Annotated in this window: 53 protein-coding genes and 4 pseudogenes; 27 read left to right on the top strand and 30 right to left on the bottom strand. The window is 64.1% G+C overall.

Annotation, left to right across the window (positions count from 1 at the left end):
• Positions 1 to 26: 26 nt before the first annotated feature.
• Positions 27 to 665, top strand: coding sequence for a glycine zipper 2TM domain-containing protein (locus HA630_RS07395; RefSeq protein ID WP_166833751.1), 639 nt, complete (start codon positions 27 to 29; stop codon positions 663 to 665).
• A 16-nt stretch (positions 666 to 681) separates the two neighbouring features.
• Here HA630_RS07395 and HA630_RS07390 read toward each other — a convergent pair whose 3' ends face one another.
• From HA630_RS07390 to glmM (HA630_RS07380), 3 genes and pseudogenes are all read right to left on the bottom strand, one after another.
• A complete protein-coding gene (locus tag HA630_RS07390) occupies positions 682 to 1032 on the bottom strand; it encodes a PRC-barrel domain-containing protein (protein WP_371809223.1) in 351 nt (116 codons plus the stop codon).
• 227 nt (positions 1033 to 1259) lie between these two features.
• Positions 1260 to 1508 (bottom strand): hypothetical protein, encoded by a 249-nt coding sequence (locus HA630_RS07385; RefSeq protein ID WP_166833747.1) that lies wholly within the window; start codon positions 1506 to 1508, stop codon positions 1260 to 1262.
• A gap of 104 nt (positions 1509 to 1612) precedes the next feature.
• Positions 1613 to 2947, bottom strand: a pseudogene (gene glmM, locus HA630_RS07380) (phosphoglucosamine mutase); the annotation flags it as partial.
• A 271-nt stretch (positions 2948 to 3218) separates the two neighbouring features.
• On the opposite strand from glmM (HA630_RS07380), the gene HA630_RS07375 reads away from it, so the two are divergent.
• The 7 genes from HA630_RS07375 (at position 3219) to HA630_RS07345 (ending at position 10938) form a co-directional block, all read left to right on the top strand.
• The gene (locus tag HA630_RS07375; protein ID WP_371809222.1) at positions 3219 to 4565 is read left to right on the top strand and encodes a glycosyltransferase family 2 protein; all 1347 of its coding nucleotides are present in this window, start codon (positions 3219 to 3221) and stop codon (positions 4563 to 4565) included.
• Positions 4562 to 5596 (top strand): polymer-forming cytoskeletal protein, encoded by a 1035-nt coding sequence (locus tag HA630_RS07370; protein ID WP_166833746.1) that lies wholly within the window; start codon positions 4562 to 4564, stop codon positions 5594 to 5596. Before HA630_RS07375 ends, HA630_RS07370 begins: the two co-directional genes overlap by 4 nt.
• Complete coding sequence (locus HA630_RS07365; protein ID WP_243855392.1) at positions 5593 to 6609, top strand: hypothetical protein; 1017 nt, start codon at positions 5593 to 5595, stop codon at positions 6607 to 6609. Before HA630_RS07370 ends, HA630_RS07365 begins: the two co-directional genes overlap by 4 nt.
• An 11-nt stretch (positions 6610 to 6620) precedes the next feature.
• A complete protein-coding gene (locus HA630_RS07360) occupies positions 6621 to 7445 on the top strand; it encodes a hypothetical protein (protein WP_208300006.1) in 825 nt (274 codons plus the stop codon).
• Complete coding sequence (locus tag HA630_RS07355) at positions 7442 to 9313, top strand: polysaccharide deacetylase family protein (protein ID WP_166833742.1); 1872 nt, start codon at positions 7442 to 7444, stop codon at positions 9311 to 9313. The genes HA630_RS07360 and HA630_RS07355 overlap by 4 nt, the downstream gene beginning before the upstream one ends.
• 167 nt (positions 9314 to 9480) lie before the next feature.
• The gene (locus HA630_RS07350; protein ID WP_166833740.1) at positions 9481 to 10632 is read left to right on the top strand and encodes an outer membrane beta-barrel protein; all 1152 of its coding nucleotides are present in this window, start codon (positions 9481 to 9483) and stop codon (positions 10630 to 10632) included.
• Between the two features lie 18 nt (positions 10633 to 10650).
• Positions 10651 to 10938, top strand: coding sequence for a hypothetical protein (locus tag HA630_RS07345; protein ID WP_166833738.1), 288 nt, complete (start codon positions 10651 to 10653; stop codon positions 10936 to 10938).
• A 35-nt stretch (positions 10939 to 10973) separates the two neighbouring features.
• Here the strand turns inward: HA630_RS07345 and HA630_RS07340 are convergent, their stop codons facing one another.
• From HA630_RS07340 to HA630_RS07310, 7 genes are all read right to left on the bottom strand, one after another.
• Positions 10974 to 11702 carry a GGDEF domain-containing protein gene (locus HA630_RS07340; protein WP_166833736.1) on the bottom strand — a complete coding sequence of 243 codons (729 nt, stop codon included), beginning with the start codon at positions 11700 to 11702 and terminating at the stop codon, positions 10974 to 10976.
• 119 nt (positions 11703 to 11821) lie between these two features.
• Positions 11822 to 12427 carry a PAS domain-containing protein gene (locus HA630_RS07335; RefSeq protein ID WP_208300005.1) on the bottom strand — a complete coding sequence of 202 codons (606 nt, stop codon included), beginning with the start codon at positions 12425 to 12427 and terminating at the stop codon, positions 11822 to 11824.
• A gap of 28 nt (positions 12428 to 12455) precedes the next feature.
• Complete coding sequence (locus tag HA630_RS07330; protein ID WP_166833732.1) at positions 12456 to 15020, bottom strand: chemotaxis protein CheB; 2565 nt, start codon at positions 15018 to 15020, stop codon at positions 12456 to 12458.
• Positions 15021 to 15053: 33 nt separating this feature from the next.
• Positions 15054 to 15773, bottom strand: coding sequence for a Crp/Fnr family transcriptional regulator (locus HA630_RS07325; protein ID WP_166833730.1), 720 nt, complete (start codon positions 15771 to 15773; stop codon positions 15054 to 15056).
• A 321-nt stretch (positions 15774 to 16094) separates the two neighbouring features.
• Positions 16095 to 17087 (bottom strand): IS5 family transposase, encoded by a 993-nt coding sequence (locus HA630_RS07320; protein ID WP_166833728.1) that lies wholly within the window; start codon positions 17085 to 17087, stop codon positions 16095 to 16097.
• A gap of 90 nt (positions 17088 to 17177) precedes the next feature.
• Positions 17178 to 18215 carry an AI-2E family transporter gene (locus tag HA630_RS07315; protein WP_243855391.1) on the bottom strand — a complete coding sequence of 346 codons (1038 nt, stop codon included), beginning with the start codon at positions 18213 to 18215 and terminating at the stop codon, positions 17178 to 17180.
• A gap of 66 nt (positions 18216 to 18281) precedes the next feature.
• Positions 18282 to 18428: a lmo0937 family membrane protein gene (locus HA630_RS07310; protein ID WP_166833724.1), complete on the bottom strand. Its 147-nt coding sequence runs from the start codon at positions 18426 to 18428 to the stop codon at positions 18282 to 18284.
• 319 nt (positions 18429 to 18747) lie between these two features.
• Here HA630_RS07310 and HA630_RS07305 point away from each other — a divergent pair, with 319 nt between their 5' ends.
• Together HA630_RS07305 and HA630_RS07300 are read left to right on the top strand one after the other, a co-directional pair.
• A complete protein-coding gene (locus HA630_RS07305) occupies positions 18748 to 19062 on the top strand; it encodes a BON domain-containing protein (protein ID WP_166833722.1) in 315 nt (104 codons plus the stop codon).
• A 51-nt stretch (positions 19063 to 19113) separates the two neighbouring features.
• The gene (locus HA630_RS07300; RefSeq protein WP_166833720.1) at positions 19114 to 19332 is read left to right on the top strand and encodes a CsbD family protein; all 219 of its coding nucleotides are present in this window, start codon (positions 19114 to 19116) and stop codon (positions 19330 to 19332) included.
• Positions 19333 to 19373: 41 nt separating this feature from the next.
• Here the strand turns inward: HA630_RS07300 and HA630_RS07295 are convergent, their stop codons facing one another.
• The 7 genes from HA630_RS07295 to HA630_RS07265 form a co-directional block, all read right to left on the bottom strand.
• Positions 19374 to 19613, bottom strand: coding sequence for a hypothetical protein (locus HA630_RS07295; protein WP_166833718.1), 240 nt, complete (start codon positions 19611 to 19613; stop codon positions 19374 to 19376).
• A 73-nt stretch (positions 19614 to 19686) separates the two neighbouring features.
• Entirely contained in the window at positions 19687 to 19902 is a 216-nt protein-coding gene (locus tag HA630_RS07290) for a glycine zipper 2TM domain-containing protein (RefSeq protein WP_166833716.1), read from the bottom strand.
• A gap of 147 nt (positions 19903 to 20049) precedes the next feature.
• Positions 20050 to 21441: a cardiolipin synthase gene (gene cls / locus HA630_RS07285; RefSeq protein WP_166833714.1), complete on the bottom strand. Its 1392-nt coding sequence runs from the start codon at positions 21439 to 21441 to the stop codon at positions 20050 to 20052.
• Positions 21442 to 21586: 145 nt separating this feature from the next.
• Positions 21587 to 22951 carry a bifunctional UDP-N-acetylglucosamine diphosphorylase/glucosamine-1-phosphate N-acetyltransferase GlmU gene (gene glmU / locus HA630_RS07280; protein WP_166833764.1) on the bottom strand — a complete coding sequence of 455 codons (1365 nt, stop codon included), beginning with the start codon at positions 22949 to 22951 and terminating at the stop codon, positions 21587 to 21589.
• A gap of 76 nt (positions 22952 to 23027) precedes the next feature.
• Positions 23028 to 23261: a DUF2789 family protein gene (locus HA630_RS07275; RefSeq protein WP_166833762.1), complete on the bottom strand. Its 234-nt coding sequence runs from the start codon at positions 23259 to 23261 to the stop codon at positions 23028 to 23030.
• 35 nt (positions 23262 to 23296) lie between these two features.
• Positions 23297 to 24061: a GGDEF domain-containing protein gene (locus tag HA630_RS07270; RefSeq protein ID WP_208300004.1), complete on the bottom strand. Its 765-nt coding sequence runs from the start codon at positions 24059 to 24061 to the stop codon at positions 23297 to 23299.
• On the bottom strand, positions 24046 to 24354 hold the full coding sequence (locus HA630_RS07265) for a general stress protein CsbD (protein WP_208300003.1): 309 nt from the start codon (positions 24352 to 24354) through the stop codon (positions 24046 to 24048). The genes HA630_RS07270 and HA630_RS07265 overlap by 16 nt, the downstream gene beginning before the upstream one ends.
• Before the next feature lie 239 nt (positions 24355 to 24593).
• Here HA630_RS07265 and wecB point away from each other — a divergent pair, with 239 nt between their 5' ends.
• Positions 24594 to 25739, top strand: coding sequence for a non-hydrolyzing UDP-N-acetylglucosamine 2-epimerase (gene wecB, locus HA630_RS07260; RefSeq protein ID WP_166833710.1), 1146 nt, complete (start codon positions 24594 to 24596; stop codon positions 25737 to 25739).
• A gap of 30 nt (positions 25740 to 25769) precedes the next feature.
• Here wecB and glmM (HA630_RS07255) read toward each other — a convergent pair whose 3' ends face one another.
• Positions 25770 to 27155: a phosphoglucosamine mutase gene (glmM, locus tag HA630_RS07255; protein ID WP_243855389.1), complete on the bottom strand. Its 1386-nt coding sequence runs from the start codon at positions 27153 to 27155 to the stop codon at positions 25770 to 25772.
• A 187-nt stretch (positions 27156 to 27342) separates the two neighbouring features.
• Between glmM (HA630_RS07255) and HA630_RS07250 the strand changes: the two genes are divergently transcribed.
• Entirely contained in the window at positions 27343 to 28158 is an 816-nt protein-coding gene (locus tag HA630_RS07250; RefSeq protein WP_166833709.1) for a YaiO family outer membrane beta-barrel protein, read from the top strand.
• 862 nt (positions 28159 to 29020) lie between these two features.
• Positions 29021 to 29104 (top strand): annotated as a pseudogene (locus tag HA630_RS23505) (integrase); the annotation flags it as partial.
• 589 nt (positions 29105 to 29693) lie between these two features.
• On the opposite strand, the gene HA630_RS07240 reads toward HA630_RS23505, so the two are convergent.
• Positions 29694 to 30023: a DUF1840 domain-containing protein gene (locus tag HA630_RS07240; RefSeq protein ID WP_166833707.1), complete on the bottom strand. Its 330-nt coding sequence runs from the start codon at positions 30021 to 30023 to the stop codon at positions 29694 to 29696.
• 301 nt (positions 30024 to 30324) lie between these two features.
• Between HA630_RS07240 and HA630_RS07235 the strand changes: the two genes are divergently transcribed.
• From HA630_RS07235 to HA630_RS07210, 6 genes are all read left to right on the top strand, one after another.
• On the top strand, positions 30325 to 30627 hold the full coding sequence (locus HA630_RS07235) for a BON domain-containing protein (protein WP_371809224.1): 303 nt from the start codon (positions 30325 to 30327) through the stop codon (positions 30625 to 30627).
• A 47-nt stretch (positions 30628 to 30674) separates the two neighbouring features.
• Positions 30675 to 30908, top strand: a complete 234-nt coding sequence (locus HA630_RS07230) for a glycine zipper 2TM domain-containing protein (protein WP_166833706.1) — start codon at positions 30675 to 30677, stop codon at positions 30906 to 30908.
• A gap of 35 nt (positions 30909 to 30943) precedes the next feature.
• Positions 30944 to 31657, top strand: coding sequence for a YqjD family protein (locus HA630_RS07225; RefSeq protein ID WP_166833704.1), 714 nt, complete (start codon positions 30944 to 30946; stop codon positions 31655 to 31657).
• A complete protein-coding gene (locus tag HA630_RS07220; protein WP_166833703.1) occupies positions 31654 to 32046 on the top strand; it encodes a hypothetical protein in 393 nt (130 codons plus the stop codon). The genes HA630_RS07225 and HA630_RS07220 overlap by 4 nt, the downstream gene beginning before the upstream one ends.
• Before the next feature lie 29 nt (positions 32047 to 32075).
• On the top strand, positions 32076 to 32225 hold the full coding sequence (locus HA630_RS07215) for a lmo0937 family membrane protein (protein WP_166833701.1): 150 nt from the start codon (positions 32076 to 32078) through the stop codon (positions 32223 to 32225).
• A gap of 89 nt (positions 32226 to 32314) precedes the next feature.
• A complete protein-coding gene (locus tag HA630_RS07210; RefSeq protein ID WP_166833699.1) occupies positions 32315 to 32776 on the top strand; it encodes a response regulator transcription factor in 462 nt (153 codons plus the stop codon).
• Positions 32777 to 32807: 31 nt separating this feature from the next.
• On the opposite strand, the gene HA630_RS25600 is transcribed toward HA630_RS07210, so the two are convergent.
• Positions 32808 to 33422, bottom strand: a complete 615-nt coding sequence (locus tag HA630_RS25600) for a glycine zipper 2TM domain-containing protein (RefSeq protein ID WP_305792623.1) — start codon at positions 33420 to 33422, stop codon at positions 32808 to 32810.
• 259 nt (positions 33423 to 33681) lie between these two features.
• On the opposite strand from HA630_RS25600, the gene HA630_RS07200 reads away from it, so the two are divergent.
• Positions 33682 to 33927 carry a hypothetical protein gene (locus HA630_RS07200; protein WP_166833697.1) on the top strand — a complete coding sequence of 82 codons (246 nt, stop codon included), beginning with the start codon at positions 33682 to 33684 and terminating at the stop codon, positions 33925 to 33927.
• The gene (locus HA630_RS07195) at positions 33928 to 42513 is read left to right on the top strand and encodes a GH36-type glycosyl hydrolase domain-containing protein (protein WP_243855388.1); all 8586 of its coding nucleotides are present in this window, start codon (positions 33928 to 33930) and stop codon (positions 42511 to 42513) included. It abuts the gene before it with no gap.
• A 42-nt stretch (positions 42514 to 42555) separates the two neighbouring features.
• Here the strand turns inward: HA630_RS07195 and HA630_RS07190 are convergent, their stop codons facing one another.
• A complete protein-coding gene (locus HA630_RS07190) occupies positions 42556 to 43155 on the bottom strand; it encodes a sterol desaturase family protein (protein WP_166833676.1) in 600 nt (199 codons plus the stop codon).
• 224 nt (positions 43156 to 43379) lie between these two features.
• Here HA630_RS07190 and HA630_RS07185 point away from each other — a divergent pair.
• Positions 43380 to 44098: pseudogene (locus HA630_RS07185) on the top strand (Crp/Fnr family transcriptional regulator).
• A gap of 78 nt (positions 44099 to 44176) precedes the next feature.
• Here HA630_RS07185 and HA630_RS07180 read toward each other — a convergent pair.
• Positions 44177 to 44392 carry a CsbD family protein gene (locus HA630_RS07180; RefSeq protein WP_166833674.1) on the bottom strand — a complete coding sequence of 72 codons (216 nt, stop codon included), beginning with the start codon at positions 44390 to 44392 and terminating at the stop codon, positions 44177 to 44179.
• Positions 44393 to 44568: 176 nt separating this feature from the next.
• On the opposite strand from HA630_RS07180, the gene HA630_RS07175 reads away from it, so the two are divergent.
• Both HA630_RS07175 and HA630_RS07170 read left to right on the top strand, forming a co-directional pair.
• The gene (locus HA630_RS07175) at positions 44569 to 45000 is read left to right on the top strand and encodes a DUF4398 domain-containing protein (protein ID WP_166833672.1); all 432 of its coding nucleotides are present in this window, start codon (positions 44569 to 44571) and stop codon (positions 44998 to 45000) included.
• Positions 45001 to 45020: 20 nt separating this feature from the next.
• Entirely contained in the window at positions 45021 to 45986 is a 966-nt protein-coding gene (locus tag HA630_RS07170; protein ID WP_166833670.1) for an OmpA family protein, read from the top strand.
• 56 nt (positions 45987 to 46042) lie between these two features.
• Here HA630_RS07170 and HA630_RS07165 read toward each other — a convergent pair.
• From HA630_RS07165 to HA630_RS07155, 3 genes and pseudogenes are all read right to left on the bottom strand, one after another.
• Positions 46043 to 46591, bottom strand: a pseudogene (locus HA630_RS07165) (bacterioferritin).
• Between the two features lie 5 nt (positions 46592 to 46596).
• Positions 46597 to 47181 carry a BON domain-containing protein gene (locus HA630_RS07160; RefSeq protein WP_166833668.1) on the bottom strand — a complete coding sequence of 195 codons (585 nt, stop codon included), beginning with the start codon at positions 47179 to 47181 and terminating at the stop codon, positions 46597 to 46599.
• Between the two features lie 31 nt (positions 47182 to 47212).
• Positions 47213 to 47962 carry an SDR family oxidoreductase gene (locus HA630_RS07155; protein WP_166833666.1) on the bottom strand — a complete coding sequence of 250 codons (750 nt, stop codon included), beginning with the start codon at positions 47960 to 47962 and terminating at the stop codon, positions 47213 to 47215.
• A 242-nt stretch (positions 47963 to 48204) separates the two neighbouring features.
• On the opposite strand from HA630_RS07155, the gene HA630_RS07150 reads away from it, so the two are divergent.
• Positions 48205 to 49641: a lyase family protein gene (locus tag HA630_RS07150; protein ID WP_166833752.1), complete on the top strand. Its 1437-nt coding sequence runs from the start codon at positions 48205 to 48207 to the stop codon at positions 49639 to 49641.
• 83 nt (positions 49642 to 49724) lie between these two features.
• Entirely contained in the window at positions 49725 to 50528 is an 804-nt protein-coding gene (locus HA630_RS07145; RefSeq protein ID WP_243855387.1) for a trypsin-like peptidase domain-containing protein, read from the top strand.
• Between the two features lie 402 nt (positions 50529 to 50930).
• Here HA630_RS07145 and HA630_RS07140 read toward each other — a convergent pair whose 3' ends face one another.
• The 5 genes from HA630_RS07140 to HA630_RS22475 form a co-directional block, all read right to left on the bottom strand.
• A complete protein-coding gene (locus HA630_RS07140) occupies positions 50931 to 52703 on the bottom strand; it encodes an integrase family protein (protein WP_166833663.1) in 1773 nt (590 codons plus the stop codon).
• Between the two features lie 428 nt (positions 52704 to 53131).
• A complete protein-coding gene (locus HA630_RS07135; RefSeq protein WP_371809221.1) occupies positions 53132 to 54004 on the bottom strand; it encodes a tyrosine-type recombinase/integrase in 873 nt (290 codons plus the stop codon).
• Positions 54005 to 54045: 41 nt separating this feature from the next.
• The gene (locus HA630_RS23495) at positions 54046 to 54387 is read right to left on the bottom strand and encodes a helix-turn-helix domain-containing protein (RefSeq protein ID WP_243855386.1); all 342 of its coding nucleotides are present in this window, start codon (positions 54385 to 54387) and stop codon (positions 54046 to 54048) included.
• 7 nt (positions 54388 to 54394) lie between these two features.
• Positions 54395 to 55486, bottom strand: a complete 1092-nt coding sequence (locus HA630_RS07130; protein WP_166833659.1) for a replication initiation factor — start codon at positions 55484 to 55486, stop codon at positions 54395 to 54397.
• A 383-nt stretch (positions 55487 to 55869) separates the two neighbouring features.
• Positions 55870 to 56025: a hypothetical protein gene (locus tag HA630_RS22475; RefSeq protein ID WP_208300002.1), complete on the bottom strand. Its 156-nt coding sequence runs from the start codon at positions 56023 to 56025 to the stop codon at positions 55870 to 55872.
• A gap of 125 nt (positions 56026 to 56150) precedes the next feature.
• Here HA630_RS22475 and HA630_RS07125 point away from each other — a divergent pair.
• Positions 56151 to 57107: IS5 family transposase (locus HA630_RS07125; protein ID WP_166833657.1), on the top strand; the 957-nt coding region annotated here is incomplete at its 3' end.

Genomic DNA, 57107 nt, shown 5'->3' with positions numbered 1-57107 from the left:
TTGGGGTGGATTTGTGCAACAGAGCCGTGCTGGACGAGCGCTGGGAAGTCTGCGAGGAAACACGCCTGCAAGGACGCTGCATGGTGCTGCGCCAGGGCCGGTATCCATCACCAGGTTCGATGGGACTGTATGGCCGCGTGGTGTCGGCCCGCATCGTACCGGCCAACGAGCATGTTGACGCGTCGCGCCTGGCTCCCGACCCAATGGCCATCTATGATTCCCGCCGTAGAGGAAGCGAGCGACTGTACAAGGTTCCGGTCACTTCGGTGCGCGCAGTCATGGGGCCGCCGGAACAGCGCTGCTGGATTGAGCGCGAGGCGATTGTGATGCCGCCGCGTTCCAATACGAACGTACCTGCAGCGCTCGCCGGAGCCCTGATAGGAGGAATTCTTGGGCATCAAGTGGGAGGCGGCAGCGGCCAAGACATTGCAACTGTAGGTGGCGCCGTGGCCGGCGCAGTGGTCGGATCGCGGCTAGGTGGCAGAACGCAAGACACGACAGCGCAGACCCAAGATGTGCAGCGCTGTTCCACCATGCCAGCCAGCGGCGTACCTGATCACTGGGAAGCAACGTACACATTCCGCGGACAAGAGCACCGGATTCAGACCGCAACGCGGCCTGGGGATACGGTGATGGTCAATCGGCGCGGCGAACCCCGCTCGTGAGCGGGTCAAGCCGTGTTTACAGCGGCGCCTGCCCGTTTGACGGGCGGGTGCCGTAGAACGAGTGGATGCTGGCCTCCCACTTCTCATCGGCCATGTCGGGCCAGTGCTTCGGGTCAAAGCCTGGGGCGTTCTCGAGCTTTTCGCGCTTGACGTCGAGCACGAAGCACTTCTTGTCAGTGTCCAGCGTCATGGCGCCCCAAGGTACGGCAAAAAGCTTTTCTCCCATCCCCATGAAAAAGCCCCCGAAGGACAGCACGGCATAGCTGACACGGCCCGTGCGCATGTCCAACATGATTTCCTTGATGTCGCCCAGGTCGAGAGACTCCTTGTTGTAGACGTCGTTACCAATCAGCGTCTTGGCGCCCATGAGGTACGGTCCAGGTCCGTGACGCGCATCAGGTCCAGAACCTGAGGCAGTCGTTGACTGCGCCGTCGAGAACATGCTTGGATCATTGGATGTCATTTGAATCACCTTTGGATATAGACAGTTTCAAGCGCAAGCAGCTTGGCTTGCCGTGTTCACACTAAGGTGATGCGAGGGTTACGTCTGTACGCTTTCAGACATTCGAATGCAGCCGCGCGCAAAACGAACCCTCAACCAAAGTCTGGCTCCCTGACCATGATCGGTTCACGAGAACCTGCAGCGCTTCTTTTCCGAACGGCTTCGTCGATTTCATGCATATGATCCAGATAGATTTGCAGCGGGTCTGGGTTCGGGTCGCCACCTCTGTAGCGGTAACGCAAGACAGCACTCGAGATGCTGGCACCCAGATAGCTCCCTTCCGCTTCCACCCAGAACCGGACGGAACCAGATGCGGCATCAAAATAGGCGTCATCTTTCATATCGTCTGTTGGCTGAGCGCCATGGCGGGGCGGCGGGCTACCCCTCGGCTCACCTTATCAGTGGATATGAATGGGGCGGCTGCAGCACCGACGTTGAGCGTGCTCTTCATCTCCTGGGCTAGCCGTTGGGCCAACTCCCTGGCCCTTGCCAGTGAAGCGGATTCGACCAGCACCCGCACCACGGGCTGGGTGCCAGAGGTCCGCAATAGCACCCGCCCGACACCGTTGATTTCTTTGTCAGCACGTTCCTGGAATGGCGAGATCCAGTCTTTGTCCAGAGGCACCAGACCGGCCGCAATGGGTACGTTGACGAGGTACTGCGCGTTCATGCAAAGGTCATCGCACAACTGAGCCAGCGTACGACCGGACCTTTTGAGTGCGGCGATCACACGCAGTGCGGCCATAACGCCATCGCTCGTGCTGTGCCAGTCCAACCCGATCAAATGCCCAGAGCCTTCTCCGCCCAGGCGCCAGCCTCGCTGCTTGAGCATTGTTTTGACGTGTCTGTCTCCGACCGCAGCCCGCTCAAAAGGCACGCCTCGCCGCAGCAAGGCCCGCTCCAGCCCTTGGTTGCTCATCATCGTTCCCACCACGCCACCTTGAAGATGGTCATTGATTTGAGCGTCCACGGCCAAGACGTACAGAAGTTCGTCGCCACCATAAATACGGCCTGCGGCATCAGCCATCACAAGCCTGTCGCCGTCACCATCCAGCGCAACCCCCAGGTCGGCGTGGTGTGCCAGTACGGCTCGCGCCAAATGCCTGGGAACAGTGGCCCCGACTTTGCTGTTGATGTTGACGCCGTTGGGGGAAATGCCTACCGCAATCACATCCGCACCCAGCTGTCTGAATACCGCTGGAGCCACCTTGTGACAAGCGCCATGGGCGGCATCCACCACGATCTTCAGGCCACGCAGGCTGATGCCTCCTGGCAGGGCATGCTTGCAGAAGTCTATGTAATGCGCCCCTGCATCCGGCAAGCATCTCGTCGCGCCTAGCCGGGTAGAAGGCACGCAAGGCAAAGGACCGCTCATGGCAACCGCGATGGCCTGCTCCTGATCGTCGGGCAGCTTGTCGCCTTCGGCGGAGAAGAACTTGATGCCGTTGTCGTGAAACGGGTTGTGTGATGCACTGACCACCAAACCTGCCTGGCAACCATGATGCCGCGTCAGGTAAGCAACGCCCGGGGTAGGCATTTCGCCACACAAGACCGTATCCACCCCGGCTGCGGCAAGACCCGCCTGCAAAGCCGCCGAGAACATGGGAGCCGATGCCCGGGTATCAGTACCGATCATGACGGATGGTCGAAAACCTCTTGCTCTGCGCGGTGCGGTGATCACCTGCCCCACTGCGTGCCCGAGCTGCACGATGGTCTGTGGCGTCATGGGCTCCACACCCACACGAGCGCGGACACCATCGGTGCGGAACTGTTTTTGCATGCTCATGGGTATCCCTTCAATGGATGGGCCGCCGCCGCACAGGACCACAGCCGGTTCATAGAGAAGCTGGACCATAGAAGGTGTGACGTTTGAGGTCTGTGCGCTGGCGTACCTGTTGCACAGTGTTCGCCAGCGCACAGACCCCGCCAGGCTTGAGCCGCACCATGCGTCCACTAACCCACCGGACGATTTCGTGCCACCTTACGTACCTTCCCAACGCAGATTGACGCCCCTTGGAACTTGGACTCCGTGGTCGTGGCCGAAGTGGTTGGTGCTTGGATGCGGTTTCACACTGGCGGCGCACGCCAACGCGCAGGGGCTGGACGACGCAGGGCTGCTGACGAACTGGGGGGAGCGGCCTCTGGTTGTGATGCTGGCAGCGAGCCTGGGCCTCATCGTGCTGATCATGATGGCCTATGGCGTGCGCCACCTGCTGTTCACCATGAACCGTCTCTTTGGGCACCAGCGCCACCCCTATATAGACATCGACACCGCACAGTGGCCGCAGATCACCGTCTTCATTGCAGCGCACAACGAAGAGAAGGTGATCGCCGGCTGCATGGACGCGTTGCTGCAGACGGACTACCCAGCGAACAGGGTCAAGATCGTGCCTGTCAATGACCGCTCTAAAGATGGCACCCGCGCCATCATCGACGCGTATGCAGCCCGCCATCCGACGCGGATTTTTGCTTTTCATCGAAGCGGCGGCAAGCCCGGGAAGTCGGCCGCCCTGAAGGACGCGCTGGTCTGTGCCGAAGGGGACATCGCCATCATTTTTGACGCGGACTACATACCGGGCCGCGGTTTGCTCAAGCAGCTGGTGGCCCCCTTCTTTGACCCCGAGGTGGGCGCGGTCATGGGCCGCGTGGTGCCGCTCAATGTGGGTGCCAACCTCCTCACACGGATGCTGGACCTGGAGCGCGCCGCGGGCTACCAGGTAGATCAGCAGGCGCGCATGAACCTGCACGGGGTACCGCAATACGGGGGAACCGTGGGCGGCATCAGGCGCACGGCCATGGCCGCCGTGGGCGGTTGGCACGACGACACCCTGGCAGAGGACACCGACATCACGTTCCGGCTGTTGATAGCGGGATGGAAAACCATCTACAACAACCGCGCAGAGTGTTACGAAGAAGTTCCCGAAGAATGGCCGGTACGCATGCGCCAGATCAAGCGCTGGGCCAAAGGCCACAACCAGGTTCTGTACCGGTATGGCTGGAAGCTTTTGATGAGCAAAAAAACATCGCTGCGCGAACGTGTCGACGGAACGATGTTGTTGCTGGTCTTCATGATGCCCCCGGTGCTGCTACTGGGCTGGGTGGCCGCGCTTTCGCTGTATTACCTAAACGCCGGGACCATGGTCGCTCTGTTCATTCCGCAGATGGCTCTGGTGGCATATGGCGCCCTGGGCAACTTTGCCGCATTCCATGAAATTGTGATCGCCGTGCTGCTGGACGGGCACCGCCGCCGCATCCGGCTGCTGCCCGTCAATCTGCTGTGTTTCGTTGCCAGCCTGTTCGCAATTTCGTCGGCCCTGGCGGAGTCTGTGATGGACCGCCTTCGTGGCCGCGAAATGGTGTGGCACAAGACTGCACGCTACCGAAAGACCTCTTCATGAATGACGCACTGCAAAGTCTGTTGCCCAATTTTTTGCTGTTCGCACTGGTATGCGGCACCTTGTTGCTGCTGCCATTCGTGCCCGCCTGGCGAGAATGGCGCCAACCCAGCGACTGCACCGCGCTGAGGGTCTCAGCCAACTTGACCAGTGACACCAGATACCTGGCACAGCAGTTCCGCGCGCAGATCGAGGCACGGCTTGCGGCTGGGGCACCGCAAGTCCATGGTGGCGCGGACACGTTCAATGGCCCGGGCCTGCGCCCCATCATCAGCACCCAGGCACTGCGGTTGCGGGCCGACACCATCATCCACACGCCCCTTTACGCGGCAGCCGATGTGGAGGCGGCCGCCCGAACCGAGTTGCGTGAACTTTTGTGTGTGGGAAGTCTGACGCTGGGACCTCACAGCCGCATCAGCGGCTGGGCACACGCAGACCAGGAAGCGGTGCTGGGCGATGCGTGCTTGGCGGTGCGGCGTTTGTCCTCAGGCGTGTCCATCAACTTGGGCATTCGATGCTGCTTCGAGCGGCTGCACGCACCCACACTTCGCTTTGGGCACGTGCCGGTGTCTACCGCTGCCCCTCATGACCCGGGGCAGGCAACACTGCATATGCTGCGCCGCATACCTGGCGCCCAGCGCTGGAGCAACGACGCATGGCGCATTGATGGCGATTGCGATATTCCTGCCTGGCACCACTTCATCGGCTCGCTGGTGGTGACAGGGACACTGCGCGTGGGTGAAGGCGCCCTGATCGAGGGCAGCGTGAAAGCGCACAAGGGCATACATGTAGGGGCTGGGGCGCAGATCACCAAAGCCGTCGTCTGTGAGGGTGCCATTCACCTGGAGCGGAATGCCATGGTGGGTGGTCCGCTGGTGTCAGAAACCCACGTTCTGTTGCTAAACCGCGCACGGGTGGGCTCTATGCATGCGCCCACCACGGTGAGCGCCACGCACATCCTGATAGCCTCCGGTGTGACCACGCACGGCACGGTGTGGGCACGAAATGCCGGCGTGGTTTTGGGATCGGCATGAAACGTTTTATTTTGTCTTTTTTGGCAATGGCCATGTGGGTGACCGTGACCCCGGCGTTGGCCGCGGAACGCAAGCCCGTACTGGACCTGACCGGCTACGTCGACGCTTCGGGTGCGATCTCGGTTCAGCGCGGCGGCGACACCGTAGACCCCTACTTCACACTGCAGGCGCTGTTGCTGGCACAAGCCAACGGGTTGGACACTGCGGCTCTGGCCGCTGCCTGGGGCGAATGGCTGCTGTTGCGGCAAAAGCCCGATGCCACGTTTGACAGATATTGCCGCAATGGGCCTGTGTGGGCGGCCTGCAAGACCGCCGATGCCGACGATTCGTTGCTGGGGCTGTGGGTGGTTTTCGCAGACAGCCTGCCCGCTTCGCAACGTTCGCGGCCGGCGTGGGTGCGCAGCCGTGCCGCAGCAAGGACTGCCCTGGCGCGCCTGGTGGACCCCGCCCGTGGTGTCTATCTGGTATCCCCTGTCTATCAGCACGGGCTGTTCATGGACAACCTGGAACTCTGGGCGCACAACGCCACCCATCCCAGTTCAACCAAAACGCCGAAAACCAGCTTCACGCAAGCCATCGTTTCCACCTTCTGGGACAAGGAGCGCCAGCGTTACCTCGTGTCAACCCAACCAGGCCAGCGCGATACGGCGCACGCGTTCTACCCGGATGCTGTTGCACAGATATTCCCATTGCTGGTGAACTTTCCTCACCTGCCCGGAGGTGCCAGGGCGTATTACCACGCGTGGATGGCCGAGCATCGCAGCGAATGGCTGGCACAGGTTCACCATGACTTTGCCTGGGGACTGATCGCCATCGCAGCGTTGCAACACGAAGACCTGGCGTCAGCACGTTGCTGGCTGCAGGTCGCGCTGCCCTATCGGCATACGGTTCATTGGACGGTGACGGATGAAGTGGTCGCACAAATTCTGAACGCACGCGCCATACAGGCCAGAGTAGACAAAGCCGGCTGCCCCCAGCGACCGGTTGACAACCTGGCACCCACACCACAATGAACACCCCATCCATGACACGGCTGACCCCCGCCCAGCAGAATGCGCTGTTGAGTGCGCAGGAGGAACTGCAACTCGCCCGCATCGCGCTGGAAGGCGCCGGGCCCCACCGAAGCCTGCTGCGGACCGGGTGGAACACCACTACGTTGCTGGGTGTTGTGCTGATGTCCACCGTGCCCATGGCTGTGCTGCTGATGCTGCACAGGCCGCTGATGACTTTGTGGCACAACCTGCTGCTGTGGTGGGCCGAGCGGCTGGCACTGCCTTTGACGCATGCGGCTGTGGACGGAGAGTCGACACTGGTATGGCTGGCCGGGAGTGCCCACGCGCAGTTGCCCAGCCCCTTGACCGGCACAGTTACAGCCGCCTTGATTGTGGGCGCCTATGTGGCCTCATACGCACTCAGTGACCGACAACTGCCCATCAAGTACGTGGTGCGCTTACTGTGTTTCGTTCAAGCCAGCGCGCTGATCTTCTTCCTGATGGTGCCGTCGCGCTTCGCCCACACGCTTTCCGGGTACTTGTCTGCCACGCTGGACGCAGGCTTTGCCTTGATGTTGGTGTTGCCCGTGCTGCTGGCTTTTGGCTGGGGTGTGCTGCGGGTGCCGACTCATCAGAAGCTGCTCTACCCCGCGTTGCTGGTGGGCTACTTTGTATTGATGGTGCCACACAAGGCGCTGCTGCATTTGCTGATACTGCAACAGTTTTCGGTCTTGTTCATGCCCATCATGTACATCTTTTTCGGCGCCATGCTGGACCTCATGATTTTTGTGGCCCTGTACTCGTGGCTGGCCAGCATGGCACCCGCGGATGCGATCTCGAACGAGGTGAAAACATGATGCATTGGCGTCACTCAAAAGTTCTGAGCTGGTGGACGCTGGCGGTTGTGCTTGCCCTGTGCAGCGCGTGGGCGATTGGACGCGTCTTGTCCAGCGAAAACAACGGAACCGTGGTGCTGCTTTTGCCTGATGCAAGCGCCCGCAATCTTCCGGTGGCCCAAGCCTGGCAGGACGCAGCACAAGAGGAAGGCCTCTCAATCACTACAATGACCGACGACGAGTTCATGCGGTTTGGTGGCAATCGGCGCCATATCGCCGGTGTGCTGTTGCCCGACTCCGTCCACCGGGAGGCCTCCGACCTCCTGATCACCCAGCTGTACGACTACGTGCATGGCGGGGGGCGGTTGTTTCTCACGTTCGACGCAGGCGTAACCGCTCAGCACCAGGACGGCTATGTAGGCCAGGAGTCGCGGCTGTCGCGATTGGTTGGCGTACGCTACGCCATGTACCAGGATCTGCGCGAGAGCACCTATGCCGTGGACAGGGTGCTGGGCAGCCGCGCCGCAGAACAGCACCTCGGCCTGCAGCCGGGCAAGCTGGACTTCAAGCACTCGGTGCTGCCCCCCTTGGGCGAGCTGACGACCTACGGCTACCAGAAACTCCGCTATCCGCAGTTTCAGACCCAGGTCACTGCAGCAAACGAAACGCGCGTGCTGCTGCAGTCGCCCACCGGCACGGTGGTGGTAGCGCAGCGCCGCTTCGGTGACGGCGAGGTTCTGTTTGTCAATTTGCCCCTGGGCTACCTCAAAACCCGCACAGACGGCTACCTGCTACACAGACTGCTGAACCACTTCGCTGTTGGAATGCTGCTTCAACCCCGCCTGGCACCGGTTCCTCAGGGTATGGGGGGCATGATCCTGAACCTGCACATCGACTCAAACGCAGCGCACCAGCCGCTGCTGGAACTTGAACGGGACGGCTGGTTTGGCGGTGGCCCCTACTCGCTGCACTTCACGGCAGGTCCGGACACGTATGCGCATGGCGACCGGATGGGTCTGAACCTGGACAACAACCGCGAGATGCAGGCGTTCATCAAGCGACAACTCGCCCGCGGACACGAGATAGGAAACCACGGTGGCTGGGGCCACAACATCTTCGGCGACAACGCGAACGCCAGCAACCAAGATGAATACCAGCCCTATCTGGTGCGAAACCACGACAGTGTGTCCCACATCATGCAGCAGCCCGCGCGCAGCTATTCAGCACCCATGGGCAACCAACCCATCTGGAGCACCCACTGGCTGGAGGAACAAGGCTTCAAGGCCTATTACTTCACTGGTGACAACGGCCTGGGGCCGACCCGTTCTTACTACGAGGGGCACCGGCCGAACTCGCACCTTTGGGCATTTCCAGTGACGAACTTTCACCAGATTGCAACCTTCGAGGAGCTAGACCAGCCGACCTTGCCCCGCAGCGATGAGGACATTGCCCGGTTTCTGGAAGAGCTGGCGAATCATGTGGCAGATACCCGGGTGGCACGGCTGTTCTACTTTCACCCACCGGCTGCGGAGGAGTACGGGCACGTGCTTGACCGCCTGGACCGGCAGACCAAGGCACTGGCAGCCCAAAAACGATTCCGCTGGTACACGATGGAGAAGCTGGCCGACTTCTTGGATCGACGTGAGCTGGTGCAGTGGCAGATCGTTGCGCATCCGGGCAAACGGGAACGGAAACTGGTTGCGAAGACAACAGGCGACCTGCAGGAGATGAGCTGGATCTTTCCGCTGGAGACGGCCAGCGGGTTCGATGTGATTGAGGGCAACGCCACAACGCATCGGGATGCCGCCAATTGGATAGTGACCGCGGACAAGGGTCAAACACTGGTGGTCCAGATCCTGCCGGGCAGCGCTCCTACAGAGGCTTATTGAGCAGCGTGCAAGACGCTGACCAAGTGTGGCTTGAACACAGGGCGACACACAGCAGCTGGAACGAACCAACGGCCTATGTCTGCCAGCGCACCGACGCCTTGACGCCACAGACTTACAAACCCAAGTGTGCATTCAGCGCAAACCGTTCCACCAAAGGAAAGACTCTTATGAAAACTGTTTTCACTGTACGCGTTCTTGGGCTGGCAAGCCTGAGCATATTCACCGTTACTTCAGTGCTGGCGCAGGACGCGAGCCACTACTACGGTGGAGTGGCCGTTGGGAGTTCCCGAACAGACCTCAACGCATCTCGCGTCACAGAGGGCCTGCTGCCAGGCGTGAGTGCATTGACCACGACCACGGACAAAAAAGACACCGCATACAAGCTGTTCGGGGGCTACCAGTTCAATCGCAACATCGCCTTGGAAGGCGGCTACTTCAACCTGGGCAAACAAAGCTTCACCGCGAACACTTCGCCCGCAGGCACGCTGGCTGGAGAAACCAAGGTCCACGGCGTGAACCTGGATCTGGTGGGCACGATGCCGCTGACGCAGCGATTCTCGGCACAGGCGCGTATTGGCGCCCAACACGCCTGGTCACGCAGCAACTTCAGTGGAACCGGGGCTGCCTCAGCGGTGCCAACCAGCAGCAAGAACAACGACACCAACCTCAAAGTGGGTTTGGGCGTGCAGTACGAAATCACCCCGGCTGTGTGGGTGCGGGCCGACGTGGAACGCTACCGAATCAAGGACGCCGTTGGCAGCCACAACAACGTGACCGTGGCGTCCATGAGTCTGGTCATTCCGTTCGGCCGAGTTGCCCGAACTCCAGTGGCGGCAGCGCCTGACTACCCGGTGTACTCAGCCCCGCTGGCTGCGGCGGAACCGCCACCTGCAGCGCCCGCTGTCACGGCGGCACTGCCGCCAGCGCCTGTCGCGCCTGAGATTCAAAGAGTGCGCTTGTCTGCTGACACGCTGTTCGGTTTCGATCAGGCCAACGTTCAACCGGGCCCAGAGCTGGACACCCTCAAGAACCGGGTGGCAAACACGCGTGTTGACTCGATCACGGTAGAGGGACACACAGATCGCATCGGCTCGGCCGCCTACAACCAGATCCTGTCAGTCAAGCGCGCCGAAGCGGTGAAGTCCTATCTGGTTACGCAAGGCGGACAAGACCCCACAAAAATCACTGCACTGGGCAAAGGCGAAAGCCAGCCGGTCACCCAGGTTTCTGACTGCCCCGACTCGATGCCACGCACCCAGCGGATCGCCTGCTTGCAACCGGACCGCCGGGTCGAAGTGGAAGTCACGGGTTCTCGCTAAAAGCAAAGGAAGACTGCCATGACCGAGCAAAACACCAACGCCAAACAAATGGCCAACGCCGCAGGCCAAGCCCTGCAGGAGGGCGCTCCGGCGCTGAAACATGCCGCCGAGCGCATCAGCGACCTGGCCAGTGAGGGCATGGAGGCAATTCGCGATACCTCGCGTCAGTGCCGGAGTCAGCTCATGGACGCATCAAGCAATGCCATTTCACACATCAGGCACCGCCCCGTCCAGTCGATCTTGATTGCGGCATTGCTGGGGGCTACTGCGGTTACCCTCGTCAGCATGTTGCGCCGCCGCCACTGAAGCGACTGTCAGCGCCTGGGGCGGACCCCGGAACCTCAGGCGCTTTCATCACCTTCTGGTTGGTTGTGGAATGCAAACTGGCACTGGCGCAACCTGGCTTTGCTCAAAGCCCGATCGGCCTGTTCCAGAAGCTGTATGGCATTTATTGAGTCACCCTGGCGGTATGTGGTAATGCCCATGCCAGGCATGACTTGGAGATGCAATACGCCGAGTTGGATGGGCTGGGCCATGACCCCGTTGAGCTTCGTGGCCACGCTGCGTACCTGTTCCAGGGTGGTCACGTTGGCCAGCAGGCAAGCGAACTCGTCTCCACCCATGCGCGCAACGGTATCTCCCTCACGCACGGCCTGAGCCAGTCGAGTGGCAATCACTTGCAGCACCCAGTCCCCGATCGCATGGCCATGCCTGTCGTTGACCCGCTTGAAGTGGTGCAGATCGATGAACAACACCGCCAAGAACGAAGCACCTGTGGCTTGGCATGCCATGACCTTCGCCAAGTGGGCCATGAACGTCTGCCGGTTGAGCAACATGGTCAGCGCGTCGTGACTCGCTATGTGCAAGGCTTGGTGCTGCCCTTCGCGGGTTTCCTGCAACGCGGACGTAGCTTGGACCAAGGAAGCCCGGGTCACCGAAAGCTCAAGCTCCAAGCGCTCGGCCCGTTGCTGCTCCTTGAGCAAGCACAAATAAATCCAGTTCAGGGAAGGCGCGGCCCCGTCTCGGCTCGCCGCCTCCACTTTCGCCCATCCGGTGCTGTTGTTTGGCATTGTTTACGGTCAGCAGTTCAGGTCTGTCGGGCAACCGCCCTGGTATGTGGACATCGTAGAGACATCGACCTTGAACTTCGGTACGCTGCCGAACACAGTCAGTTTCGGCGGTTTGAACGCTATGGGTGCAGTTGCTCAGACGCTGGGCAAAGAACCAGCAGGCAGCCCGTGCCCGCGGGATCGACACTGGCTATTGCCGTGACCGTAGACAGAGCGGGATCCTGGCCCTGCAGCACCAAGACCGCCGAACGGGTGGCATTTTCATGCAGGACGAGTGCGAGCAACCGGTGCAAAGCCACACAACTGGGTGCCGTGAGAAAACGATCCAGCCGCTGCCCGATCAAGGCCTCACGCGCCAAGCCGAGTTGTTGTGCACCTTTCGCATTCAGTTCACGCAACTGCGCCAGCGGGTCAACCACCAAATAGGCAACGGGCGCAGCGTCGAATAGCTGCACTTGGCGGGCCAAGGCCGTCTCTAGCTCGGCGCTGGCGGTGCGCAAGTCTTCCGCCTGCAAGTCCAACTCGACCTGGTGCACCTGCAACTCGTGCAGCAGGGCCAGGGCATCGGAAGCGGTTTCAGATGACGACGCGAGGTCGTGAAGCACGCGCAACGCATTGGCCGCGCTGGCGTGGGTGTCGTCCAGCCCCACAGGGCGTGTCAGACTGGACTGTGCCCTGGCGCGCAACTGGACTGGATTGCTGGGCTTGAGCGTGATCGTAGGCATAAGAACCTTCACGGCGGAAAAGTACCGCTCAAGACTGACTATAGCCCTCGCGCAGGCGAAACTCCAGTTCTTTCGACTTGGTGATGTCGACAAACGTAAGCACCGCGCCCTGAATCATGTTGGTGAGCGTTCGGTAGGGCATGATGCGGACCGAGAACCAACGCCCGTTGGAGGTCTCGACTTGTTTCGTACTGGACACCAAGGTACGCAGCGTCTCCTGAACATCGTTGTGGAGCTCAGGGTAGGTAAGCGTACTGGCCAAGTCGCTCAGCGGCCGCCCGATGTCACCGTCGCGCAGATGAAAGATGCTGGTGGCCTGCTCGGTGAAACGCCTCACGTTCAACTCATTGTCCAGAAACAGCGTGGCAATGTCGGTGCTGTTGAGCAGGTTCTGCATGTCGCTTTGCGCGAGCGAGAGGTCGTCAAGCTTGGTCTGCAGCTCTCCGTTGATGGTTTGCAGCTCCTCGTTCATGGACTGCGCCTCTTCCTTGGAGGTGGTCAGCTCCTCGTTGGCCGACTGCAGTTCTTCATTCGCGGATTGCAACGACTCGTTGGCTGCCTGCAGCTCCTCCTGGGAAGCCTGCATTTCCTGGCGCAGTGCACGAATTTCCTCATTGGCCCGCGCCAGAGCTTGCGCCATGGCAACGGCATCGGCAGAGGTATTTGCTGCATGTATGGACCGGCTCCTCTTGGGGACAGCCACTTCCCGGAAAACCACCATGGCCATGCCCTGCAGTGCCTGGGGTTCTTTGACTGCCTGAACAGTGATGTTCAGCACGTGCGAACGGTCCTCGTCCAGCTGCAACCCGGTCAACTCCACGGAGCCGCGCTCTTGCAGCGCCTGGCGCAGTGCCACTGCCAGCTGGGTGCGTATGCCGGGGCGGGCCATCACATGGATATTCCAGTTGGCCTTGCCTGCTGCGGGCTCCAGGTAGCGGCCGGTGCGCCCGCTGATGTAGATGATGTCGCCGGCCGAGTTCACCAGCACAGCGGGTGGAGAAAAGGCCTGCAGCAGCAGCTGGTCGGCCAGGGCCTGTAGGTTGCCTGCGTGCGTGGGGGATTTGGACACAAGGGTCTCCGGCACCGTCTTGCGCGACGGCGAATGGCGATTGATGGGGAAATCGATGACACCCGCACTCGAAGCGTGATCGTTGCGCACGTAAAGCCGCGACTTGGCGTTCAGCGGTGTGAACAACGATTGCGTGCGTCCCACGGTCTCGGAGCCGCCCAGCAGCAGCACACCGTGAGCGCGGAGGCTGAAGTGGAACAACGGCATCAAGCGGTGTTGCAACGCTGCCTTGAAGTAGATCAATACATTGCGACAGGACAGCAGATCGAGCTTGGTGAAGGGGGGATCTAGGATGACATCGTGCTGCGCGAACAACACCATGTCGCGAATGCTTTTGCTGACCTGAAAGCCCCCGTCTTGCTCGGTGAAGAAAAGAGTGCGGCGGCCGGGATCCATGCCATCCAGTGCCTTGGCCGGGTACCAGCCTTTGCGCGCCACGGCGATTGCGTCGGCGCTCAGGTCTGTGGCAAAGATCTGCAAGGTGTGGTGCTCCGCGCCTGGCGTTGCGCGCTGCACCTCCCGAAACACCATGGCCAACGAGTAAGCCTCTTCGCCAGTAGAACAGCCCACCACCCAGGCCCGTAGATGGGTTGCAGCATGGGTTTGCGCCATCAGTTTGGGAAACACCGTTTCCTTCAGATCAAGCCATACCGATGGGTCGCGAAAGAAACTCGTCACACCGATCAGCATTTCGGCAAACAACAGATCAAGCTCGCCTGGGTTGTTTTGCAAGAATGTGACGTAGGTCTCCAAAGAGTCCAGGCCGTGCACCAGCACACGCCGTTCAATCCGGCGCAGCAAGGTGCTCGTCTTGTAAAGCGACAAATCGTGCTTGCAGTGATCACGCAGGAGGCCAAGAATGCTGTCAAGCGCCTGAGGGGCGTGCTTTGGCAGCGGCTCAACGCCCTGGGGAGTCAGCTCTGTCTGGTCGATGGCCGCGCAGATGCGCCGAGGCAGTTCTCTCGGTGGCGCCACGACAAGAGCGCAGCCCGAAGCAATGGCACTTTGGGGCATGGAATTGAATTGTGCGGAACTGGGGTCCTGCGCAAAGGTAAGACCACCTTGGCGCTGGATTGCCTGCAGGCCTCGCGTGCCGTCCGACCCCATGCCAGAGAGAATCACCCCAATCGATTGATCCCGCTGCTCTTGCGCCAGCGAATGAAACAGCACGTCAACAGGCAAGCCCAAGCCTCTGGGCTGGCGCACGCGACTCAGATGCAACCGCCCCTGCGCGAGCGTGAGCTCACGTCCTGGGGGAATGACGTAGACGGTGTTGGGCTCCACCGCCATGGCTTGCGACACTTCACGAACGGGAAGCGTGGTGACTCGCTGCAACAGCGTCGCGAGCATGGCCTCGTGCGTCGGGTCCATGTGCTGCACGACGACGTAGGCCAATCCACTGTCTGCGGTAACGTTGGCAAAAAACTCATCCAGCGCTGCCAACCCGCCTGCCGATGCACCCACCCCGACGATGCGTGTGGCACCTAGCCTGCCATTGTTACGGTAAGCGTTGCTTGGGCCCATGCAATAGGTATGTGGCGTTGTGGACGGAGGGCCCTAGATGGCTATCTTGGCGGGCAACAGCCGATCGTACTCCGTCTTGACGACTTGGTAACACTCGCAGGTACGCCGCTCCAGTCCGGGGCGATCCAATACCGTGATGTGACCACGCGCGTAGCGTATCAAACCGGCGCGCTGCAGCTTCAAGGCACTTTCGGTCACGCCCTCACGGCGCACACCCAGCATGTTCGCAATCAGCTCCTGGGTCATGATCAGCTCGTTGCCATTCAGGCGGTCCAAGCTCATCAACAACCAACGGCACAGTTGCTGGTCAACCGTATGGTGCCGGTTGCATACCGCGGTCTGGGCCATCTGGGTGATCAAGGCCTGGGTATAGCGCATGAGCAGATGGGTCACAGCTGGCAGCGCGTCAAACTCATCCTTGATGGCTTGACCACGCATGCGCAAACCCTTGCCAGAGCTTTGCACCACTGCCCGGCTGGTGGTGGACTCGCCCCCCATGAAAATCGAGATGCCGACCAAACCCTCATTGCCCACTACAGCGATCTCGGCAGAAGCACCGTCCTCCAGCACGTAAAGCAAGGAAACGATGGAATCCAGCGGAAAAAAAACATGTTGCATGGTTCTTCCCGACTCGCAGAGCACCTGCCCTAATGGCAAATCCACCAGTTCCAGTTGTGGCAACCAACGCTGCCAAATGATTTCAGGTAAACAAGCCAGCAACCGGTTGTCCCGGCGGTTGGAGTTGCAATCCATGCGTTTTCTCCCTGTGTATTGCGAAATAAAACGCAACAAGGTCATGAGCAAAATCGCTTTTTATAACGCCCAAAAATGCAACATTAACACTCTGCCGGTGTAGCGTATGTGCGCTGGCGCACCAATCAAAAATGTTACTCCAATTGCGCTGCGCGCGCGAGATGACAGCGCCTGGCGGTTTCTAAGGAAGGTCTGCACAACCACCGCTGACGCGGCCGTTGTCGGTTGATTTTTCAGATGACGACATTTCTGGGTTCATCTGCGGCGATTTCGGGTCGATTTGCGCCCCGTTTGCGGCCCTCTGGCCCATTTCGGGCGCACTCATCCCTGCGCCCCCATGTTCAAAAGCCGTTTGCGCACCATCCACAGGTTGGACAGGGCGAACAGCGTCACCAGGTTGGCCGTGTTCTTGGCCAGCCCACGGTACTTCACCTTCACAAAACCGAACTGCCGCTTGATGACCCGAAACGGGTGCTCCACCTTGGCCCGGATGCGTGCCTTGGTCTGCTCCAGCTTCTCCAGGACGGCACCCATGGGCGTGCTCTTGTCCATGGCCTTGCGCTTGCCCGGCATCATCGCGATATGCCAGTTCACGTCGGGGTGTTGGGCCTGAATTTCTTCGCGCTTGTCCACGCCCCGGTAACCCGAGTCGGCAAAGACATCGGTTTCTTCACCGTGGAGCAAAGCATGGGCCTGTGTGACGTCGTGGGCGTTGGCCGCCGTGGTCGCTACGCTGTGAACCAACCCCGAATCGGCATCGACGCCGGCGTGCGCCTTCATACCGAAGTGCCACTGGTTGCCCTTCTTGGTTTGGTGCATCTCGGGGTCACGCTCCCCATCCTGGTTCTTGGTGGAACTGGGCGCGGCAATCAGCGTGGCATCCACTACCGTGCCCTGCTTGAGCAGCAAGCCCTTGGCTGTCAGCGTGGCGTTGACGGTGGCCAGTATTTGCACGCTCAGATGGTGAGCCTCCAGCAGGTGGCGAAAGCGCAGGATGGTGCTCTCGTCGGGCAGGTGGTCTTCGCCCATGTCGAGCCCCGCAAACTCCCGAAACATCGGGGTGTCGTACAGCGCCTCTTCCATGGCCGGGTCCGACAGGTTGAACCAATGCTGCAAGAAGTGGATGCGCAGCATGGTTTCAACGGGGAACGGTGGGCGGCCACCCTTGGCGCTACGCGCAGGTGCGTGCGGCGTCACCAGCGCCACCAGTTCAGACCAGGGTACCACCAGGCTCATCTCGTCCAAAAACTCGCGCTTGCGCGTGCGCTTGGTCTTGCGCTCGAATCCGGTGCTGCCCAGGCTCATCTGTTTCATGCCGATACTGTCTCACTTCCTATGGTCACCGCCGGGGGTTATGCAGACCTTCCCTAAGATCTTCCAAGCTCTGGCAGAAAGACGGTTTGCTCATTCCCGCCGCGGAGCCAAAACATTCCTGGACACCGAATAGATGTGCCAGACCGCGATGAACATCGCAGCAATTAGCGGACCAAGGATCAAGCCATTCAGGCCAAACAGCGTGATGCCTCCAAGCGTGGCCATCATCACGAGGTAACCAGGCATGCGCGTGTCTCGCCCAACCAGAATGGGGCGCAGAACGTTGTCTAGCAGACCAATCACCAGCGCACCAAAAGCCAGCAAAGCGAGACCTTGCCACAAGGCGCCCGTGGCAAGAAAGTACAGCACCATGGGCAGCCATACCAGCGCTGACCCCAACACGGGAAGAAGCGACAGGAAGGTCATGAGCACACCCCACAGCAGCGCTTCGCCCACGCCAAGAAACCAGAAAGCCAACCCACCAAGGCCCCCTTGAATGACGGCCACCAACAGGCTGCCTTTGACCGTCGCCCGTATGACGGTGGCGAACTTTTCGATCAAGACCTGCTGGTGCGCCGGCGCCAACGAAATCGCCCGCCGCAGTTCCAGCACCGTCTGCTCGCCGTCACGAATCAGGAAGTACGCAAGGTATAGGGTAATGACCAAGCTGACTACAAACCCCAGCGTGTTCTGCCCGATATTGAGAGCGTTCGTCGCTATCCACTGTATGCCCTGCGCAAACCCGGCGTCGAGCCGTTGCTGCAAGGCTTCAACGTCGGCCAGACCAATCCGCTCCAGCACCGCCAATGCCCAGCCAGGCAACATGGCAAACCAGGCGTAAAAGTAGCGCGAGGGTTTCCATTCACCGGACTGTATGCGGGCATAGCCGCCTGAAGCCTCCATGGCGACCAAAGTGGTGACGATGGCAAGGGGCAGCACCACGATGAGCAGTGCCACGCACAGCGTGACCAGAGCTGCCAACGTGCGCTGATACCTTAGACGCGGCAACATCCAGCGAAACAATGGCGAGAACATCAACGCGATGATGATGCTCCACATGATCGAGCCGAAAAAGGGCCGCAGGACCCACGCAAAGGCCAGGGTCGCCCCGGTCAACAGCAGCCACATCGACCCGTTTTGCTGGTGGGACTGCGGGGATGCCCCTGACGGAGGTGGCGGCTGCATACCCCTCGCTTAAAGCCGCCGCCCCTGGATCAACCGAAACAGAATCACCACCACGGCAATCACCAGGAGGATGTGGATGTAGCCCCCCAAGGTGTAGGAAGAAACCAGCCCCAGCAACCACAGGATCACCAGAATAAGTGCGATTGTTCCAAGCATTGCATGTTCCTTTGCATGATCGTGCACTCGTTCAGGTTGCGCCGCATGGCGCACCGCGGTGCTTCGATAGGGAGTCTTGCTGCGCAGGCGGGCGCCGTCTGTGCGCCACGGTACGCAACAGGCAAGTGTTGTCAGGGCCCTCTATGCACATGAGTTGCCCGTTGGCCGCGCTTGGGTGCGGTTGCGCACAGACAGCAGCGCACATCGGCGTAGCCTTGCATCACCTGCTGGCCATGTTGTGTCCCCAAGCCAGAGGAAGACGCGAGACCAGTGTGAGCTGCCACGCGTACCCTGATGCATCACTCAAAAGAGGCTCTTCATGACCATTCGCACTCCCCTTATCGCGGCCGTTGCGGCCCTGGCGTTGCTCACCATGTCTGGTTGCGCGGTCACTCGCGGCCAGGAGACTTTGGGTGCTTATGTGGATGACACCACCATCACGACACGAGTGAAGTCCCGCTTCTTCGAAGACAAGGATGTGGCAGGCTCGTCCATCAGCGTAGAAACACTCAACGGCACGGTGATGTTGTCTGGCTTTGCGAAGAACGCGCTGGAAAAGCAACGCGCGGAAAGCATTGCGCGCTCCGTCAGCGGCGTGCGTGCTGTGAGAAACGAAATCTTGATCCGTCCCTGAACACAGTGCATGGGCAAATGCCCATGCTTTCACATCAAGGGACAAACACCCATGGAATGGAACATGCTGCAAGGCAGCTGGAAACAACTGTCAGGCAAAGCACAGGAACAGTGGGGCAAGCTGACCCGCAACAACCTGTACGTACTGTCTGGCCGCCGAGACCAGCTCGCAGGAAAACTGCAAAAAATTCGCGGTTCGCTCAGCGACAGCGCTGACAAGCTGCCGTCTGCGGAAGCACCCAAAACCGCTCAACGCTGGTTCGAACCCTGAACTGGTCAGGTGTAAAGGCTGCTGCGGCAGCCCCGTCCGCTTCACTGCTTGCCATCTTCCCGGGTAGTCGAGTCCTGCATGTTCTGGCCGGCTTGCTCGATGCTCTTGCCTATCGCGCCAGTGGCCTGATCGACTTTTTCACCCGATTTCTCAATAACTTGATCGATCTGTTTTCCCGCTGCTTCTGCTGGACCTTCGTCTTTTTTCTGGCAACCAGCCAACGCGCCAAGAACGACAAGCATGGCCAGTGTGGCTTTCGTGGTTTTTTTCAGATCAGACATCGTGTTACCTTTGATTCAAACAGTCATCGAAGGGCGCCGCATGGTACGCAGCGCACCCTTTCCCAGCGAAGAGTCACTTGTCAACCTCATGGCCGATCACCCCTCCAATGGCTGCACCCCCCAGAGTGCCTGCAGTGCTGCCCCCTGTCAGGATGGAACCACCAACGGCTCCGACGCCCGCGCCGATGGCGGTGTTTTTTTCTTGCTGAGTCATGCCGGAACAGCCCGCCAACCCCAGAAAAGTGGAGATGACCACTGCGCAGAACACATAGCGCTTGGTTGTTTTCATGGGTAAACCTCTAATACTCTCCAGGATGTTGTCGTAGTGACGAGATGGCACACAATCCAACACCTGCAAGTACAGGCTATCCGCACCGGAGAAGTCCGTCTGTCTGCCACGACACACAGCGCGCGGAGCAAGAACGGGGGCCCTCTGTCAAAGCCAGTACGCCCATAAACGGGCGAAAGCTTCCTTCAAGCGTAGGTCCAACGAACGGCGGCGCCACTGCTCCAAAACGATCGCGTTGGACGCTGCCAGGTCCTTGGCAAACATGGCGTTCACCTGCTGCCCAAACTCCCCCCCCAATACCACCGCATTGAGTTCATGGTTGTGCAAGAAGCTGCGCCAGTCGAGATTGGTTGAACCTACCGTGGCCCATACGCCGTCGATCAAAACCGTCTTGGAATGCAGGATCACCCCGCGCCGCTCGTAGATCTTGACCCCGGCAGTAAGCAAGAGGTCGTAGTAGCCCCGGCCGGCGTGGAAAACGAGCCACGAATCGGTTTGACTGGGCAAGATCAGCTTGACGTCGACGCCGCGCGCCGCAGCGTCCATGAGGGCAGCCAGCAACTGTGGATCGGGTACGAAGTACGCGTTGGTGAGGTACACGCTGCTTTCGGCACTGCCGATCGCAGACAGCAGCGTGGCATAGATCAGGCTGTAGGGTTCTTCGGGTGAACTGGCTATGACCCGCACCACCTGGTGCCCAGCGGGCACGGGTTCGGGAAAGTGATTCAGGGACTGAAGCGGCTCACCCTTCTGCGCCTCCCATGTGGCCAGGAAAAGCTTCTGCAACTCGGCCACGGCAGGACCTTGCAGCTGCAAATCGGTGTCGCGCCAGCTGGCTTCGCCACCCGGCCGCACACGGGACGCCCGGCTGAAAGAACCACCAGAATAGACGCTGCTGATGTTGATGCCGCCGAGGAACGCCGTGCGCCCGTCCACAATCATCAGCTTGCGGTGGTCACGCTGATTGAGCAGCCATTCCGTGCGCACAGCCGCCGGATTGATGGGATTGAACTCGAGCACCTGGATTCCGCTTTCCATCAGACGACGGAAAAAAGTCTCAGAGGTGCCCATGGTGCCCACGCTGTCACGAATCAGGCGCACCTGAACCCCCTGCTGCTGTTTTTCGATCAAGGCCTGTGCAAAACGCTGTCCGACCTCATCGTCCTCAAGGATGTAGGTTTCCATGTGGATGTGGTCCTGTGCCGCGCTGATGGCGGCCAGCATTGCCTGGTAAGTGGATGGGCCGTCTTGCAACAGAAGTACGCGGTTGCCTGTGGTCAAGGGGCTGCCAACCAAGGCTTCTTCCAGGGCCAGATGCCGCGAGAAGATGTCGGTCGGCTGACCGCTTTGGCTGAGTCTGTCCAGAATGGACTTGCTCTGGGCGGCGGACAATGGGCCGCGCGCACCTTCAAGTTGAACCGGCGGACCACGTCGCAAGCCCAAGTCCGGAACGATCACCGGCAGGCTACTGCAGCCCCAAAGAATGGCCAGCCCCAGCAATGCGATTGCTGATACAAGAAGGTGGCGAAATAGACGCATGCAGTCGCAACTTATTCGAAATTTTGCTCAGAGAAGCCACGATCTTCCCGAGCAGCACGGTTCGTCTGTGCGGTGTCGCACGCTACGCCATGGGCGCATCGATGCCGCGGCCATACCGGGCCAAGGGGTCGCAGCGGGGTTCCAGTCAGCTTTTTTTAGGGCGAGACCAGTCCGCCACACTCACTTGACGGGCTCGTGCCACTGTCAATGCACCGGCGGCGGTGTTCTGGGTGACCGTTGAGCCGCCCCCGACCGTACCGCCACTACCCAGTGTCACCGGCGCCACCAGCACGCAGTTGCTGCCAACATGCACGTCGGCTTCAATCACTGTTCGGTGCTTGTGCGCACCATCGTAGTTGGCGGTGATGCTGCCCGCGCCAAAATTCACCCGTTCGCCAACGGTGGCGTCACCCAGGTAGGCCAGGTGGTTGGCTTTGGCACCAGCGGCGAGCGTGGAGTTTTTGACTTCCACGAAGTTGCCAATGTGCACGTCAGCGCCGAGCTGAGCCCCCGGGCGCAGACGGGCAAAGGGACCGATCTGCGCCCCAGTTCCTACGGTCACTCCTGGGCGCTCGCCGTCGATGTGTGTGAATGGGTGTATCACCGTGTCGTCCCCGACGGTGGTATTGGCAATGAAACAGTTGGCACCAATTCGTACTCGGTGACCAAGCGTGACCTGCCCTTCAAATACGCCGTTGATGTCGATTTCGACGTCCTGCCCGCAGCTCAACGTACCACGAACGTCCAGGCGTGCCGGATCTGCCAGGTGCACTCCCTGGGTCATCAAGTCGTCGGCGATGCGTGCCTGGAAGATGCGTTCCAGCTGTGTCAGCTGCTGCTGGGTGTTCACGCCCAACACTTGCGCTGCGTCCTGAATGCGGTGGGCACGTACCGGTACGCCATCTGCCACGGCGAGTTTGACCACATCGGTCAGGTAATACTCGCCCTGAGCGTTGCGGTTGTCCAGGCGGGCCAGCCATGGGCGAAGCAAACGCGTCGGCACAGCCATGATGCCGCTGTAGACCTCGGTAATGTAGCGGTGCGCCGCTGTAGCGTCGGGGTGCTCGACGATGGCGAGCGGCTCGCCATGGCTGTTGCGCACGATGCGGCCATAACCTGTGGAATCTGGAAGGTCGAGGGTGAGCAACGCCAGGGCGTCACCCTGGACCAGCTGTATCAGCGCCTTCAGTGTTTCGGGGCGCGTCAAGGGCACATCGCCCGAAAGAACCAGGGTGATGCCGTCATTGGTCAAATTCGGCATGGCCTGCATGACGGCGTGGCCCGTACCGATCTGCGGCTCCTGGCGAACAAAGTGCAACGCCAGGCCTGCAATGGCCCCAGACAATGCCCGCTCGACCTGCTCGGCTTCATGGCCTGTGACGATGATCGCCTGACGGGCACCGACTTGTGCCGCACATTCAAGCACATGCAGGGCCAAGGCTTTTCCGCCCAAACGGTGCAACACTTTGGGGCGCGCACTTTTCATACGCGTTCCCCTGCCGGCGGCCATTACAACAACATCAACTGGAATGCTCACGGGAAGCTCCTTTTTCCTGAGTACCGCCGTCAAGACGGGAACGTATGAATCAGTGATGCAGCGCCGCATTGAGCTGATTCACAACGATGGCCCAATCGCCGTCCTGATCGATGGCCTCGCGCAAGAATGTTGACTGGGACACACTCCATAAGGCGCGATCCTGCAAGAGCGTGCCGTTGCCCAAGACGGTGTGGCATCGGATGAAGTGGGCAATGGAATGTCGGTCGCTGGATATTCCGAGTTGATCGAACAAATCGGTCAAGTCATGCGTGTGGGGTGTCATACGGTGCGTCGAGTAATTTGCTTGTTGGCGAATGCTCACCCCGCGGCCTCGCCGGGCTGCTTCGCGAATGAGTAGCGGCACTGCAGCCTCTTGGCGCGGTACATGGCCCGGTCAGCACACTTCATCAGCTGTTCGGCGTCGGTGGCCCGCCCGTTGCGGGAGGTCGCAATACCGATGCTGGGCTGCACCTGGAGGCTCAAGCTCCCCAGCTGTACTGGCGCTGCTATGCCCTCGAAGAGCTTGTTCGCTACGCGCGCAATGTGCGCAGATGATGGGGCGTGCGTCAGCAGGCACGCAAATTCGTCTCCCCCTAAACGCGCGGCCAAGTCGTCTGCGCGAATGACTTGGGACAGGCGGGCACCGACGACAGCAAGCAGTTTGTCACCCACACTGTGCCCAAAGGTGTCGTTGATGGACTTGAAGTGGTCTAGGTCGATGAACATCACCGCCAGCCGACCTGTTTTTGCTGCACTGCTGCTCAAGGCAACGGTGAGCCGGTCCAAAAATGCCCTGCGGTTCGGCAGTGCCGTCAGGCCGTCGTGGTTGGCCAGAAACCGGGCAGCGCGTTCACCCTGGAGGGTGTGTTCCAACTGTGCGCGCACCTGTGCCAGCTGACACTGCGACTCTGTCAGCGCCAGTTGCAACTGTTGGCATCGCGTTTGTTCCTTCTGACCATCGCTGTCGGCAAACGGACATGGGGCCAAGGTGGCCGCGATGCCATGCAGGGGCATGGGCGGCTCCGCCACACATGCGTCGCGCAGCGTCACGGCCAGATCTGACCAGGCTATCGAATGTGACATTCAGGACTCTCCTGGACACGACAACCAGCCAATACTGAGCCATCGACGTCCGCCACCCTTTGAGCGGACGCGACAGGACGGCGAAACCAGGCCTCGGTGACTCGCCGTTCCCAATTGAGGATTTGCCGCTCAGCTTCGTCTTGCAGCACGCCGTAGCGCATTTGGATCCGTTCCAACAGCCATTCACGCTGATTGGGGACCGGCCGCACATCGTCATCTATCAGACGGCCCCAGCGTTCCTGTGCTCGCGCTGCGATGTGTGCCCAATTTCCTTGCATGAGGTTCCAGTTCATGGGTGGTCCTTTACATAGCCCCAAAACGGGCTTCGGGTAAGAGATGGGCGGCCGGTGAAACGACCGTCGCCGCCTTGCAATGTCATGCCTGAAACTGAATTGGTCTGTGCGCTAAAGCACGCGACATGGCGTAGGTGCGTTGTCGAACAGACGGTGTCGGGCGCTCACCCCACGATGCGGCAGGCTGTGAAAGACCTGCGCTCCAACCTGATGCGCGCCACACGACTTTGAAAGACCACATGAAAACCTACCTCGCTTGCCTAGGCACCCGCCCCGAAATCATCAAAATGGCTCCGTTGCACCATGAACTGAAGCAACGCGGAAATCGCGTGGTGGTGTTGCACACAGGTCAGCATGAGGCCGTTGCCGAGGAGCTTTACCGCTTCTTCAGCATGGGCCCAGACATTCGCCTGACATCACCGCGGCGCACCAGCCGCCTGGGTGATCTGACTGCGCTGCTGCTCGAAGGGGTTGACCGGGTGGTTTCCGACACGCAGCCTGACGTGGTGCTGGTGCAGGGCGACACGACATCTGCGCTGGTGGGGGCTTTGAGTGGTTATTACCATGACAAGCCAGTTGCGCACGTAGAAGCAGGCCTGCGCACCGGCATGCGCGAACCGTTCCCGGAAGAACAGAACCGGGCACTGATTGCGAGACTTGCGCACTGGCATTTCGCCCCAACACCCGGCACGCGCGAGAACCTCCTGCGCGAAGGCATTGCCGATGCGCGCATTTCGGTGGTGGGCAACACCGTGATCGACGCCGCACGCTGGACGCAGCGGCGCCTGGGTACAGCGAGCTCGACCACGCCCAAGGCCCTGCCCCCAAGCATTGGGGCTTTTCTGGCGGCCCACCCAGACCAAAAGCTGATGCTCGTGACCGCGCACCGCCGGGAAAACTGGGGAACGCCGATTCGCAACATTGCCTCGGCGATAGGGCAATTGCTGGCAGCACACCCGGACCTCATCGTGGTCTGGCCCCTGCACCCCAACCCCGCGGTGCGCAAAGTGGTGGAGCCAGTCATTGCAGCACTGCCCGCTGCCTTGCGCTCACGCGTGTGCCTGACCGAACCGGTGGACTACCCTGCCCTCATCACCCTGTTGCAGCGCTGTCACTTCACCCTCACGGACTCGGGTGGCATACAGGAAGAGGCCTCGGCGCTGGCGCGTCCGGTGCTGATTGCGCGGGACAGCACCGAACGCCAGGAACTGGTACAGGCTGGGGGGGCGGTACTGGTGGGAACCGATATTGAATGCATGGTGAGGCAGGCTTCAAGGCTGCTGAACGATGATGCGGCCTACCGCAGCATGCAACTGAGCCACAGCCCGTTCGGCGATGGCCACGCGGCGAGCCACATTGCGGACCGGCTCACCGCGGACCACTGACGCGGTCCACGGCGGCATAACAGTCGAGCGTCAGGCCACCGCGGCCTGGCGCGCCACCGGCGGGGCCAAAGAGCGGCTGACCTCATCAGCAAAGCGGTTGGCCATTTGTTGTGCCCTGGCCGCTGTACTGCACTCCACCAGCACGCGAACCACCGGCTCGGTGCCAGAAGCCCGGAGCAGAACCCGTCCGTCACCGCCGAGCGCCTGTTCCGCGCGCTGCTGGAAGCTGGACATCCAGGCGCCATCAACCATCGGCGCGCCAGCGGGCAAGGGCACATTGACCAGGCACTGGGCGTTCATGTTCAGGTCTGCACAGAGCTGGGCCAGGCTGCAACGCGAGCGTTTCATTGCTGCCACCACCCGCAACGCCGACATCACGCCGTCACCAGTGCTGTGCCAGTCGAGCCCGATGAGGTGCCCCGATCCCTCGCCTCCCAGGCGCCACCCCCGCTGCCGCAGCAGGTCCAGCACATGGCGGTCACCCACAGCAGAACGGGCAAAGTCCAGCCCTCTGCGAATCAGTGCCAGCTCAAGCCCTTGGTTGCTCATCACCGTACCCACCACCCCGCCCTGCAGGCCGTCATTGATCTGGCCGTCAACGGCCAGAACGTACAGCAGCTCGTCGCCACCGTAGATCCGGCCCTGGGCATCGACCACCACGAGACGGTCACCATCGCCATCTAACGCGACACCAAGGTCTGCATGGTGCGTTTGCACGGCGCGGCTGAGGTGCTTGGGTGCCGTGGCGCCGACCCTGTCGTTGATGTTCTGACCGTCTGGCGAGACGCCGACCGCAACGACGTGTGCGCCCAGTTGCCGAAACACTGCGGGTGCGATGCGGTGACAAGCCCCATGGGCTGCGTCCACCACGACTTTCATTCCACGCAGGTGAACCCCCCGCGGCAGGGCTTGCCTGCAGAATTCGATATAGAGATCAGCCGCTTCGGGCAAGTGAGATACCCGCCCCAATTGGGATGACGGCTTGCAGACCATGGGCTGATCCATGGCTCGTTCGATTTCGGCCTCCAAGTCGTCAGGCAGTTTGTCGCCAGTGCTTGAAAAGAACTTGATGCCATTGTCATCGAAGGGGTTGTGGGAAGCACTCACCACCACACCCGCCTGGTACCCGCGCATGCGGGTCACATAGGCAACGCCTGGTGTCGGCAGTTCTCCGCACATGACGGTATCCACACCGGCAGCTGAAAACCCGGCCTGCAAGGCGGCTTCGAACATGGGGGCCGACCCCCGTGTGTCGGTGCCGACGGCAACCACGGGCCGGGGTTTTCGGCCGCTGTGCCGCCGGCTGAGCAAATGACCGGCAGCGTGTGCCAGCCGCATGATGGTCTGCGGCGTCATGGGCTCGGCACCTACCTGGGCACGCACGCCGTCGGTTCCAAACATTTTCTGCTTTGTCATGGGTTGTCCTCAATGAAAGGGTTTCGCCAAATGACCTGACCACAGGCCAAGACGAGCAGTAACGGTAGGCGCCATCGGGGACCCGGTCTGTGCGCTGGCGAACCGGCGTGCTCACGTGCGCTAGCGCACAGACGGTGCGAGGCCAGAAACACGACCATGGCTTTTTCATCCCTAGGCGACAAGCTCCATGAACCTTGCTCACACCTGTTGGTCAACCCTTGTCTTTGCACTCGCCGCGGCCAGCCCATGGGTTGCACGCGCACAGGACGCTGACGATGCGCCCGAGCCACCCGCTCCGACCGCGGGTATTGAGGCCTACGTCAATACCCAGTCACTGAGCAACGGCTACGAAGACTGGTACGAAACTGGCGTGCGTGGTCACGTCGGCGTGGGCAACCATGTGCTGGGCATGGAGGCGGCCGCCATGAAACGCTTCGGGGAAAACGGGCTCTACGTGGGCTTGTCGGACACCGTGACCATTGACGAGGACTGGTTCGCCACGCTGTCCATCGGCGCGGGTGACGGTGCAAGTTACCTGCCAAGCTACCGCGTTGATGCCTTTATCAACCGCAAGTTACTGGCTGGGCGGCAACTGATTGCAACACTTGGCGCAGGCTATTACCGTGCGCCTGATGACCACGTTGACCGCAACATCAGCCTGGGAGCCACCTACTATTTCGATGCGCCCTGGGTGATTCAAGGCGAGATCCGCTTTAACAACAGCTCGCCGGGCAGCGTGAAAACGCGCCAACAGTTTCTGGCTGCGACCTGGGGGCATGCGGGTAAGACGCAGGTCACCGCGCGCTACGGCTGGGGGGCCGAGGGTTATCAGGCAATTGGCGGCGGTGCTTCGCTGGTCAACTTCGACAGCCGACAGTCACAGCTCAGTTTTCGTCACTGGCTTGGACCGAGATGGGGCATCACAGCGGCACTGGAGCGCTACAGCAACCCCTATTACGTTCGCAAAGGCGCAACACTGGCTCTGTTTTGGGAACTGCCTTAGCCCCCCAATGCACCGTCATGGGTTCGTTTGCGCACAGACGTTCACGCCGAAGTGGAGCCGAATGGCAACCGGTTCCCGCGCTGGCCGATCACCCGCTGGCACCTGTCGCGCGTAGTAGCGCTTTGCTCTGATCCACCAGGAGTGACAACGATGTCTCTTTTCGCACAACCCCCGAATGTCATCACACAACGGCGCCCCGCGCGTCGGCTTGAAGCCGAATCGGCGAACTCGACACCAAGCCGTTCGGCCACGACGCCAGACGACGCCAAAACGGCTCGCGCCCCGCGACAGATTCTCCATCTGCGCCACACCGCCCCGCCGGACACCTCGGTATCAGAAGAGCCCGCTCGCTGAGCCCCCATACGCAACCCAACCAGGAGCTGATCATGCCCGGTCAAACCATGCCCCACTCCCGTGTTCCTCGCTGGAGCACCTCGTCCCTGGGGCACCCTGCGGATATCTCACCTCGCGAATACTCGGCCCTGAGCGAGCACCTGAACCTGTGCCAGGGCTTGCGCAGCACCTGGCTCGCCTGGCGCGGTGGTGTGGATTCCCTGCAGGCTCTTCTGGCAGCGCGTGTGGTAACGGCTGCTGCGGTGATATCGCTGCTTGCGCTGGTTGTTTGGCTGGTGCGCTAGGGCATGGCGGCCAAGCGGCTGCGAAGCCTACGCGACCACGCGGACTGGATTCCTCAGGATATCGCCCGCGTTCTGGAGGCACGCAGCGGCAAGGCGATGGAACCGATTCGTGCTGAACTGTTTGGACCAGAACGCTTTGGACAACACGGCCGCAGTCTGGGCGCGTCACATCGCGCGCGCAAGGTCACTTAAACCCAGGTTACGTTCTACCCCAGGCTGCAATACACGCCAAGCTGGAGTCCACTGTGAGGTATCTGGGTATCGAAGTCGATGACGCCCTTGAAATATCCGAGCAGACAGAAATTTGACGATGGCGTTGATGGCACCACTGCCACGGACACTGGGAGCCGACCCCAAGAGGTGCCATAGGCAGTCGGATTGGACCGGGGTTCTTTTCCCATGCGGCACCAGTCGTGCAGGCTTGCCGCGCGCCGAAGTCCGTCCGCCGCAGTTTGCTGGGCACGAAACCAAGCCAGAACGGCTGATGACTTTCAGTACGGCTTATCGGGTCCGCGATTTCCGACGAAGAATGACTACGGTTGCAATGGTAATGACGAGGTAGTTGGTGACCATGAACCACGGGGGTGTTCCAGGCGATGCCATCGAACCTCCAATAGGTCACCGGATAGAAAACCGGGGATGGATAGAAGTCGGCCGAGTGCGTGAACACGTCGATCAGCACACGGGACCACCAGCCCTACAGCGGCAGCCAGAAGCGGCCCAAGGTAAAGACAGAGTACCCCTGTTACGGCCCCCGCCACCAGCGCGCAGTGCATCACGCAATGCTGGTGGTGTGGGTGGTGGCAGCCCGCCCACATGCCCGTGCGCACCCCGATCGCCAGCGCACACAGGCTGAGCTGTTTAAGGGAGCCTAAGTCGGGCTACGAAGTCGAGCGGTCAGGACGCCGACCACACAACTGCCACTTGGGCTTTGTTCGCCAGTTCCAGCATGTTCACAAGCGGCACCAGTCGTTGTGACAGCCGGACATCGGGGTTTTCATCGTCCTGCTCGGCGAGCTGTTCCGTCGCATATGTGTCTTCCCGCAAACCCAAGTCATTGTCTTCACGCCAGGCATGCTGCAGGATGTCGATGGCCCAAGGCAGCTGATCTGGGCTGATCACACCCTCTGGCGTTAGGTCTTTACCTATCAGCCGCAGCGCACCCTGGGCATCGGCAACCAGCATGACGAGATCGGCCGTGGCCTGGGATTTGAATCGGTACAACATGGGCAGCTTTCAGTCGGAGTGACTGAGGCAGTGGACGATCGGTTCATCGCACATCACAGTGTCCACAGCAGTAATTACCAGCGTACGCCAACCGGCCGCGTTGTGCAAACCAGATGGTCAAACGGGACGCGATGAGGAAACCAGTGGGTTCGCCAGCGCACAGACGCGCCGGGTGGTGGGCCTCACTGTGCGGCCATGGGTCCCGTGCAGACATGGCCCTGCGGTGCCATCCCCGTGGTGTGCGCCGCCCCTCCACCGCCAACGAAAGCCTCTCACGAAAACCGTTACCCAACGCCTCTCCATCCTCCTGATCGCTGCGGCCTCCGCTGCAGCCGTGCTCACCGCTGTGTCCGGCTGCGCCTCCACTTCAACCCAGGAAAGCACCGGCCAGTACATGGACGACACCGCCATCACCGCCAAGGTTAAGACGGCCATCTTCAACGACGCGGCGCTCAAGTCGGCCGAAATCAACGTCGAGACCTTCAAAGGCGTCGTCCAGCTCAGCGGCTTCGTCAACTCGGCCACCGACATCCAGCATGCGGTGAAACTGGTGCAGACCATCAGTGGTGTGCGTGCGGTGCGCAACGACATGCGCCTGAAGTGAACCGGCGTGCAGACCATGCCGCTCTTGCAACCATCCGGAGGCCTCTCATGATCTCACCACACCACCCCTTAGCGCGCCGCATCCACGGGGTTGCCGCGCTCGTCCTATCACTGGGCCTGGTGGCCTGTGCCGGCATGTCGGAACAGGACAAGAACACCGCTATCGGCGCGGGCGTCGGTGCCGTCAGCGGCTCCGTGCTGACCGGCGGTGGCACCCTTGGCACGCTCGGTGGCGCCGCCATCGGCGGCGTGATCGGCAGTCAGATCGAAGAAAAGAAGTGAGCCGGCCGTCCCCGCTCCATCCACGAAAGTCCGTCATGAACACCACCGTCCAATCCATCGGCGACGACGCCTCGAACCTGGCCCATGAGGCCGCCCTGAGCACCGAGCAGGCCATCCGGTCCACGCAGCACCTGGCCCAGCAGGGGCTCGATGGTCTGGGCACGGCCCGCGCCCATACCGGTGCCGCCTTGCAGCAGCTGCGCGAAAAGTCTTCGCACGCGCGCCAGGCCACCGCCGACTACATCCAGCACGAGCCGATCAAGTCCGTGCTGATCGCGGCCGCAGTGGGCGCGGGACTCATGGGCCTGCTGGCGCTGTTCAGTCGCCATCGGGGCGGCGGTCACTGTTCCACGGCGCACAGGCACATGATCCATCCCGTGTTCCGCCTCGCCGCGGCGCAACCCATGCTGCTGGCAGGGCATGTGGGGGCCTATGCCGGGCTGGCGTCGGAAGATCTGCTCATCGGCGCGGCCGCCGTGCAGCGGCGCCTGCTGTGGCAGCTCGCCAGCGCCTTGAGTCTGGCCGTCGCGGTAGTGCTGGCCGGGGTGGCTTTGCTGCTCTGGTCTGCGCGGGCGCCGGGTACAGCACCGGCCGCGTGGCTGTTCGTGACCACGCCGCTGCTGCCCGCGGTCGTGGGGCAGTGGGCGGGTTGGCGAGCACAGGCCCACCGCAGTGGCGAGCCGTTCGCCCGGCTGCGCACACAGCTGGCCGAAGACGCGGACCTGCTGGCCCGCCACACCACACCATGAACACGCCCGCACCGGTTGCCCGGACCCTGCCCACCAGCAGCGCCCAGCTGCGCCTGGCCCAGAGCCGGGCACAGATAGCCCTCTGGCTGGAACAAGGCCTTCAGGCGCCTGCTGCGTCGTCGTCACTGGACTGTGCCGTGCGCAGCGCACTGCCGCTGCTGGGCAGCCTGCGCGCCCACCCGGGCACTGCCGTGGTGCTCGGCGCACTGGCACAGGCGTGGCTGCGCTCGGGCCGCTCGTCCCACGCCGGGGACAGCGCCCTGCGCCCGCTGGACGTCGCTCTCTCGCTCGCCCGCCGCCATCCCAGGATCACCCTGGTGACGGTGGGCTTCACCGGTCTGGCCCTATGGTGGTGGAACCGTTCGTCCCACCACCTTCCGCCACGCTGAACCCCACTCACCCCCCACAAGGAACCACCATGCTGTACACCATCGCCGTCGTTCTGCTCGTCCTCTGGCTGCTGGGTCTGGTCACCGCCACCACCCTGGGCGGTTTCATCCACATCCTGCTGGTGATCGCCGTCGTCATGGTGTTGCTGCGCCTGATTCAGGGACGCGGGCCGCTGTGACCATCTTCCGCTCCCTGCCACCGGCCGCATCGGCCGGTGGCCCTGCCGCACCGACACCTCACGAGGCGCGCATCCTGATCGTCAGCGCAATGCCAAGCCAGGTCAGCCAGCTCAAAGGCGTGCTGCGCGGCGCGGGCTATGCGCGGGTGTGTGGCAGCCACCCACCGGCCAGCATCGCGGGGTTGCGCACGCCGTTCGACCTCATCCTGTTGCACCTGCGCCTGTCCGACCTGCAGATTTTTGATGCCCTGGCCGACCTGGGCGGGACATCGCCGCCCCCCGTACTGGCCATCACAACGGGGCCGGGCGAGCCCTGGCGGGCCTTGCAGGCCGGCGCCCGGGATTGCATCAGCACGCCGTTCGATCCGGTCGAGCTGCTGACCCGCATGCACCACCTGCTCGAAGCCCAGCAGGTGCACCGGACACTGCTCGCGCACCAGCGCACCCTAGAGCAGCGCTTGCAGCAGTGCACCGAAGACTGGCTCGTGAGCACCTCGCGTTGCTGCGCCCTGACGGCGCTGCTCACGCACCCAGACCCCATCGTCGCCTGAAGGCTGCGGCCGGTCTGGGGTCCCCACGGGCTCACTCCCGCGGTTCGCCCCGGGCGTTGACGGTCACCGTCTGCCCAGGTCGGTAGCTCAGCTGGGTGCGATGAAAGATGCCGCGGAATTCGTAGGTTACATCCCAGTAGTCGACCTGGTCACGGCTGCCCGTCGGGCTGCAGCGCTGGACGTCCTGGGTGGTCCGTCCGTCCTGCGACGGCTGGCCGACCTGTGAACCGATCGCCGCACCGGCCACCACACCCCCTACGGTGGCTAGGTCCCGGCCGGTGCCGCCGCCGATCTGGTGGCCCAGGATGCCGCCGATGACCGCGCCGGCCAGCGCGCCAGGGACATTGGTCGAACCGCTGCGCTGCGGCGGCACCTCTTCGCGCTCGATCCAGCACCGCTGGCCGCCAGCGATCATCACGGCGCGAGCCGACAGGACCTTCGCCTCATACAGCTGTTCGTTGGGCGCACGCCGGTAGTCTCGCCGCACGGGGGCCGGCTCGGCGACCGGATAGCTGGGCCGGACAGTGGCCGGGTACCGCTGGGCGGTTGGCGGTGCGACACAAGCGGACAGACCCGAGAGAACCGGTGCCAGCACGACGGCGATGCACAGGCGGGTCAGAGGGGAGAAGGGGAGGCGGGTGGTCATGATGACGCTCCTGACGTTGGGAACGAACGGTTCAACGAAAGGGATGACACGAGATGTCCACCGCCGTTCGCAACCCTCAGGCTAGCCCTGCGGGGCCCAGGGGTCTGTGCACCACCGAACACACCCCGGCAGCCCCGATCGCGCCGCAGTGGCGCAAGGGGATCTGTTCGACGGCGCACAGACCCGTTCGCCCCCAATCCCTACAACCGTTCTGCGGGCTGACCGGCCACTTTCCACCCTCACCAGACAGGCGCAGACCATGGCACATACCCCTTCTTCCTCCTCCCCCAGCTGGGATACCGCTTCGCTGGGCCGCCCGGCCAGCGCTTCGGCCCTGGAACACCGCGCCCTGAGCGCCCACCTGAGCGACTGCGGCGCCTGTCGCGGCCGCCTGCACGGCTTGCAGTCGGGCGCCGTCGGTCTGCGCCAGCTGCTCGCCGCGCGCGTGGTCACCACCGTGCTGGTGCTGGCCGTGCTGCTCGGTGCCTCGTGGCTGCTGCGCTGAATGGCGCTGGCGAGCCTGCGGGCCCGGTGGACCTGGATACCGTCCCTGCTCGCCGGCATGCTCGACGCCCGCCAGGGCGTGGCGCTGGAGCCCATCCGCTCCGAACTCTTTGGCGCGGCGCGACTGGCGCAACACGGCCGCAGCCTGGGCAGCTCGCACCGCGCCGGGCCAGCCCGCTTCGGCCAGGCCACCTTCTACCCGCGGTTGCAGAGCAACATCCGCACGCTGCGCGCGGCCTACCAGTACGTGGCGCGCGAAGCCCATGCCGGGCAGGACATCAGCCCCGCAGCCGAATGGCTGTTTGACAACTTCCACCTGATCGAGGCGCAGCTGCGCGAGATCCGCGAGGGCCTGCCCGCGCGCTACTACCGCTCGCTGCCGGTGCTACTGGACGCACCGCTGGCCGGCCTGCCGCGTATCTACGGCGTGGCCTGGGCCTATATCGCCCACACCGACAGCGCCTTCGACGAAGACCTGCTGGTGCAGCTGCTGGACGCCTACCAGGACACCCGCGAACTCAGCCAGGGCGAGCTGTGGGCGCTGCCCACCACCTTGCGCGTGGTGCTGGTGGAAAACCTGCGCCGGCTGGCCGACCGCATCGCCAGCCAGAAAGCCGCCCGCGAACTCGCCAGCCTGTGCGCGCAGCGCATCCACCGCATGGCCCTGTCCGAACTGCAGGCCCTGCACGCGCTCATGGTGCGGCGCGGCGTCGGCCCGGTGTTCCTAGCGGCGCTGATGCGCGCGCTGGCCGGCCAGGTCGCCATGCCCGGCGACGACGGCCTGCCCCGGATCCTGGCCTGGCTGCAAACCCAGGTGCCCGACCTGGCCGCGCTGCAGGCGCAGGAATCGGCCAACCAGGCGGCCGACCACCTGAGCATCGGCAACGCCGTCACCGCGCTGCGCCTGATCGGCGCGGCCGACTGGCAAGACATCGTCGCCCGCACCAGCCGCGTGATCCGCGAGATGCTGAACTCGCCCGTGTTCGCCGCCGAAGACGACTCCACCCGCAACACCACGCTGCACGGCATCGAACGCCTGGCGGCGCAGAGCGGCCGCAGCGAAGCGCAGGTGGCGCGCGAGCTGCTCGGCCACCTCTCGGCGACCCAGCCACCGAGCCTGGCCGCGCATTGGCTGCAGGGCGATGGCCGTGCGGCGCTGGAGCGTGCGCTCGGCGTGCGCCAGCACCGTGGCGGTGCCTGGCGCCCGGTGCTGCGCGTGGCGCGCACACCCGCCTACCTGGGCACGCTGGCCCTCGGCAGCGTCGCGCTGGTGGCCGCTCTGCTGCCGGCCGTGGCCAGCACCAGCCCGCCCGCGCTGGCCTTGGTCGCGTTCACCGGTCTGCTGATGCTGCTGCCCGCGTCCGAAGCGGTGGTCGCGCTGGTCAACCGGCTCATCAGCGAATCGGTGCCCCCCATGCACCTGCCGCGCCTGCTGCTGGCCGGCGGCATCACGCCCGAGGCCCGCGTCATGGTCGTGGTGCCGGCGTTGCTCAGCCACCGCGCCAGCATCGACGCACTCCTGCAACGCCTGCAGCTGCACCACCTGGCCAACCCCGAAGCCTGTGCCCAGTTTGCCCTGCTCAGCGACTGGACCGACGCCGACAGCGAACTGCACACCGACGACGCGGCGCTGCTGGCCCACGCCGTCGACGGGCTGCGCGCGCTCAACCAGCGCCACCCGGTGGGTCCCGGTCAGCCCCTGCGTTTCTTGCTGCTGCACCGTGCGCGCAGCTTCAGCGTAACCCAGGGCCGCTGGCTGGGCTGGGAGCGCAAGCGCGGCAAGCTCCAGCAGCTGGTGGAGGCGCTGGCCACCGGGCAACCCGGCCCGTTCTTCGACCTGGCCGAACTTTCGCGCACTGCGCCCCACACCCGCTACATCCTCACGCTCGACAGCGACACGCAGCTGCCCCCCGGCCGCCTGCGCGCGCTGGTGGGCGTGGCCGAGCACCCGCAGAACCGACCGGTGCTGGACGCCAGCGGCCGGCGCGTGCAGCGCGGCTACGGCATCCTGCAGCCGCGCCTGAGCCCGCCGCTGCCCACCGCCGGTGTGCAGACGCCCTGGCAGTGGCTGTTCGCGGGGCAGCGCGGCATCGACCCCTACAGCGCCATGAGCTCCGACGCCTACCAGGACCTGTTCGACGAGGGCAGCTTCACCGGCAAGGGCCTGCTGCACGTGGCCACGCTGCACGCCATACTGGGCGACCGCCTGCCCACCGACCAGGTGCTCAGCCACGACCTGCTCGAAGGCGCGCTGGTGCGCTGCGCCGTGGTCAGCGACGTGACCCTGATCGAAGCCGACCCCGAGCACAGCGACGCCGACGCCGCCCGCCAGCACCGCTGGATGCGCGGCGACTGGCAGCTGCTGCCCTTCCTGTGGCAGCACCGCCGCTGGCCACTGGGCGCCATCAACCGCTGGAAGCTGCTGGACAACCTGCGCCGCTCGCTGGTGGCGCCGGCCGCGCTGGCGCTGATCGCCCTGTCCCTGGGCGGCCACGGCCTGGCGCTGCCGGTGGCCCTGGCCCTGAGCCTGGCGGCCTACACCGCCGGCCCGCTGATGGGCACCCTCGCGGCCTGGGTGCCGCGCCGCTGGGACCTGGCTGGCGAACGTTTCGTGACCACCGCTGCAATGGACTTGCTGCGCGCGCTGGCGGGTGGCCTTTGGCAGCTGGCCCAGCTGCCGCAGCTCGCGCTGCGCGCGCTCGACGCCGTGCTGCGCACCGCGCACCGGCTGGCGCGCAGCCGCCGCCAGCTGCTGCAGTGGACCACCGCCGAAGCCGTCCAGGCCGGCCTGGGCGGTGGCCTGTGGGCCACGCTGCGCCGCCACCGGGCCGGGCCGCTGCTGGCAGTGGTGTACGCGATCACCTGGGCGTTCTCCGGCCACCACCCCGGTGCACTGGCGTGGGCCCTGGTCGCGCTGTGGGGCACGGCGCCGCTGGCGGTCTGGGCCGCCAACCGGCCGTGGGCGGTGCACCCGCCGCCGCTGCCCGCGGCCGATCGCGAATGGCTGCACGGCGTGGCGCGCGACACCTGGCGCCTGTTCGAGCGCAGCGTGGAAGCGACCAACCACCACCTGCCGCCCGACAACCTGCAGAGCGCACCTTACGAGATGGTGGCCCACCGCACCTCGCCCACCAACATCGGTCTGTACCTGCTGAGCACCGCCTGCGCGCGGCGCTTCGGCTGGATCGGCACGCAGGACCTGCTGGCCCGGATGGAAGCCACGCTGGCCACCCTGCAGCGGCTCGAACGCCACCGGGGCCACTTCCTCAACTGGTACGACACCCAGACCCTGCTGCCCTTGCCGCCGCGCTACGTGTCCACCGTAGACAGCGGCAACCTGTGCGTGCACCTGCTGGCCGTGGCCCAGGCCTGCCGCGAACTGATCCGCGAACCCGACGGCAGCCCCGCCTGTGCGCAGGCGCTCGTGCGCTCGCGCCGGCGCCTGCTGCCCTTGCTGGGCCTGCTGTCGCCGTGGCTGCACCGGCCGCTGGCCCAGACCGCGCTGGGCCGCCTGTTCGAGACGGAACCGCCGTCACCCGCCGACGCGGCCCTGCACAGGGGCTTTCCCGCGCTTCTGCAGGCCGCCGCCGTCGAACTGGACAGCCTGCCGCCCACCGGCCACCCCGGCATCGTGGACCACGCGCCCACCGCACACGACGAACTGCGCTGGCTGCTGGCCGACCACCTGTCCACCTGGCGTTCGGCCCTGCGCGACCAGGCGGCGGCCGACGCCGGCTGCGACCCGCTGGCATCTCACACCCACCAGCGCCTGCTGGCCCTCGCGGACGCCTTCGAGGCCCTGGCCTGGGCGGCCGACTTCCGCTTCCTCTACCACCCGCGGCGCCACCTGCTGCACATCGGCTACCGGCCCGACGAGCAGCAGCTCGACACCGCCTTCTACGACCTGCTGGCCTCCGAGTCGCGCAGCACCAGCCTGCTGGCCATCGCCAAGGGCGACGTGCCGGTCAAGCACTGGACGGCGCTGGGCCGGCCCTTCTTCGCCAGCAGGCGCCACGCCGTGCTGCGCTCGTGGTCGGGCTCGATGTTCGAGTACCTCATGCCCACCCTGGTGATGGCCGAGCCGCGCGGCAGCGCGCTGGACGAGGCGGCCCATTCCGCGCTGCGCGAACAGCGCGCCTGCGTGGCCGGCAGTGGCCTGCCCTGGGGCCAGTCCGAAAGCGCCTGCGCGGTGCGCGACCACACCCTGGCCTACCAGTACGCACCGCAGGGCGTGGCCCGGCTGGCGCTGCGCCGCACGCCGCCGGCCGAACACGTGGTCGCCCCCTATGCCAGCGTGCTGGCCACGCTGGTGGACGCGCGCGCCGCCTGCGCCAATCTGCGCCTGCTCGACAGCCTGGGCGCGCGCGGGCGCCATGGCTTTTTCGAAGCGCTGGACTACACCCCTGCGCGCCAGACCCATGGAGCGGGAACGATGCCCAGCCACACCCTGGTGCGCACCTGCATGGCGCACCACCAGGGCATGAGCATCGTGGCGCTGGCCAACCTGTTGCACGGCGGCCTGGCCCAGCGCTGGGGCATGGCCCACCCGCGGCTGCAGGCGGTGGCGTCGCTGCTGCACGAACGTGCCCCGCGCGAACTGGCGCCGCCACTGCCGCTGCCCGGCCCGGTGCCGCAAGAGCTGCACCCGCGCGCCCTGGCGCCGGTGCGCACACTGGTGCCCGGCGAACCGGCGCTGGCGCCCACACACCTGCTGTCCAACGGACGCTACACCGTCACGCTACGGCCCGGCGGTGCGGGCTGGAGCCGGCACGGGCAGACCGGCATCACGCGCTGGCGCGACGACGCGCTGCGCGATGCGCACGGCAGCTTCCTCTACCTGCGGCGCGACGCGGCGGCGCCACCGGTCTCGCTGACCAGCCACCCCGCACCCGACCCGACAGCGCGCTACCTCGCGCACTACCACACCGACCGTGTGGTCTACGACGCCACCTGGGACGACCTGCGCGTGAGCACCACCGTCTGGGTCAGCCCGGAGGACGACATCGAGCTGCGCCAGGTGGTGCTGCACCACGCGGGCGACGAGCCGATCGAACTGGACCTGATCTCGGCCTTCGATGTCACGCTCGCCAGCCACGCCGCAGACGAGGCCCACCCGGCGTTTTCCGGCCTGTTCGTGCAGGCCGACTGGCTGCCCGCGCAGCAGGCGCTGCGCTTCGTGCGCACGCCGCGCCTGCCCACCAAGCGGGCCCTGCAGGCGGCGCACTTCGTGGCCAGCACGCAGGGCCAGGTGCTGGGCCTGCGCTGCCAGACCGACCGTGCCCGCTGGCTGGGCCGCCACCACCCGGCCAGCCAGCCGCTGGCCGATCTGCAGCCAGTGCCTGCGCAGCCCCAGGGCTTGCCCACCGGGCTGGACCCGGTGGCCGCGCTGGGCGTGCGGCTGCGCATCGAACCAGGTACACAGGCCTGCGTGACCTTTGCTACAGCCGCCAGCACCGACGCCGCCACCCTGATGGCCGTGGTCGATAAGCACCGCCAGGTCAGCTACGTCGAGCGTTCTTCGGTCATGTCGGCCACGCTGGCCAGCATCCCGGTGGCGACGGGACGGCCGCGCACCCAGGACCTACCGGCCCTGCACGCGCTGACCACCGCGCTGGTGCAGACCCTGCCGCGGGTGGTCATGGCCGAGCCCGGCGTGACCGAGGTGCCCGAAGGGATCGAGAGCGACCGGCGCCGGCTCTGGCCGCTCGGCCTGTCGGGCACGCGGCCGCTGCTGCTGGTCACAGCCGGTCCGCCCAAGGGCATGGGCCTGCTGCGCGCTCTGGTGCAGGCGCAGCGCGAGTGGGCGCGCGCCGGCGTACCCTGCGACCTGGTGGTGCTCAGCAACGAGGCGCACTCTTACCACATGCCGCTGCAGCACGAGCTGACGCTGATGACCGAGCAGCCCGGTGCCGCGACGGCGGCTGGCATCACCGCGGTCAGCACGCTGCACCGGTGGCGCTTCGATCAGCTCTCGCCCGCCCAGCTGGCCTCGCTGCAGCGCCTGGCGCGCGTACACCTGTTCGCCGACGGCCGGCCGCTGCTGTTGCAGGTGCGCGCCTGGGCCGAGCGGCACGCGGCCGTAATGCCCCGCGTGTGGGTGGGCCCCGCCACCGAGCCGGTGCCGCTGCGCCGCCCGCGTGCGGCCTCCGACCACTTCACCGGCCGTTTCGACCGCGAAGGGCGTGACCACGTCTTCACCGTCGGCGGCGACCAGCGCCCCCCTCGGCCCTGGATCAACGTGCTGGCCAACCCTGGCTTCGGCTGTTTCGTATCCGACAGCGGCGCTGGCCCCACCTGGGCGCTCAACAGCCGTCTGAACCAGCTCACCGCCTGGTCCAACGACCCGGTGGCCGACCCACCGGGCGAGTGGTTCCTGCTGCAGGACCGCCGCAGCCGCGACATCTGGAGCGTCACCCCCTCGGCCTGGGGCGCGCAGGGCGTGGACTACACCGCAACCCACACCCAGGGCCTGACGACGATCACCCACCAGCGCGGCCCGCTGGCTGTGAGCGTGCATTGGTGCGTGGACCCGGTGAGTGCGCTCAAGCAGGTGCGCATCCGGCTGGAAAACCGGGGCAGCGGCAAGGCCCACCTGCGCATCACCGGCTTGGTGGAATGGTTGCTCGGAGAGCAGCGCAGCGACCGTGCCACGCTGGTCACCCGGCCCTGCTTCGCCACCCCGCCCGAGGCCGGCCTGACCGGCCTGCTGTGCACCCAGACCGAGGCCGCCGCCGGCCTGGGCGGAGGCACCGCCTTCTTCTGCACATCGCACGAGGGCGTGGACGCGCCCGAGGCCCTGGACTGGACCTGCGACCGCCGCGCCTTCTTCGACACCCGCGGGCAGCTGGTGCTGCCGCAACAGCTGGGCCAGCGCAGCGGCGCGGGGCTGGATCCCTGTGCCGCCCTCTCGCGCCCGCTCACGCTGCGCCCGGGGGCGGCCATCGACCAGGTGTTCCTGATCGGCCACGCCGCCAGCCCCGAGGCCGCGCGCACCCTGATGCGCGAGGCGGTGCACAGCGATGCGCAGGCGCGCGAACAGGCCGCGCAGGACCAGTGGGACCGGCTGCTGGGCGCCACCCAGGTGCAAACGCCCGACCCGCTGTTCGACGCGCTGGTCAACCGCTGGCTGCTCTACCAGACCGTCTCGTCGCGCCTGTGGGCCAAGGCCGGCTTCTACCAGGCCGGCGGCGCTACCGGCTACCGCGACCAGCTACAGGATGCGATGGCCCTGGTCTGGGCCGACCCGGCGCTGCTGCGCGCCCAGGTCCTGCGGTGCGCGGCACGGCAGTTTGAAAAGGGTGACGTGCAGCACTGGTGGCACGAACCCGGAGGCGCCGGCGTGCGCACGCATTTTTCAGACGATCTGCTGTGGCTGCCCCTGGCCATCGCGCACCACGGGCAGGCCACCGGCGATGCCTCGCTGCTGGACGAGACAGTCCCCTTCCTGAGCGGCCCGCCGGTGCCCGAAGGCGCCGAAGACCACTACGACGTGGCCGCGGTGAGCGCGCACAGCGCCAGCGTGTTCGAGCACGGCGCGCGCGCCATCGACCACAGCCTGCGCGTGGGCGCACACGGACTGCCGCTCATGGGCACGGGGGACTGGAACGACGGCATGAACCGCGTGGGTCACGAGGGGCGGGGCGAATCGGTGTGGCTGGGCTGGTTCCTGTGCACCATCGTCAGCGCCTGGCTGCCGCTGGCACAGGCGCGCGGCGAAACGCAGCGGGTGCTGCGCTGGAACGCTGCGCTCGCGGGCTGGCGCGGGGCCCTGGGCACACAGGCCTGGGACGGCGCCTGGTTCAAACGCGCCTTCTTCGACGACGGCAGCGCCCTAGGCAGCCACACCGGGGCCGAGGCGCGCATCGACCTGATCGCCCAGGCCTGGGCCGTGCTCTCGGGGGAGGCCACCACCGAACGCCAGCGCCTGGCACTGCAGGCGGTGGACGCCGAACTGGTGGACGCCGAGCACGGTCTGGTGCGGCTGCTCAACCCGCCGCTGGTGCACGCCGTGCCCAGCGCCGGCTACATCCAGGCTTACCCACCCGGCGTGCGCGAGAACGGCGGCCAGTACACCCATGCCGGCGCCTGGGCGCTGATGGCCGCGGCCGTGGCGGCGCTGCGCGAGCCGGGCAACGCCGACGCCCACAACACGCCGTACCGGCTGTTCACCTACCTCAGCCCCGCCCACCGCGCCGCGCACCCGCAGTGGGGGCGAAGCTATGGTCTGGAGCCCTACGCGGTGGCGGCCGACGTGTATAGCCAGCCGCCCTACACCGGCCGCGGCGGCTGGAGCTGGTACACCGGCGCCGCTGGCTGGCTGCACCGTGGTGCGGTGGAATCCATCCTCGGCCTGCACCGGCAAGGCCATTGGCTGTGGTTCACTCCCTGCCTGCCATTGCACTGGCCGCGCGCCGAGATCACCCTGGAGCGCGACGGGCACCGCCTGCGTTGCGTGCTGCTGCGCGCCGATGTGGCCACGGCGCAGACGGCCTGCCCGGGGTTGAACGCGCAACTGCTGCGGGTGGGTGAGCGCCTGTGCTGGGCCGACCTGCCGCCCGAGAGCGTGTTCGTCGTTCCGCTGGGCTGAGAGGCTTAGAGGGCATTGCGCACACCCGATCGCGAACAGGCCCTAGCCGCGGCGGCGCACCACCGGAATGTGCACCGGGGCCGCTGTGCGGCGGCGCGTCGGATGGCCACCGGTGCTCAGCACCTTGTCCCAGAAGCAGCTGGTGACACCGAAGCAGCAGGGCTGCAGCAGGTGGTGGTGGGCGTGCGCGAACTTGCGGGCCCGCCACCAGGGGCTGCGCAGCTTCCAGTGGTGCAGCGCGTGGTGCGTGCTGGCGTAGGCCAGGTAGCCCGCGAGCACGCCCAGCGTGAGCGCACCGCCGCGCCACGGCCCCAGCAGCCACACCGTCGGCAGCGCCACCAGCAAGCCGAACAGCGGCGCGCTCACCAGCGTGGGGGTGCCGATCAGGGCCGCTGGTCGACGGTGGTGTTCGCCGTGCAAGCGCGCAAAGGGCTGCAGGCCGTGCAGCACGAAGCGGTGCAGGGCGTATTCAAGCGCACTCCAGGCGACCAGCCCCGACAGCGCCAGCCCTGCGAGTCCCGGCCCCATGCCGCCTGGTGCCTTCCAGGCCAGCCAGCCGACCAGTGAAACCACCGCAACGGCGTAGATCATGAAATCGGCGTGGTAGCGCGCGGGGCTGTGTTCCATGGCAAAGGCGGGCATGCGTTGTCCTGTGCGTGCCTGTGAATGTACGGGCGGCGCGGTGGTGCAGATGGTCGGCCACGAGCACCTTCGGGTCTGTGCTGCAGCCAACACAAAACGCGATCCCCGCGACTACACCTGTATGTGCGCTATCGAACATACCGACCACCGGTGCGCGCATAGACTCCAAGAAAGTCACACCCAAGGGCTGGATTTTTGTCCGCCCGCAACCGAGGAGCCACCGCATGGACCAACCACCCGCGCAATCGGCCAACGACTTGTTGGCCTCGATCCCGCCTGCCGAATGGGCGCGCTTGGCCCCCCCACCCGGAGACCGTTGAACTGCCGCTGGGTAAGGTTTTGTACGAGTCAGGTGCTAGCATGAGCCATGTGTACTTCTCGACCACGGCCATCGTGTCACTGCTGTACGTGCCGGAAGACGGCGCCTCGGCCGAAATTGCCGTGGTGGGGCGCGAGGGCATCATGGGGCATTGCGCTCTTCATGGGCGGCGAAACCACGCCCAGCCGCGCCGTGGTGCAAAGCGCAGGCCACGGCTTCCGCCTGAACACGCAGCGGATCAAGGAAGAGTTCAACCGCACAGGCCCGGTCATGCACCTGCTGCTGCGCTACACGCAGGCGCTGATCACGCAGATCGCGCAGACGGCGGTGTGCAACCGCCACCATTCGCTGGACCAGCAGTTGTGCCGCTGGTTGCTGCTGAGCCTGGACCGCCTGAGCGGCGACGAACTGGTGATGACGCAGGAGTTGATCGCCAACATGCTGGGCGTGCGCCGCGTTGGGGTGACGGTGGCCGCCGGCGAGTTCCAGCACAGCGGGCTGATCCGCTGCCACCGCGGCGAGCTCACGGTGCTCGACCGCAGCGCGCTGGAAGCGCGCGCCTGCAGTTTCTACGCGGCCGACCGGGCGCTGCACCAGGTGCTGTTCCACACCCTTCCCGCCTGAGCACGAAAAATTGCCCGGTGCGTGCTCTCGAAGCGGGAGAACGCGACCGGCGGGCTGGCCGGGCGTGCTCACACAAGCTCATTTGAGCCAGGTGTCATCGGCCTTGGCGACCCAGTCCTGCATCTGCTGCTCGGCCTCTTCCTTGGCGACGCCGTAGCGTTGCTGGATCTTGCCGGCCAGCTGGTCGCGCCGCCCCGCGATCTGCGTCAGGTCATCGCCTGTCAATTTGCCCCACTGCGCCTTGGCCTGTCCGGTCAGTTGCTTCCAATTGCCTTCGATGGTGTCCCAGTTCATACATATCCTTTGGTGGCGGTGAACAACGCGCTCGCCGTGGTGCTTTATCGCGCGGCCCGGGCGCGGCGTCTGTGCGCCATCGAACCCACGTCCGGCGCTTTTTATCGACTTGTGTATGCCAGTGCACCGACGCGTTCGCGCCCACGCCCCTTTCTCACCGCCCAGGAGGCCGTTCCATGCACCACACACCCACACCCTGCCCGGTCTCTGGCCGCACTCCGCTGCTCACGCACCACCGGTGGCCCCTGAGTGCGCTGGCCATGGGCCTCGCGGCGCTGCTGGTTGCCTGCGCCAGCCAGCCGCCCCCGCCCAACCCGCAGATCGCCGCTGCCGAAGCAGCGCTTGAGAGCGCGGCACGCGCTGGCGCCGCCGCATCGGCCCCCGCCGAAATGGCCTTGGCGCGCGACAAGCTGGCCCGCGCCAACGCGTCCATGCTGGAAACCGAATACGAACGCGCACAGATGCTGGCCGAAGCCGCGCTGGTGGACGCCCGCCTGGCCGAAGCCAGAGCCCGCCAGGCCCAGGCCCAGGCCGGCAAAGCCGCCGCCACCGTGCAGGACGACAACCGCGTGCTGCGCCAGGAAATCGAACGCGGCGCAGCACAGTAACCCCGTCACCGAGCACCACCATGACACACACCACCACGTTCTTTTCTACCCTCCCGGGTCGCACCCTGGCCCTTGCACTGACCTTCGTGGCAGCGGCCACGCTGTCCGCCTGTGGCGGCATGCCGCAGAGCAACGCCCAGCTCGACCAGGCCCGGCGCGACTACGGCGACGTGCGCAAAGACCCGCGTGCGCAGGGCTACGCTGGCGAAGATTTGCAACGCGCCACCGACGCCCTGGCGCGCGCCAACGCCACCTGGAACGAGAGCGCCAGCGAGGCGCAGGTCAACCACCTGTCGTACCTCGCGTCGCAGCGCGCTGCCATCGTGCTTACCAACCTGGACACCCGGGTTGCGCAGGACGCGCTGGACGCCGCCGAGGCGCGGCGCCGGAGTGTCCAGCTCGACGCACGTACCCAGGAAGCCGACGCCGCCCAGCGCATTACCGTGGCGGCGCAGCAGGCCACGCAGGCCGCACAACGCGACACCGCCGCGGCCGAACGTGACGCAGCTGCAGCGCGCAGCGCATCCACGCAGGCGCAACGCCAGACCCAGGCAGCGCTGGAGCGCAACCGCCAGCTGGAAGCCCGGCTCAAAGACCTTAACGCCCGGCCCACACCGCGCGGCCTGGTGGTCACCCTGGGCGACGTGCTGTTCGACGTCGACAGCGCCGCGCTGGGCCCTGGCGGCCAGCGGCTGGTGCAGCAGCTCGCTGCGGTGCTCAACGAATTCCCGCAACGCAATGCCCTGATCGAAGGCCACACCGACAGCTCAGGCAGCGACGCCCACAGCCAAGCCCTGTCCACCCAGCGGGCGGACGCGGTGTGGTCGGCCCTGCTGCAGCAGGGAATTGCAGGTGCGCGCATCAGCGCACGCGGCTACGGCGAGTCCACCCCGGTGAGCGGCAACGAAACGGCCGCCGGCCGACAGATGAACCGGCGTGTGGAGATCGTGCTGTCCGATGACAACGGCCAGATCAGCACACGCTAAAAAAAAGGCCATGCGTTGCCGCATGGCCCCCAAGGGAGATCGCTTGCCCTTGTTGGTCAGTTACCGCCGGCGGGCATGCCTTCCAGCAGATCGGCCAGATCGTCCGCATGTTCTTCTTCCACCGCCAGGATCTGCTTGAGCAGGTCGCTGGTGGTCGGGTCCTGGTCACCCAGGTAGCGGCCAATGTCACGGCAGCCGTCGATGGCGATACGTTCGGCAATCAGGTTCTCCCGGATCATCTCGGGCAGCGTACTGGCGGGCACGTATTCGGCATGGCTGCGTGCGCTGAGGCTGTCGGGCGAGAAGTCGGGCTACCCACCCAGTTACACGATGCGCGCAGCCAACTGGTCGGCGTGGCCCTGCTCTTCGTTGGAGTGCACCAGAAACTCGGCGCCCACGGTCTGTCCGTGGACGCCGCACGCCATGAAGTGGTGGCGCCGGTAGCGCAGCACGCAGACGATTTCGGTCGCCAGCGCTTCATTGAGCATTTTGAGAACTCGGGAGCGGTCGGCGCGGTAGCCATCGGTTACGGCGCCGTGTTCGATGTGCTGGCGCGCTTGTTTGCGCAGCGCCTTGACGGAGGTGATCTTGTGGGTGGCGGTCATGGCGTTCATTGCTTGATCATGAGTTCGTTCTTGACGCTGCTCGCACCTTCGGCCGCCGCCGCGAGCTTGCCGGCCTGCTCGATCTGGGCCTGGCTGTTGACGAAGCCGGTGAGCTGAACCTCGCCCTGGTGGGTGAGCACGCTGATGTCGAAACTCTTGATGCCTGGGTCCGACAGCAGCGCGGCCTTGACGCGGCCGGTGACGGTGGTGTCGTCGATCGCGGTGCCCACGGTGCTGGGGGAGCCCTTGAGGGTGATGGCGTTCTCAACCCCTGCCACACCGGCCACTGCCCGGGTGAGGGAGACGGCCTGGTCGATCTGGGCCAGGCTGTCCACATAGCCGCTGAGCTGCACCACGCCCTTGCGCGTTTCAACTTGCAGATCGAGGCTCTTGACGAGGTCGTCGGCGACCAGCACGGACTTGACACTGGAGGTGATCACGGCGTCGTCCACCTGGGTGCCCAGGGTCATGGGCGAGGACAGCGAAGGCGTGGCTTCGGTTTCAGCAGACTTGCTGCAGCCGCCGAGCGCGGCCAGGGCCGTGATACTGGTGGCCAGAAAGGCGGTGCGGATGCGGTGGTGTGCGGTCATGGAATGCTCCTGCGGTTAGAAAAAAGAGGGCTCAGCGGGCGAGATAACCACCGTCGATGGGGTAGTATGCGCCGGTGACAAAGGAGGCCCGCGTGGAAGCGAGCCAGACCACCAGTTCGGCCACCTCGTCGGGCAGGCCCAGGCGGCCGATAGGATGCGCCGCGACCAGCGCGGCGTGCACCGCAGGATCGGCATCCAGCGCGCTGATCATGGGCGTCTGGATAAAGCCGGGTCCGACGACGTTGATGCGCAAGCCCTTTGCGCTGTACTCGAGTGCGGCAGCCTGCGTCAGGCCCAGCACGCCGTGTTTGGCGGCGGTGTAGGCGGCGGCCGTGGCAAAGCCGACCGCGCCGAGGATGGAGGCCACGTTGACGATCGCACCGCCGCCGCCGCGCAACAGGGCCGGTATCTGGCTGCGCATGCCGTAGAACACACCCGATAGGTTGACGTTGATCACCTGTTCCCAGGCATCCAGCGGGTAGTCGGCCAGCATCGCGGCTGCGCCACCGATGCCGGCGTTGTTGCAGGCGACGTCGAGCCGGCCGAAGTGCGCCATGGCCTGGTCTACCAGGGCCTGTGTGTCATCGGGCTGCCCCACATCCGACACGGCGAACAACGCGTCATTGCCCAGGGCCTGAACCCGCCGGAGGGTCTCGTTGCCGGCGTGCGGATCCAGGTCGGCCAACACCAGATGTGCACCTTCTCGGGCAGCCACCAGCGCAATGGAACGGCCAATGCCCGATGCAGCCCCGGTGACGAGAACCACTTTGTCTTTCAGCATGGAACGAACTCCATCGATGGTGGTGACCGTGAACTGCAACGGCCGTGGACCCCGTGGCCGGGAGCACCAGCCACTGGGGAATGGGTGGACCTTAGGGCGTACCGTGTCGCGAGTCTGTGCGGTAGCGGACGTAACGCGGCGCGATGACTCTCGGCGAAACCTACTCGCTCCAGACGCGTCCTGCTGTACGCTGCACCGAGGATCGGCACGCCTTGCGGAACCGTCCGAACCAGGAGCAGCCGATGACACCGACGCGAACCGAAACGGACAGCATGGGCCCCATAGAAGTGCTCGCCGATGCGCTGTGGGGCGCGCAGACCGAGCGCAGCCTGCGCTACTTTGCGATCGGCCAGCAGCGCATGCCGCTGACGATCAGCCAGTCGCTGGCCGAGATCAAACGTGCCGCGGCCGAGGTCAACCGCGACCTGGAGCTGCTGGCCCCCGACAGGGCCGACGCCATCGCCGCCGCCGCCGCCCGTGTGGCCGCGGGGGAGTTCGCCGCCCAGTTCCCGCTCTCGGTCTGGCAGACCGGATCCGGCACGCAGAGCCACATGAACGTCAACGAGGTCATCGCCCGGCTCGCCAGTGCCGCGCTGGGCGACGGGGCGCCGCCGGTGAATCCGAACGACGAGGTCAACCGGGGCCATTCGTCCAACGACGTGTTCCCGACCGCGATGCACACCGCCGCGGTGCGCGCATCCGGGCCCTTGCTGGATTCACTGGCGCAGCTGCGCGGCGCGATACGGGACCGGGCGACCGCGTTCGCCGGCATCGTCAAGATCGGTCGTACCCACCTGCAGGACGCCACGCCGGTCACGTTCGTGCAAGAATTCAGCGGCTACGACGCCCAGCTGGGCCTGGCCGAAACGGCGCTGCGCGAGGCCCTGCCCGGCGTGCACGCACTGGCCATTGGCGGCACGGCGGTTGGCACCAGGCTGAACACCCACCGCGCATTCGGCGCCCGCGTGGGGGAGGTGCTGGCGCTCCGCCTGGACGCGCCGTTTGTCCTGGCCGACAACCTGTTCGCGGCCATGGCCGGACACGAGCAGCTGGTGCGGCTGCACGGTGCGCTGCGGATGCTGGCGGTGGCGCCGAACAAGATCGCCCACGACATCCGGCTTATGGGCAGCGGCCCGCGCGCCGGTCTGGGTGAACTGCGCCTGGCGGCCAACGAACCGGGCAGTTCCATCATGCCAGGCAAGGTCAACCCGACGCAGGTCGAGGCCCTGACCATGGTCTGTGCGCAGGTCATAGGGCACGACGTGGCGCTGGGCATAGCGGCCGGCCAGGGGCATTTCGAGCTGAACGCCTTCAAGCCGCTGCTCGCCTTCAACTTGCGCGACAGCACCGAGATGCTGACGGACGTCATGCGGAGTTTCGCCAACCACTGCGTTGCCAGCCTGGAGGCGGACACGGCCCGCGTGCAGGACCTGCTGGAGCGCTCGCTGATGCTGGTGACCGCGCTGACGCCGCACATCGGCTACGACCGCGCCACCAGGATCACCCGACACGCCCAGGCCCACGGCCTAGGTCTGCGCGAGGCGGCGCTGGCGGTGGGGGGCGTCAGCGCCGCGGAGTTTGGTGCCTGGGTGGTTCATTCGCGTATGCTGGGCCCGACTGAGCCGCAAGCCGCAGGTGCGGGAGTATCATGGGTTTTCATCGGGGTGCGCTGTGCGTGACCCCACCCCGCACGGTCTTGCTTGAATCGTCACCGGTGGCAGCGTCGCCCCTGGCGGGACAAGTCCTCCACAGGAGCAGTCCCTTGACATCCGCACCCACCCAGCCGTCGGGCGAACCCGTCCGGCTGGCCACCGGCGCCCTGCTGGCGGCACACGCGCGGGATGAGGCGCTGTTCGGCGTCACGCGCGTGCTCACTTTTGCTGGCGCACGGGGTCTGAGCGCCGCCAGTGGTTTCTTCTTCGAACGTGATGACCGGCTGTACCTCGTCACCAGTCGGCATGTGCTGTTCGACGCCAAAAGCGGGCACACGCCCGACCGCATCGAGATTGAGATGCACACCGACCAGCGCGACCTGACACGGATGGCCAGGTTGTCGATCCTGCTGTACCGCGGCGGCGTGGCCGTCTGGCACCAGGCCCGCGACAGCGGCGGAGAGGTCGATGTGGCGACCCTCGAAATCGACCGGAACACGATGCCAGGGGGCGGTGTCTTGCAGCCCTTCGGGCCGCAGCACCTGGGCGTCGGGTTCGACTGTTTCGACGTGGGCGACCGGCTGGCCATCCCGGGCTTCCCGCTCGGGTTCTTCGACACCGTGCACCACCTGCCGGTGGTGCGCCAGGCCAGCATCGCCTCGTTCTACGGCATCCGCTTCCAAGGCCAGGGGCTGTTCCTCACCGACGCCCGCATGCACCGTGGCAGCAGTGGCTCTCCGGTGCTAGCCCATCTGGGGGTCGATGGTTCCGGACTGCAGCGGTGGAGTCTGCTGGGCGTGCACTCCAGCCGCATGGACATGGCCACTCGCGACCTGGTGCAGGACGAATCTCTGGGGCTGAACTGCGCCTGGTATGCGGATGTGCTGATGACCTTGACGACCGGTGATCTTTGAAACGGCGCTTCTGGCGTGACACCCTCTTGCTCTCCAGTAAGTTGTTCACGCCGAGGCGCGTTCGGTTGCTGAATCAACCTGGGTGTTTGGGAATCCTGGGTCGAACGGGGTGGCGGGCGGATCTGACGGCCATGAACAGAACACGATTCGCAGCATCATGGAGCTCAAAGACAACGATAGACATCTGATCGCAGTGGCTTGGCCGCTATCGGCGGTTTAGCAGTCGTTCAAAGACTATGAATCGACGTCCGTTGCCAGCCTAGAAGAACCCTTCAAGCCTAAAATTTCACCAACAAATCCCACCTCCCGTCAACCCACAATTCCAGTCAATACCAAACCGCCCCCGTCTTGCGTCCTGAAACAAGACGGGGTTGAGGACCTGGATAGAACGCCTCGTCCTTATCACGCCCTAGGCAACCCGGCCTCGCGCAACCGCGCAACGTGCTCTTCCAGGGTACCCACGACTTTCGCAGGCGGGCCCACCTGAACAATGTCGAGGTACCGGATCACGCATTCTTCGACACACTGCGCCACGTAGTCGTGCAGGGTGAGCGTGGCGTTCAGCTTGTGGTCGGTGTAGTCGTGGAAGTCGTAATGGCGGTTCTGGACACCGCTCAAGCCATGACTGAGCAAATTGGCCCGGTGATCCGACGGGATCTTCAACGCCGCCAACCGGGTTTCAACTGAACGCCTCAAATCCCGCACGTCAAAGTCTTCGACGATCAAACCCTGCACGTACAGTTCGGCTTTGATGGCACGCAGCAGCTTGGAAACGGTGTTCACATCCAGCGGTTTCTTGCCATGGCTGCTGAACAGGTGCGTGATGCCACGCGCCTGGGCGTCCTTGACGCAGACTTCAAGCAGTTCTGCGGCACGGCCTTCCACCGGCACGACGTGCACCCGTGGTACTTCCCTTCGACCTTTTGAGTCGAACAGCGTCAATGTCTTGTCCGTGGACTTGTAATGCTTGATCTCGGAGCGAAGCAATTGCGCCAAACGCTGCCCACCAAGGTACAGGCACAGCTCCAAGGCACGGGCCGCGGGCGACACAATGCCGCTGACACGCATGACAAAGAGGCCGATTTCCTCCGGCGTGAGCGTGCGGGTCCGAGCTTTGTTCGCCCCCTTGACCGGCTTGATCTCGCTCACCGGGTTGCTTTTGCAAAGTGTCAGCACCCCCGACGGCTCCAAGACGTTCGGGTCCCGATCCGCACCACGGTGGACTTCGTACGCAGTTTTGAGCAACGTGCGCAGTTTGTCGGCTTCTCGCCTGAGCGGCTTGCTCTGCAAGTTGGATTGCTCATCATGCACAGATTCACCGACACGTCCGCGCCGCACCGATTTTTGCTTCATGACGTGACGCAGCAAGTCAACGATCTCCTCCGTGGTCACGAGATGCGCAGCCTTGTAGGCGAGACCCGGAAATGGCTTGGTGACCCGGCGCTCGAACAATGAGGTGTAGTCCGCTGCGGTGTCATGACAGCCCGCATTGCCCTTGTTTTTGAGGGTTTCAACGTAGCTGTCCACCACGTCTTTCAGTGTGTGCACTCGAGTTTGAGGACCTGGCGTCAAATGCACACCATCTGATAGCGCAGGTTCAAGCGGAGGCACGACAGGCGCTGTGGGGGTTGACGGCCGCACGGGTACCACTGGCTTGACAGACGCGTGGCCAGGAGCGGTCGATGGACTCACCACCTTCGCAGCCGAGGTGGCATGACCAGGAATCGACCAGTTGGTGATTCGAATGGGGTGATTGGAAGGCGGCAGGCAAGCGGAAAACTGGACCGTCGCAGGTGAGAACGAGCGACGCTGCACCGGAGGAATTACGTCGTGGCTCAGCTGAACGGTAGCAGATGGTGCCTCAGCGACAGACGGACTGCCCCCGCGCTGCTGCGCCAACAACTTCGACGCAAAATCTTCTAGCGCCAGCCAAGCTTGATCCGCGGTCATGCCGTCAAAACGGCCTGGCACGAAGACACCCAGTGTGTGGGTCAAACGCAGGGACTTGGTACGGATACGGGCTACCCAGAGCTTGCGCCCGGTCGGGAAAACCCGCATGCAAAGGCTGAATGTACCGAGTGGCGTCACATGACGAACTTTGTCGGTGACAAGGAACTCTTTACGCCTGGCCTCGAGTGTTCGTAAGTACGCATCGGTGAGGGATTTCTTCTTCATGACAGCAGAAAAGTGAAGTCGAACGCACCTGCTGGCATGCCTTTTTGCAAGCCAGCAGCTCGAACGATTCGCATCTGTGCTGTCTCAGCACCTCGTTGGTCCACCGCAGCCGGTGGACTGGCTCCAGGCGGGTCCGGGTTGGTCGTTTCCGTAGCCAACTCAGAGGCCTTTCGTAGCCAGAAATTGGCACGTCTCGTAGCCAACTGACATAGAATCAGCTATCAGTCTAACGCAGCTCTGCGAGCGAAAGTCTTGTAAAGCGATGATTTTGCTAAGTTTTTTTGGCCTGAGGACAGAAATCCAGAAATGATAAAAGCCTTATCAAATCTGGGCCTACTGCCTGTTAATCCGTAGGTCCCTGGTTCGAGCCCAGGTCGGGGAGCCAATCAAAACAAAGGCTTGCAAGCAATTGCAGGCCTTTTGTCTTTTCAGCCGTGACAGGAACGTGACATCGCAATCACGTTACCGCCCACCCGACCCCGTTCGATCCGGGTCGCCGCAGACAACAGGTTCTCGGTGGCAAACTTGGCATAGCGGTCCACCATGCTCCGCGTCTTCCAGCCGCCCAGGTCCTTGAGTTCATCGCAAGACGTGCCCGCCTGTCGATGCCAAGACGCCCAGGTATGGCGCAAGTCGTGGAACCGGAAGTCCTCGATGCCAGCCTTGTTCAACGCGTTGTGCCAGGCCGTGTTGGTCACGTCCGCCCGCAAGGGCTGGCCCAAGTACGTGAAGCAAAACCGCAGGTGCTTGCCGATCTGCTCTCTCAATACCTCAATCGCATCTTCATTCAACGGTACTCCCCGTGGCGTGCCGTTCTTGGTCTGGTTCAACCAGGCGGTCTTGCGGTTCAAGTCCACCCGATTCCATTCCAAGCCCGTGATCTCGCCAGCGCGACACCCTGTGGCCAGGGCAAACCGCACCAGCGCGGCCAGATGAGGCGGGCAGCAGCGGACCAGACGTTCCGCTTCCTCTCGCGTCAACCAGCGGTCCCTTTCCATTTCACCGGGCAACAGCCGAATCTTCGGGAACGTGTCGATCCACTGCCACTCGTCGCGGGCCATGCGCAGCAAGTTGCGGATGGTGGCGAGGTAGCGGTTGACCGTCGCGGGTTTGTTGCCCTTCTGGAGCTCGCCCTGGACGATGCGCCATATCACGTCCCCATTGATCTGGTTCAGTGTCAGCGCGCCCAAGTAGCGGTCCAGGTGGCGGCAAATCCGTTGCACGTCCGCAAAACTCTTCAGTGTCCTCTTCAGTTCCAGGTACCGAATCACGGCTTCGGGCCAACTGCGCTGGGGTTTCACCCCGAAGTGGTGTTCCCGATACGCGTCCAGCTTGAGTTTGACTAGCAGCGCTTCGGCTTCACTTCGTTCTTGAGTCCCAGTGCTTTGGCGTACTCTTTGGCCGTTGGGGAGCGTCGTGTTGATCCACCAGTGACTGGAATCCGGTCGCCGGTAGATGCCTTCAGGACGGGCCATGTGTCCTCCTTTCCGGCCCGCCTTCGCTCGCCCTTATGGTCTTCGAGCCAGGCATCCAAGTCAAGGCGGTCGTACACGCAACGCCGACCGAAGCGCACATGGGGCACATCGAGCTGGGCCAGCAGCGTGACACCGATGCCCAGGTAGAGGGCGGCCTGTTCCTTGGACAGGCAACGCACAGGCGGCAAGGGAAGGTGTTCATCGTCCATCTCGCCCTCATTCGCCCCGCGAGGCTTGCCGGTAGAGGTTGCCCAGGTCTTCCTCATGGCGCTCGCGCATTTCATCGACCAGGCCGGGGGCGTTGACCAGGGTGCTGAACAAACGCGCCTTCTTGCGGGCGTGGGCCAGCAGGTATTCCTGGAACGTCAGGCCGTCGCGCAAGGCCACCCGGTCGTAATGCTCGTAAGTCACGCTCAACAAGTGATTGGCCGCTTCGTGGTGGTCGTCGATCTGGTGCAGGGCCATGGTGGTGGTGAGCAGGCCGAACTGTTGGCGCTTGAGCCAGTCTTCGCTCGGGATGCGCCGCAGGTCGATCTTGTCCAGCGAGGTCTGGGGGCTGGCCCAGTCCACCCCGGCCAGGCACAGCCACAGGGGATGGGTGGTCCAACGGGAGCGCGTGGCATCGTCGGGGTTGGGAATACTCAGGCGCAACCACTCGGTGGTGGCGTAAGTCCACAGGCCGCTCAGGGCATCGAGGACTTGAGGCACATGGTCCAGGCCTCGGGTCTTGAGGAAGTCGCGCTTGAGCTGGAACTCCAGGCGCCACACGGTTTCACCCTCCACCCACCCGGACGGACGCCACAGGTCGAACAGCCAGGTTTTGCCACTGCACTGGATTTCTCGGGTCTTGTCGTACAGGCGGCACGACACCGCCCCACCCTTGCCCACGGTCCAGCCGGTGAAGTGTTGGGCCTTGGAATAAGCGTCAATGTCACAAGCGCGGGTGATCCAGGCATTGCGGCCCCAACTGTCCATGGCCAGGGCAGCCACGAAATCGGCCGCCAGGTCGATCCGGCTGACCAGGGGCAGGCCAGTGCTGCCCAACTCGTTCAAGATGCACTGGAGCTCGTCCTGGATGGCCTGCACGCTTTTGTGGGCCAGGTAGTGGGCCGACACTTTGACGTAGGCCATGGGCAGCTTTTTGGTGGAGCGCGAGAACTTGATGCGGTAGGCGCCGTCTTCGATCACGAAGGGGAAGTTGCGCTCGCCCTTGTCGTACACGATGAAGACGTGACCGGCCAGCGGGTACTGGGCCTTGGATTGTTCTTCCAGGTGTTCGGACTGGGCCAGGGCCTTGAGGCGTGACAAGGCATCCAGGGCGGTGGATGTGAGTTCACCGGAGAAGGACAGGTACAGGCTGTCGATGCCAAGCCGCAGCAGGCGAAACCCGTGAGGAACCGAGGGTTCAGAACTCCCCTGCTCTCCACCATTGCAGTTATAGGGTGCTGTGTTACTGAGCGTCGCACCCGATGCCGAAGCGGATTCGCCGCTCGCCGCTGCCGCGTCGGGCCGCGAATCCGCATCGGTTCGCGTGGGGGACCAGGGAACGCCAGCCGCCCGGCCAGCGTGAGAGGTTTTGCGGGACATGATTCAACCTTTTTGCCGTGCCAGGCATGCCACCTTGGCTTCCTGGAACGGTTACAGATTGAATACACGAGGCCCCGAACGGGCGACCATCTCAAATGGCGATTTCAGATGGTTTTGATCTTGCGCGATTGCTGGTATTGGGCGCGAAGGTTCTTTTTGGCCGAAGGGACGTTCGGGTAGACCTTCAGTTGGTGGACCAGCAACTCTTCGAGCTGAGCGTCCGTCATCTTGTCGAAGCCCAGTTCCCGCAGCGCAAACAACGAGTAACGAGTCGGTCCTGATTTATTCGTAAGTCATTGATTTGATTGGCTTTATTGGCCATTTGACGGTATAATTTCTCCCAATTCGATGGCCTCTGAGCGCCATTTCTTGGGAGTTTTTTCCAATGCTCGCCTGCCCCGCCACCGATGATTTCTTCCGCGCTCGCATCGACCACATGATCGACCTGCGCCATCCGCTGGCGGTGCTGTCTTCGCGCATGCCCTGGCAGCAGATTGAGGCTTCGGTGTCGCACCTGTTCATGCGCAAGGCCCGCACGGGCGTGGCCATGCCCGACCTGGACCTGTTTGGTGAGGCGCCAGCAGTGGTGGGCCGCAAGAGCAATGCCGGGCGCCCGAGAGTGCCGCTGCGCATCATGATTGCGCTGCTGTATCTGAAGCATGCCTTCAACGAATCCGACGAAGGCGTGGTCGAGCGCTGGGGCGAGACACCGACCTGGCAGTTCTTCTCGGGCCAAGCTTACTTTGAGCACCATCGCCCGTGCGACGCCACCACCCTGGTCAAGTTCCGCCAACTGCTGGGCGATGAAGGCGTCGAGGAACTGCTGGCGCAGACCGTCAACACGGCGGTGGAACTCAAACTCATCAAGCCGCAGGAATTGAGCCGGGTGATTGTGGACAGCACCGTGCAGCACAAAGCCATTGCCCACCCCACCGACAGCAAGCTGCTGGAGACCGCCAGGGTGAAGTTGGTGGAGGTGGCCAAGCAAGCCGGCATCGAGTGCAAGCAAACCTACGCCAAGGAAGGCAAGGCCCTGGGCCACAAGGCGGGGCGCTATGCGCACGCCAAACAATTCCGTCGCATGCGCCGCACCCTCAAGCGCCAGCGCACCGTGGTCGGTCGCCTGCAGCGCGACATCGAGCGCAAGGCAGCAGCCGTGACGGGTCTGGCCGCTACGGTGCAGGCAGCCCTACAGACCACGCTGGCACGGGCGACTCAGATCGTGGCGCAAAGCGCCAGCAAGAAGGCTAAAGACGGGGTGCCGAAGCTCTACAGCTTCCATGCGCCGGAGGTCTCCTGCATCAACAAGGGTAAGAGCCGCCAGCCCTACGAGTTTGGGGTG

The organism is Aquabacterium sp. A08 (genome assembly GCF_011742065.1).
The sequence above is the reverse complement of the archived record's forward strand: the minus strand, read 5'-3'. Positions and strand labels throughout refer to the sequence as shown.

Coding starts and splice junctions, on each gene's coding strand:
- HA630_RS07325 (WP_166833730.1), bottom strand. CDS start 15,773: ATGGATTGCAACTCCAACCGCCGGGACAACCGGTTGCTGGCTTGTTTA.
- HA630_RS07335 (WP_208300005.1), bottom strand. CDS start 12,427: ATGCCTACGATCACGCTCAAGCCCAGCAATCCAGTCCAGTTGCGCGCC.
- HA630_RS07390 (WP_371809223.1), bottom strand. CDS start 1,032: ATGGGCGCCAAGACGCTGATTGGTAACGACGTCTACAACAAGGAGTCT.
- HA630_RS07310 (WP_166833724.1), bottom strand. CDS start 18,428: ATGCTTGGAACAATCGCACTTATTCTGGTGATCCTGTGGTTGCTGGGG.
- HA630_RS25600 (WP_305792623.1), bottom strand. CDS start 33,422: ATGACCACCCGCCTCCCCTTCTCCCCTCTGACCCGCCTGTGCATCGCC.
- HA630_RS07365 (WP_243855392.1), top strand. CDS start 5,593: ATGAAACGTTTTATTTTGTCTTTTTTGGCAATGGCCATGTGGGTGACC.
- HA630_RS07385 (WP_166833747.1), bottom strand. CDS start 1,508: ATGAAAGATGACGCCTATTTTGATGCCGCATCTGGTTCCGTCCGGTTC.
- HA630_RS07355 (WP_166833742.1), top strand. CDS start 7,442: ATGATGCATTGGCGTCACTCAAAAGTTCTGAGCTGGTGGACGCTGGCG.
- HA630_RS07170 (WP_166833670.1), top strand. CDS start 45,021: ATGACACACACCACCACGTTCTTTTCTACCCTCCCGGGTCGCACCCTG.
- glmU (WP_166833764.1), bottom strand. CDS start 22,951: ATGGCCGCCGGCAGGGGAACGCGTATGAAAAGTGCGCGCCCCAAAGTG.
- HA630_RS07350 (WP_166833740.1), top strand. CDS start 9,481: ATGAAAACTGTTTTCACTGTACGCGTTCTTGGGCTGGCAAGCCTGAGC.
- HA630_RS07160 (WP_166833668.1), bottom strand. CDS start 47,181: ATGACCGCACACCACCGCATCCGCACCGCCTTTCTGGCCACCAGTATC.
- wecB (WP_166833710.1), top strand. CDS start 24,594: ATGAAAACCTACCTCGCTTGCCTAGGCACCCGCCCCGAAATCATCAAA.
- HA630_RS07230 (WP_166833706.1), top strand. CDS start 30,675: ATGATCTCACCACACCACCCCTTAGCGCGCCGCATCCACGGGGTTGCC.
- HA630_RS07140 (WP_166833663.1), bottom strand. CDS start 52,703: ATGAAGAAGAAATCCCTCACCGATGCGTACTTACGAACACTCGAGGCC.
- HA630_RS07180 (WP_166833674.1), bottom strand. CDS start 44,392: ATGAACTGGGACACCATCGAAGGCAATTGGAAGCAACTGACCGGACAG.
- HA630_RS07250 (WP_166833709.1), top strand. CDS start 27,343: ATGAACCTTGCTCACACCTGTTGGTCAACCCTTGTCTTTGCACTCGCC.
- HA630_RS07330 (WP_166833732.1), bottom strand. CDS start 15,020: ATGGGCCCAAGCAACGCTTACCGTAACAATGGCAGGCTAGGTGCCACA.
- glmM (WP_243855389.1), bottom strand. CDS start 27,155: ATGACAAAGCAGAAAATGTTTGGAACCGACGGCGTGCGTGCCCAGGTA.
- HA630_RS07225 (WP_166833704.1), top strand. CDS start 30,944: ATGAACACCACCGTCCAATCCATCGGCGACGACGCCTCGAACCTGGCC.
- HA630_RS07295 (WP_166833718.1), bottom strand. CDS start 19,613: ATGTCTGATCTGAAAAAAACCACGAAAGCCACACTGGCCATGCTTGTC.
- HA630_RS07270 (WP_208300004.1), bottom strand. CDS start 24,061: ATGTCACATTCGATAGCCTGGTCAGATCTGGCCGTGACGCTGCGCGAC.
- HA630_RS07360 (WP_208300006.1), top strand. CDS start 6,621: ATGACACGGCTGACCCCCGCCCAGCAGAATGCGCTGTTGAGTGCGCAG.
- HA630_RS07315 (WP_243855391.1), bottom strand. CDS start 18,215: ATGTGGCTGCTGTTGACCGGGGCGACCCTGGCCTTTGCGTGGGTCCTG.
- HA630_RS07345 (WP_166833738.1), top strand. CDS start 10,651: ATGACCGAGCAAAACACCAACGCCAAACAAATGGCCAACGCCGCAGGC.
- HA630_RS07195 (WP_243855388.1), top strand. CDS start 33,928: ATGGCGCTGGCGAGCCTGCGGGCCCGGTGGACCTGGATACCGTCCCTG.
- HA630_RS07305 (WP_166833722.1), top strand. CDS start 18,748: ATGACCATTCGCACTCCCCTTATCGCGGCCGTTGCGGCCCTGGCGTTG.
- HA630_RS07240 (WP_166833707.1), bottom strand. CDS start 30,023: ATGTTGTACCGATTCAAATCCCAGGCCACGGCCGATCTCGTCATGCTG.
- HA630_RS07290 (WP_166833716.1), bottom strand. CDS start 19,902: ATGAAAACAACCAAGCGCTATGTGTTCTGCGCAGTGGTCATCTCCACT.
- cls (WP_166833714.1), bottom strand. CDS start 21,441: ATGCGTCTATTTCGCCACCTTCTTGTATCAGCAATCGCATTGCTGGGG.
- HA630_RS07150 (WP_166833752.1), top strand. CDS start 48,205: ATGACACCGACGCGAACCGAAACGGACAGCATGGGCCCCATAGAAGTG.
- HA630_RS07320 (WP_166833728.1), bottom strand. CDS start 17,087: ATGAAACAGATGAGCCTGGGCAGCACCGGATTCGAGCGCAAGACCAAG.
- HA630_RS07175 (WP_166833672.1), top strand. CDS start 44,569: ATGCACCACACACCCACACCCTGCCCGGTCTCTGGCCGCACTCCGCTG.
- HA630_RS23495 (WP_243855386.1), bottom strand. CDS start 54,387: ATGGACGATGAACACCTTCCCTTGCCGCCTGTGCGTTGCCTGTCCAAG.
- HA630_RS07210 (WP_166833699.1), top strand. CDS start 32,315: ATGCCAAGCCAGGTCAGCCAGCTCAAAGGCGTGCTGCGCGGCGCGGGC.
- HA630_RS07370 (WP_166833746.1), top strand. CDS start 4,562: ATGAATGACGCACTGCAAAGTCTGTTGCCCAATTTTTTGCTGTTCGCA.
- HA630_RS07220 (WP_166833703.1), top strand. CDS start 31,654: ATGAACACGCCCGCACCGGTTGCCCGGACCCTGCCCACCAGCAGCGCC.
- HA630_RS07200 (WP_166833697.1), top strand. CDS start 33,682: ATGGCACATACCCCTTCTTCCTCCTCCCCCAGCTGGGATACCGCTTCG.
- HA630_RS07275 (WP_166833762.1), bottom strand. CDS start 23,261: ATGACACCCCACACGCATGACTTGACCGATTTGTTCGATCAACTCGGA.
- HA630_RS07340 (WP_166833736.1), bottom strand. CDS start 11,702: ATGCCAAACAACAGCACCGGATGGGCGAAAGTGGAGGCGGCGAGCCGA.
- HA630_RS07215 (WP_166833701.1), top strand. CDS start 32,076: ATGCTGTACACCATCGCCGTCGTTCTGCTCGTCCTCTGGCTGCTGGGT.
- HA630_RS07190 (WP_166833676.1), bottom strand. CDS start 43,155: ATGCCCGCCTTTGCCATGGAACACAGCCCCGCGCGCTACCACGCCGAT.
- HA630_RS07265 (WP_208300003.1), bottom strand. CDS start 24,354: ATGAACTGGAACCTCATGCAAGGAAATTGGGCACACATCGCAGCGCGA.
- HA630_RS07155 (WP_166833666.1), bottom strand. CDS start 47,962: ATGCTGAAAGACAAAGTGGTTCTCGTCACCGGGGCTGCATCGGGCATT.
- HA630_RS07300 (WP_166833720.1), top strand. CDS start 19,114: ATGGAATGGAACATGCTGCAAGGCAGCTGGAAACAACTGTCAGGCAAA.